Source organism: Mucilaginibacter paludis DSM 18603 (assembly GCF_000166195.2).
In the GTDB taxonomy this organism is placed as follows: Bacteria; Bacteroidota; Bacteroidia; order Sphingobacteriales; family Sphingobacteriaceae; genus Mucilaginibacter; species Mucilaginibacter paludis.
In genome coordinates this window covers 288,358-346,028 of the sequence record NZ_CM001403.1, presented here as the reverse complement: position 1 = coordinate 346,028, position 57,671 = coordinate 288,358, and the positions used below count along the sequence as shown (strand labels likewise).

At 43.3% G+C, this 57,671-nt stretch carries 39 protein-coding genes and 2 tRNA genes (2 of these 41 only partly in view); 15 read left to right on the top strand and 26 right to left on the bottom strand.

All coding sequences use genetic code 11. The features are described from left to right. The 3 genes from MUCPA_RS01320 to MUCPA_RS35530 form a co-directional block, all read right to left on the bottom strand. On the bottom strand, nucleotides 1-2,224 hold the 5' portion of the coding sequence (locus MUCPA_RS01320) for a SusC/RagA family TonB-linked outer membrane protein (RefSeq protein ID WP_008504012.1). Its footprint begins 914 nt before the window's first position; 2,224 of the gene's 3,138 nt are visible here — the first part of the coding sequence; the start codon lies at nucleotides 2,222-2,224; its stop codon lies off the left edge, out of view. A 1,427-nt stretch (nucleotides 2,225-3,651) separates the two neighbouring features. Continuing rightward, nucleotides 3,652-4,401, bottom strand: a complete 750-nt coding sequence (locus MUCPA_RS01315) for a LytR/AlgR family response regulator transcription factor (protein ID WP_008504011.1) — start codon at nucleotides 4,399-4,401, stop codon at nucleotides 3,652-3,654. Nucleotides 4,402-4,404: 3 nt separating this feature from the next. After that, complete coding sequence (locus tag MUCPA_RS35530) at nucleotides 4,405-7,212, bottom strand: sensor histidine kinase (RefSeq protein WP_157543787.1); 2,808 nt, start codon at nucleotides 7,210-7,212, stop codon at nucleotides 4,405-4,407. Between the two features lie 1,222 nt (nucleotides 7,213-8,434). On the opposite strand from MUCPA_RS35530, the gene MUCPA_RS01300 reads away from it, so the two are divergent. The 4 genes from MUCPA_RS01300 (at nucleotide 8,435) to MUCPA_RS39465 (ending at nucleotide 12,246) form a co-directional block, all read left to right on the top strand. Next, complete coding sequence (locus MUCPA_RS01300) at nucleotides 8,435-9,328, top strand: winged helix-turn-helix domain-containing protein (RefSeq protein ID WP_008504008.1); 894 nt, start codon at nucleotides 8,435-8,437, stop codon at nucleotides 9,326-9,328. 470 nt (nucleotides 9,329-9,798) lie between these two features. Continuing rightward, complete coding sequence (locus tag MUCPA_RS01295) at nucleotides 9,799-10,989, top strand: 4-hydroxybenzoate 3-monooxygenase (protein ID WP_008504006.1); 1,191 nt, start codon at nucleotides 9,799-9,801, stop codon at nucleotides 10,987-10,989. 108 nt (nucleotides 10,990-11,097) lie between these two features. Beyond that, nucleotides 11,098-11,985: a helix-turn-helix domain-containing protein gene (locus MUCPA_RS01290; protein WP_008504005.1), complete on the top strand. Its 888-nt coding sequence runs from the start codon at nucleotides 11,098-11,100 to the stop codon at nucleotides 11,983-11,985. Between the two features lie 48 nt (nucleotides 11,986-12,033). Continuing rightward, the gene (locus tag MUCPA_RS39465) at nucleotides 12,034-12,246 is read left to right on the top strand and encodes a YceI family protein (protein WP_157544063.1); all 213 of its coding nucleotides are present in this window, start codon (nucleotides 12,034-12,036) and stop codon (nucleotides 12,244-12,246) included. 359 nt (nucleotides 12,247-12,605) lie between these two features. Here MUCPA_RS39465 and MUCPA_RS01285 read toward each other — a convergent pair whose 3' ends face one another. Next, a complete protein-coding gene (locus MUCPA_RS01285; protein ID WP_008504004.1) occupies nucleotides 12,606-13,718 on the bottom strand; it encodes a WD40/YVTN/BNR-like repeat-containing protein in 1,113 nt (370 codons plus the stop codon). Nucleotides 13,719-14,165: 447 nt separating this feature from the next. Here MUCPA_RS01285 and MUCPA_RS38080 point away from each other — a divergent pair, with 447 nt between their 5' ends. From MUCPA_RS38080 to MUCPA_RS01270, 4 genes are all read left to right on the top strand, one after another. After that, complete coding sequence (locus MUCPA_RS38080) at nucleotides 14,166-14,489, top strand: hypothetical protein (RefSeq protein ID WP_169316144.1); 324 nt, start codon at nucleotides 14,166-14,168, stop codon at nucleotides 14,487-14,489. A 497-nt stretch (nucleotides 14,490-14,986) separates the two neighbouring features. Further along, complete coding sequence (locus MUCPA_RS01280; RefSeq protein ID WP_008504002.1) at nucleotides 14,987-15,424, top strand: MarR family winged helix-turn-helix transcriptional regulator; 438 nt, start codon at nucleotides 14,987-14,989, stop codon at nucleotides 15,422-15,424. 132 nt (nucleotides 15,425-15,556) lie between these two features. Further along, a complete protein-coding gene (locus tag MUCPA_RS01275) occupies nucleotides 15,557-16,489 on the top strand; it encodes an SDR family NAD(P)-dependent oxidoreductase (protein ID WP_008504001.1) in 933 nt (310 codons plus the stop codon). Further along, nucleotides 16,486-16,773 carry a zf-HC2 domain-containing protein gene (locus tag MUCPA_RS01270; protein ID WP_008504000.1) on the top strand — a complete coding sequence of 96 codons (288 nt, stop codon included), beginning with the start codon at nucleotides 16,486-16,488 and terminating at the stop codon, nucleotides 16,771-16,773. Before MUCPA_RS01275 ends, MUCPA_RS01270 begins: the two co-directional genes overlap by 4 nt. A gap of 591 nt (nucleotides 16,774-17,364) precedes the next feature. On the opposite strand, the gene MUCPA_RS01265 is transcribed toward MUCPA_RS01270, so the two are convergent. From MUCPA_RS01265 to MUCPA_RS01255, 3 genes are all read right to left on the bottom strand, one after another. Beyond that, nucleotides 17,365-17,449 (bottom strand) — tRNA-Leu (locus MUCPA_RS01265). A 52-nt stretch (nucleotides 17,450-17,501) separates the two neighbouring features. Beyond that, a tRNA-Gly gene (locus MUCPA_RS01260) sits at nucleotides 17,502-17,574 on the bottom strand. Between the two features lie 148 nt (nucleotides 17,575-17,722). Then, complete coding sequence (locus tag MUCPA_RS01255; protein WP_008503999.1) at nucleotides 17,723-18,208, bottom strand: regulatory protein RecX; 486 nt, start codon at nucleotides 18,206-18,208, stop codon at nucleotides 17,723-17,725. 57 nt (nucleotides 18,209-18,265) lie between these two features. Between MUCPA_RS01255 and MUCPA_RS01250 the strand changes: the two genes are divergently transcribed. Together MUCPA_RS01250 and MUCPA_RS01245 are read left to right on the top strand one after the other, a co-directional pair. Then, a complete protein-coding gene (locus tag MUCPA_RS01250; RefSeq protein WP_008503998.1) occupies nucleotides 18,266-20,734 on the top strand; it encodes a bifunctional UDP-N-acetylmuramoyl-tripeptide:D-alanyl-D-alanine ligase/alanine racemase in 2,469 nt (822 codons plus the stop codon). 15 nt (nucleotides 20,735-20,749) lie between these two features. Further along, nucleotides 20,750-21,343, top strand: coding sequence for a DUF502 domain-containing protein (locus MUCPA_RS01245; RefSeq protein WP_008503997.1), 594 nt, complete (start codon nucleotides 20,750-20,752; stop codon nucleotides 21,341-21,343). 767 nt (nucleotides 21,344-22,110) lie between these two features. Here the strand turns inward: MUCPA_RS01245 and MUCPA_RS01240 are convergent. The 10 genes from MUCPA_RS01240 to MUCPA_RS01190 form a co-directional block, all read right to left on the bottom strand. Next, complete coding sequence (locus MUCPA_RS01240; protein ID WP_008503844.1) at nucleotides 22,111-23,349, bottom strand: IS4 family transposase; 1,239 nt, start codon at nucleotides 23,347-23,349, stop codon at nucleotides 22,111-22,113. A 725-nt stretch (nucleotides 23,350-24,074) separates the two neighbouring features. Next, entirely contained in the window at nucleotides 24,075-24,698 is a 624-nt protein-coding gene (locus MUCPA_RS01235) for an AlbA family DNA-binding domain-containing protein (RefSeq protein ID WP_008503996.1), read from the bottom strand. A 15-nt stretch (nucleotides 24,699-24,713) separates the two neighbouring features. Next, the gene (locus tag MUCPA_RS01230; RefSeq protein ID WP_008503995.1) at nucleotides 24,714-25,169 is read right to left on the bottom strand and encodes a GNAT family N-acetyltransferase; all 456 of its coding nucleotides are present in this window, start codon (nucleotides 25,167-25,169) and stop codon (nucleotides 24,714-24,716) included. Nucleotides 25,170-26,193: 1,024 nt separating this feature from the next. Beyond that, on the bottom strand, nucleotides 26,194-26,445 hold the full coding sequence (locus MUCPA_RS39140) for a hypothetical protein (RefSeq protein ID WP_233276783.1): 252 nt from the start codon (nucleotides 26,443-26,445) through the stop codon (nucleotides 26,194-26,196). Next, nucleotides 26,438-27,259: an IS110 family transposase gene (locus tag MUCPA_RS01225; RefSeq protein ID WP_050981999.1), complete on the bottom strand. Its 822-nt coding sequence runs from the start codon at nucleotides 27,257-27,259 to the stop codon at nucleotides 26,438-26,440. Before MUCPA_RS01225 ends, MUCPA_RS39140 begins: the two co-directional genes overlap by 8 nt. Before the next feature lie 668 nt (nucleotides 27,260-27,927). Further along, a complete protein-coding gene (locus MUCPA_RS01215; protein ID WP_008503992.1) occupies nucleotides 27,928-28,413 on the bottom strand; it encodes a DUF4442 domain-containing protein in 486 nt (161 codons plus the stop codon). A gap of 297 nt (nucleotides 28,414-28,710) precedes the next feature. Next, on the bottom strand, nucleotides 28,711-29,625 hold the full coding sequence (locus tag MUCPA_RS01210) for a WD40 repeat domain-containing protein (protein WP_008503991.1): 915 nt from the start codon (nucleotides 29,623-29,625) through the stop codon (nucleotides 28,711-28,713). Nucleotides 29,626-29,873: 248 nt separating this feature from the next. After that, the gene (locus MUCPA_RS01205; protein ID WP_008503990.1) at nucleotides 29,874-35,738 is read right to left on the bottom strand and encodes a DUF3320 domain-containing protein; all 5,865 of its coding nucleotides are present in this window, start codon (nucleotides 35,736-35,738) and stop codon (nucleotides 29,874-29,876) included. Nucleotides 35,739-36,989: 1,251 nt separating this feature from the next. Beyond that, nucleotides 36,990-38,492 (bottom strand): ATP-binding cassette domain-containing protein, encoded by a 1,503-nt coding sequence (locus tag MUCPA_RS01195; protein WP_008503989.1) that lies wholly within the window; start codon nucleotides 38,490-38,492, stop codon nucleotides 36,990-36,992. Nucleotides 38,493-38,593: 101 nt separating this feature from the next. Beyond that, on the bottom strand, nucleotides 38,594-39,052 hold the full coding sequence (locus MUCPA_RS01190; RefSeq protein ID WP_008503988.1) for a hypothetical protein: 459 nt from the start codon (nucleotides 39,050-39,052) through the stop codon (nucleotides 38,594-38,596). A gap of 425 nt (nucleotides 39,053-39,477) precedes the next feature. Between MUCPA_RS01190 and MUCPA_RS01185 the strand changes: the two genes are divergently transcribed. Continuing rightward, entirely contained in the window at nucleotides 39,478-40,383 is a 906-nt protein-coding gene (locus MUCPA_RS01185) for a DnaJ C-terminal domain-containing protein (protein ID WP_008503987.1), read from the top strand. A 106-nt stretch (nucleotides 40,384-40,489) separates the two neighbouring features. On the opposite strand, the gene MUCPA_RS01180 is transcribed toward MUCPA_RS01185, so the two are convergent. From MUCPA_RS01180 to MUCPA_RS01135, 9 genes are all read right to left on the bottom strand, one after another. Further along, the gene (locus MUCPA_RS01180) at nucleotides 40,490-40,795 is read right to left on the bottom strand and encodes a hypothetical protein (RefSeq protein ID WP_008503986.1); all 306 of its coding nucleotides are present in this window, start codon (nucleotides 40,793-40,795) and stop codon (nucleotides 40,490-40,492) included. Between the two features lie 5 nt (nucleotides 40,796-40,800). Beyond that, nucleotides 40,801-41,523 (bottom strand): pirin family protein, encoded by a 723-nt coding sequence (locus MUCPA_RS01175; protein WP_008503985.1) that lies wholly within the window; start codon nucleotides 41,521-41,523, stop codon nucleotides 40,801-40,803. A 1,095-nt stretch (nucleotides 41,524-42,618) separates the two neighbouring features. Next, the gene (locus MUCPA_RS01165) at nucleotides 42,619-43,683 is read right to left on the bottom strand and encodes an IS110 family RNA-guided transposase (RefSeq protein WP_008503956.1); all 1,065 of its coding nucleotides are present in this window, start codon (nucleotides 43,681-43,683) and stop codon (nucleotides 42,619-42,621) included. Nucleotides 43,684-44,216: 533 nt separating this feature from the next. Next, nucleotides 44,217-44,822 carry a Crp/Fnr family transcriptional regulator gene (locus MUCPA_RS01160; RefSeq protein WP_008503984.1) on the bottom strand — a complete coding sequence of 202 codons (606 nt, stop codon included), beginning with the start codon at nucleotides 44,820-44,822 and terminating at the stop codon, nucleotides 44,217-44,219. Nucleotides 44,823-44,866: 44 nt separating this feature from the next. After that, entirely contained in the window at nucleotides 44,867-45,490 is a 624-nt protein-coding gene (locus MUCPA_RS01155) for an alpha/beta hydrolase (RefSeq protein ID WP_008503983.1), read from the bottom strand. Nucleotides 45,491-45,500: 10 nt separating this feature from the next. After that, complete coding sequence (locus tag MUCPA_RS01150) at nucleotides 45,501-46,436, bottom strand: ring-cleaving dioxygenase (RefSeq protein ID WP_008503982.1); 936 nt, start codon at nucleotides 46,434-46,436, stop codon at nucleotides 45,501-45,503. 199 nt (nucleotides 46,437-46,635) lie between these two features. Further along, a complete protein-coding gene (locus MUCPA_RS01145) occupies nucleotides 46,636-47,292 on the bottom strand; it encodes a DUF4412 domain-containing protein (protein WP_008503981.1) in 657 nt (218 codons plus the stop codon). Nucleotides 47,293-47,636: 344 nt separating this feature from the next. After that, complete coding sequence (locus tag MUCPA_RS01140; protein WP_008503980.1) at nucleotides 47,637-48,686, bottom strand: hypothetical protein; 1,050 nt, start codon at nucleotides 48,684-48,686, stop codon at nucleotides 47,637-47,639. Nucleotides 48,687-49,017: 331 nt separating this feature from the next. Next, nucleotides 49,018-51,138 (bottom strand): DUF1800 domain-containing protein, encoded by a 2,121-nt coding sequence (locus MUCPA_RS01135; protein WP_008503979.1) that lies wholly within the window; start codon nucleotides 51,136-51,138, stop codon nucleotides 49,018-49,020. Nucleotides 51,139-51,710: 572 nt separating this feature from the next. Between MUCPA_RS01135 and MUCPA_RS01130 the strand changes: the two genes are divergently transcribed. The 4 genes from MUCPA_RS01130 to MUCPA_RS01115 all read left to right on the top strand — a co-directional run. After that, nucleotides 51,711-54,137, top strand: a complete 2,427-nt coding sequence (locus tag MUCPA_RS01130; protein ID WP_008503977.1) for a glycoside hydrolase family 2 TIM barrel-domain containing protein — start codon at nucleotides 51,711-51,713, stop codon at nucleotides 54,135-54,137. Between the two features lie 33 nt (nucleotides 54,138-54,170). Further along, on the top strand, nucleotides 54,171-55,349 hold the full coding sequence (locus MUCPA_RS01125) for an alginate lyase family protein (protein ID WP_008503976.1): 1,179 nt from the start codon (nucleotides 54,171-54,173) through the stop codon (nucleotides 55,347-55,349). An 86-nt stretch (nucleotides 55,350-55,435) separates the two neighbouring features. Then, the gene (locus MUCPA_RS01120; protein ID WP_008503975.1) at nucleotides 55,436-56,641 is read left to right on the top strand and encodes a glycoside hydrolase family 88 protein; all 1,206 of its coding nucleotides are present in this window, start codon (nucleotides 55,436-55,438) and stop codon (nucleotides 56,639-56,641) included. A 208-nt stretch (nucleotides 56,642-56,849) separates the two neighbouring features. After that, nucleotides 56,850-57,671 carry the 5' end (the start) of a 7TM diverse intracellular signaling domain-containing protein gene (locus MUCPA_RS01115; RefSeq protein ID WP_008503974.1) on the top strand. It continues 1,110 nt past the right edge of the window, so only the first 822 of its 1,932 coding nucleotides appear in the window; its start codon is at nucleotides 56,850-56,852; its stop codon lies off the right edge, out of view.

The following is a 57,671-nucleotide window of genomic DNA, read 5'->3' as shown; positions in this document are numbered from 1 at the left end:
ACACATCTACGTTACCTGATATATCGCCGTGCAGAAAGCCAAAGTCAAGTCCGAGGTTACGCTTCTCGGCCGTTTCCCATGAAATATTTGGATTGCCTATGGCACTAACGCGATAGATGGTATACGGTGAAGCAGATGTAGGGCTCCCCATCATGGCATTTCCGCCATAACTATAAGAATCGCGGAACAGCCATGGGCTACTACCACCAACGTTGTCATCACCAATCCTTCCCCAGGAGCCCCTTACCTTCAATACATCTACGAAAGTTACGTTTTTCATGAAACTTTCATTGTTGATTGACCAGCCGGCAGACAAAGAGGGAAAAAAGGCAAAACGATAATCAGGGCCAAATTTTTCTGAACCGTTGTAAGCACCGTTAGCTTCAAAAAGATACCTTTGCTTATAGTTATAGGTTACACGGAAAACCCAATCTTCTCGATACCGGGGGAATGCCGAGCCAGTGGCCCCACGCTGACGTTGCATCATGGCCATTGCCGTTACGTTATTTCCGCCAAACGGACGAGCGTAATTGAGCTGAAACTGATAATTCATGTTCCGGTAAGTAGCATCTTTATTTACTGAGCCGCCCTGGGTTGTCCAAGCTATAGCTTCGGTAAAATCAAATTGCGTACCTGTATTTTTCAACTGTTCATACGTCACCTGGCCTGTAGAAGGATTGATATACTTGCGCTGGGCAGGGTGGTTTTGGTCGTTTATACCTCGGCCAGTTTCTACAAAAGTATTATCTAATGAAAGGCTACCCCTAAAACTAAGCCCTTTGGTAACCATGCTTAATTGTTGCTGCAGGATAAAATCGGTGGTCAGCTGTGTAGTTGTACGTTTCTCCACTCCCGAATAGGCCAGCCAGAATGCAGCGTTGGGTTGATCCTGGGTAGCTGTTGGATAATAACCATAAGTTCCGTCTGAATATATCGGCCGGAATGTATCAGGTGCGGTACGGTAGGCAGACGACCAGTAAGCCTGGTCTCCGTCGGCCAAGCCATAAGGTAGCTGCCTTACCGCATTTGAACCAAATAAGTTGGTAGAGAATTTAGTGGTTTTTGTTAGGTTAAAGTCGAGGTTACTGCGAAAATTCATCCGGGTGTAGCCAAAATTCGAGTCGTAGCCCCTGTTATTGGGGAAGGTTTTAAACAAGTCACCTTCCTTGGTTATGTCTATCCCAGCAAAATAGTTAACGTACTTGGATCCGCCTGAAACATTGACAGCGCTATTGTATGACATTGCCCTGTCCTTAAATAATTCCTTTTCCCAATCTACGTTTGGATAGCGGTCCCATTCGTCCGTATTGGCAGGGTAACGGTATTTATAAATCGTCGCCATAGGCGTATATCCGGACCACGCATTTGGATCAACGATAGATTCCCTTTCAATAATCTTGTTTTTGATCATCAAAGCGTCGTACGAATCATATTTTGCGGGCAGTTTGGAGGCCACTTTGGTGGTGATGTTTGACCGGGCCTGAACCTGGGCCTTGCCTTCAACACCGCGTTTGGTGGTAACCAGGATAACGCCGTTTGCACCGCGCACCCCGTATACAGCCGTAGCCGAAGCATCTTTCAACACAGACACACTTTCAACAGATGAAATGTCGATTGAACTGATAGACCTTTCAATACCATCCACGAGGATCAATGGCGAGCTACTGTTCCACGAACTTATCCCCCGGATTACAATCTGCGGGTCTTCTCCTCCCGGCATACCGGTAGAAGATGTGACAACAACGCCGGGCAGGTTTCCGGTTAAGGCCATACCCAGATTGGTAACGCCACCTGTGCGTTCCAACTCTTTACCAGACGTTTGCGTAATGGATCCAACAATACTGGCTTTCCTCTGCTGCCCATAGCCAACAACCACAACTTCGTTCATGGCTTTTACCTCGTATTCTAATACAATGTTGTTTGCGCCGTTAACTGAAGCGGTAATCTCCTTCTTGCCCATGCCAAAAGAAGAAATGATGATCACAGTATTATTAGCAGGAACAGCTATTTCAAATTTCCCGTCTTTGTCTGTCAGCACTTTTTTGGCGTTGTCGGCTTTTGCAGCTATCACTGCACCTATAATTGGATCTCCGGTTTTATCTGTAACCGTACCTCTGATCGTCACACGGTTTTGCGCATGCGTTACAAAGGCGTAAAAAAACAGAAGCAACACCAAAAGAAGGCCTTTGGGGAATCGCTTTTTTATATTTTTAATTATTATCATTTGGTTGAGAATAAATGAGTAATGACTTTTTATTGGTTGGTGAAATTTTACCAGGGCAAAACCTGTAATCCGGTGACGAACACATCGCACTCCCGTAACATGTTATCCATTAATTAAACTTCACGCTTATCAGTAACCCGGCAGGTTGACGCTGTGCTATACATGGAAAGCGGTACCATCAACTCCTTAGCGCATTCAACAAACCGCGTTAATTGGGAGTATGAAGTTGCAGATAACTTGATTGGTAGCGTAAACCTATTGCCATATGTGGTTATTTGTTTGGTGATTGAATAGTTAATAAAAATTCGGTCCTGATGGCTACAACTCTATAGCTAAACATAACAGGGTTACGTGGGGGCTTTCATCATCATAATTGTTTTAATTGGTTAGTAATTCGGTTTGATTTAAGGTTTAAATGAAAGTCTGCTTGTGTGGTCAGTTAGTTATATTGTCGAATTGATTCCTTCCTTATTGAGAGGGGGGCGGGAGGCCGGATGTTAACGTGGTATGGCCCCAGGCTTTCTCTTTCAGGATAACGGCTATAACTGTTACTAAGAAGGCTGTTATGCGGGTGTAGATTTGTTTTAGGCCTGAAAGCCTTGAAAAATACACAGCATGAGATACGTGGGCTATGATTAATTTTCCTGGTTGAAAAGTGTAATTGTATAATCATTTAGTTGACGATTTGGTATGCTATAAACTAAATTATAGGCTACCAGCTACGAACTTTGCTCCGTCGTGTATGATGAATATTTGCAAATTCAGTCACAAGGCGAGAATATGTTTATAATTGGCTGACAACCTTGCAAGCCAGATGGGACTGCTTTAGTTGCTATAATTTAGTGCATCAAAAATAGCTTTACGCTTACCCGGCCAATGGCACTATTGTGTAAATTAATCGGTATTTTGTTTAATATAGGAGGGGAGGGGATACCACTTTAATATTTTTATTTGATTTTAAATTATTGATAATCAATTATTTGAATTGTAAATGCTCATTTGTACTATCCGGGTTGCGTTAAAGTGTGCAGCATATTATGAAAATATATAGCTTGCATTATTATAGCCGGTATACATACCTAAACATGGTGGCAGCTGTTAAAATTGTTTGAAAATCCATGAGCCTCAAACTCAAAATATTTCAAAATTTGCTTTGGCAACAGCGCATTTAAACCGATAGCATTATGCCGCGTAGCGTTGATCCCCCAAAGTGCCGATGGTATAGATTTAGGATCCGGTGATGGCAGGTTTTATTGAAAACGATCGTCATATTTGGATGGCAATGCAAGGGGTTGTTGCGGCGTGCACAGGGAGAACGTATCGATTGCCGAAGGAGCCATGCTGCCAGGCGCGCAGCTTCGAGAGGGCATTTGAATCAATTGTCGATTTCGGGAGGAATGATTGCAGATGCAAGTCCCGGCTTGCAGTTACCCCATAATCTTTTTCATGATCTCGTCTTTTTTCATTCGGGAAACAGGGATCTGGCTATTATCATCCATCATAATATACCCCCCTTCGGATTTTACATACGAAGCTATTTTTTTAAAGTTGATGAGATGCGACTGATGAGTACGAATAAAATTAAACCTTTCCAGAAGCTCAGCATAATCCTTTAGCGTTTTACTCACCAGGTACTTTTTCCCGTCTTCCAGGTAGATATGCGTATAGTTTCCTTCGGCCTGCAGGCGTACAATTTTACCAACGTTCACAAATTCAACTTTGTCGCTTAACGGAATGGCTATCCGCTGTTCATCTTCGCCACGGTCAAGGTTTGATACCAACTCCTTAATACGGAGGTTTTCTTTTTTGCGACCAATGCGCTCCAGTGCTTTATCAACCGCGCCGGTTAGCTCTAAAATATTGATTGGTTTGAGCAGGTAGTCTATAGCACAGGCTTTGATGGCCTGTATGCCATATTGGTCAAAGGCAGTAACAAAAATAACTTCGAAATTTTGCGTGCCTGTTAACGACTTCAATAAATCAAATCCAGACGCAGCTCCCATTTCAATATCCAGGAATAACAGATCGGGTTGCAATTGCCGCACCAGTTTGAGTGCTTCTACTGCCGAGCCCGCTTCGCCTGTTACCGCTACGCCCGGGCAATACTCCAACAGCAGGCTGCGCAGGTTACTTCTGCTTTTGGGCTCATCATCAATCAATATGCTTTTAATTATCATGCCTCAATTATCAGGGAGTGTTAAAGTTACGGTAACGCCGGTTTTATCGGTATGGTTGCTTATCGTCATTTTAGCTTCGCTGGCATCTGCCTTTAATATAGCCAGGCGCTCGGCCACCAGTTTCAGCCCAAAGCTTTCCGTGCTAAATATCATATCCTTAAAGCCAGGCCCGTTATCGGTTACGGCAACTTTAAGATAACCGGCTTCGGTATAAATATTTATTTCCAGGTTTCCGCTACTTCCTTTTTGGGCAAGCCCGTGCACTATGGCATTTTCAACCAGGGGTTGTATCAGCATTCCCGGGATTTCGATCAGGTTGGTATTAAGCCCATTTTCAACATTCAATTTAAACGCGAAGTCAAAGCGCAGTTGCTCTAACTGGCAATATAGCATAACGGCATCCAACTCTTCGGATAAAGCTACCAGCGTTTTTTCAGAATTATTGAGCACTTTGCGCATCATTACCGCGAATTTTTCCAGGTAAATATTGGCCTGCTTGTATTGGCCGTTATTGATGAGCGACTGGATAGAGTTAAGCGAATTGAATATAAAGTGCGGATTCATCTGTGATCGGATAGCCTTTATCTCCAGTTCCTTAATTCGTTTTTGCAAGGTGATGTCCCGTTTTATTTTGGCCAGCCTGTTCCGGTAGATAAAGTAGCCTATCACGAATGAAAAAAGGATGGAGCATGTGCTCCATCCTAATACGGTGTAAAATTTTGCCTTCTGTACTTTGCTAAAACGGGGCGTAGCCTCAGCTTTTTTTAGCGCGTTATCCAACTTGTGAATGTCGAATTCCTTTTTATTGGTGGTGCTGTTGATGATAATCTTACTGCCCAGATCCAGAACATCGTCAACTACCCTGAGCCATTTATCAAAAAACAATACACTTGATTCGCCGCCCTCAATATCCAGCCAGCTCATGTTTTTATTTGATCCGTCAACTTCATAATAGCTTACGTTAGGAAGATTAAGAAACGACTTATCAATAGTATAAGCCGCCGAGGCTTTGAGTTGAAGGATGACGAACTGAACCTTTGCCGGATCGTGTTTTTTAATAAAATCCCTGTATTGTTCCAGGTCTTCACCGGCGGCATAGTTTACAATAAGGCAGATGTTTTTGCCTTTAAACTGCTCCAGGTTAAGCATTTTTCCGTTGGTAAGTACGGTGTTTTTTACCGGCGAGGGTTTGCCCGGTTCCCAGGCCTGCAGGCGCTCCCATTGTTTAATTAACGGCTTGGTAAGGGCGCTGTCGCCGCAATTGTTAATAAAATTCAGATAGTAAGGTTTTATCATTTTGCTGTTTTGCCAGCTGCTTTTATGGAGGGCCTCACGCAGCACATTGGATAAGGCAAGATAAAGCGCGTAACCTTTAAAAGATGCCAATGCTGAGGCGTGATCAACCAAAAAGCCGCTCTGGCCACCGTTGATGATGCTAAGCCTTGCGCTACGGTAATTGTGCAGCCATTCCACACAGCTTTTGTACCAATCACTGTTAGCGTAATCATCAGTTAAGATGGGCAGATCATCAATGGCCGTAAAGTAATTTTCCGGAAAGCCCGCGAAAGCGGCACCAGACTGCGGCGAGTACCTATACTCTTTTAAAAACAGGAAGTATAATTTGGCCTGAGCCTGCAGGTACATCCATTCGGCATTATAATATTCAAGAGCTGTTTTGGAAGCTGTGTTTTTATTGGCGTCCATCAGGGCGTTAAATTCCTTTTTGCCCTTCTCCTGGTAGGCCATAAATTCTTCTACAGGTACCACCGAAGCCCGCCTGTTTGCAAAAGGCTGCATTTGGTTTGTATATAAATTGGTTAATTGCTTGTCAATCAACGCATCCGAAGCGCCGCTGCCAGCGTAGCTTACACTCTCTGAAAAAGGGCTGGTAGTTGATTCCCCATGCGCTGCGCTGCCATCCTGGTAATTTTTGGCATCGGCGTTTATAATCAGCGTATCGCCGGGTTTTATAAAAGGCTTTATGGCACACAGCGGATTTTGCCCATAAATAAACAGGACCGGCGATGGCTGCGTAACCAGCATTTTTGCTTCAAATGTGCCGTCGGCATTAATCTTAATGATACCTTGATCGGTATAAATCTCAGGTTTATTACCCGTAGTAAAAGCGTTCAGGATGCGGCCTTTAATAACCACGTTTTGCGGTAAAGGAAAAGAAGCGGCAATGGTTAGTAAAGACACATCGTTTTGGATATTTCCCCAGCCGATAAGATTTCTCAACTCGGCATTGAAGCTTCCGTTCAAGGCCCTGATATTTGCTTTTTTGATCTCCCGGGATATATAGCTAACTATATTTTGGAATAAAAATGAGGGTAAGGGGTCGAAACTGATTACTGTTGAGCGGATAAATTTTTTCGGCCCTATCTCGCTCATGTTGATTGGTGGATAGGTTTGTTGTTGATGATCAAATTTGATAATTTTACCTGCCGCATCAATTTCTAACGTTCTGATCAGCCGCGACAGCGTATCTCCATTACCTTGCAGGTAGGATGGATAAAAGGAATCATAACCATACCAGGTACCGTCATTCCCTCTGCGTTTAAATTTCACCCGCTCCAATGTTACCTGGTATTGCTCGTTGCCGTTTGCAAGATGCTTTACCAGCACAAAGCGGAGGTCGTACTGGTTTTTATCCATTTCCTCGGCTCCGCGATCGATGACGGAGTGGCCATCCGCTAACAAACTTCCCTGTGGCCGAAGAATAACCTGCATTTTAAACCAGTCGCCGGCCTTTAGTTTAAGAAATGGATTTTGTGCCGACAGCAGCAGGGGGAATAATAGGCTAAGTGCCATTGTTAAAAGTTTTTTCTGTTTCATATTGCTTTTGATTTGAAACAAAAGAGCAGATAGCGTAGGGAAATATTGGCGGTCATTTAGCAAACGGCAGGTTTCACTTATTATTCAGTAATATTAATGATAAAGTGCAACTTTAAAAAGTAGTCGCATGGCTATCCGGCCAAAAAGCAGGCTGTAACACCTCTATCAAAGGTGCACCTATATCGTTATTTGTATCGCCTTAATTATTTGCGTGCAACTTAGCGAATAGAGATTGCGTCACGGTATTATAAGTCGGTAAATGTTGTCCTAATATCTTCCCAACAAAAAAGGCCGACATTACTCTCAGCCTTCCTGTTCGATTTTAAGTACCCAAACCCGACACCCCACGACCAATCGTTAGATCACCTGAAACGATTAGCCATTCTATTTGATGATTGAGGCAGAATAGAAATAACTAATCCGTTTTGTATTGAACCGCAATTCATTTTTGAATTTTGGTAACTTTATTGTATGAAAACGCATATACTGCCAGACCCTGCAGATAGAATTGTTGCTGAGTTTGCGGAAAAGATTTAGGGTATCAAACCAGATTTTGTTGAGGGATTTTATCTGACAGGTTCAATACCAATGAATGACTTTCACCCGAATAAAACTGATATAGATTTTTTAGTTTTTTGTAAACATCAGCCTGATGCAAAAACAATTTTACAGCTACAAAATATACATAGGGCAATCCAAAGCCGATACCTTTACCAAGATTACGTTTAGCAAAACTTATAATGAGCAAAAGTTTAAGAATAATTAAGGATCAGTCAAATCGTATCTGATATTAAATGTTGACAAAATATCCTGTAAAAAAAAGTTGCCAACAAAGTTTGCAATTTGCCTGGAAATATACCCCGGATGGGAAAACCACTCCCCATGATGCAGTAATCAAAATGTTTCCTTTTATATCTTGCTTTACATTCCGAACCATTGTATTAGGCCCTTAGGAGGTGACCGTGTGTTTGAAATCATAATTGATTATTGTCTTTATGTGGTTCAGTTTGCTTTTGTCAGCAGGAAGTGTCACAAACAAGAACCAGGAACAAAGTATATAATTGTATGTATTTCATGATTTTTTTATTTTACATAATCCTGTCAAGTTTAGTTTATCGAGATTACTTCGATATATTTCAGGGCGTGGGATTTGGATTGTAAATAAAAATGCAAACTTTGTAAATAAAAAATTGACACGATGCTTGATAGCCGAAATCTCCTGTCCGGGAAAGGCAAGTATTTCTTTTTTGGATTGATACTTCTTTTTTTATTTTCCGTGGTCTGGGCTGCTTTTAGTATGACTAATAGCGACGATTTTGATATTTCAAGAAGGGAGGTTTTGCTCCGCAGAATAGGGCATGAACTGCTCTTACAGTCGGGCGATAGTAAATCAAGGGTACTTCCCGTAAAAAAAATAGCCGACGATGAATACCAGATAAGCTTTGAAAATGAACTTACTTTTCAAGCGGATTCCCTGGTGAATACTACTCAGCGTTTGTTAGCCAAAGATCCGCTCGCAGGTGATTATGTGGTCACAGTTTTGAACAGTGGTAAGTCCGGCATAGCCTATGGATATGCTATATCTAAAAATAAAAAAGATGATATTATAGCTTGTATAGGAAGAAAGCAACCCAAGGCACGTTACCTGATTAATATTAAATTTAAACCGACGGGGATAAATACAGCAAAGAATGGATATCTGATAGGCGCTTTGCCTTTATTGGCATTTGTTGGTTTTATCTTTTTGAGATCTGTTAAGCCGCGTCGGGTTTTACCTGATAATCAAAACACTGGTATAGTCACTTTGGGCTCAATGCTGTTCGATGCAAAGAATCGTAAGCTCATGATAAATGGAAAGCCCATAGATCTCACCGGAACTGCAACCCGTGTGTTGCATATTTTCGCTTCTTCCCCTAACGAGACCGTAGAGCGAAGTAGGTTACAAAAAGAGATATGGGAAGACGAAGGTGTTATCGTGGGGCGCAGTTTAGATATGTTCATATCAAAACTTAGAAAAAAACTGGAATTTGATCCCAATATCAACATCGTAGTTATACGCGGCAAGGGCTATAAGCTTGAGATTAGATCATAAGAACGCTTAATCAACCTTAGCTTCATTCGTTATAACTGTAAGTTATTATATCCGTATTTCCTGAATATGTTATCAATCAAAAAGAACCATGTAAATTACTGATTTGCATGTTTTAATAGGGTAATCGGTTCACGGATCTGACCTCGAACCAAGGACCAAATGATTTAAATGGATAGCGTCAGCCCGCGTAAATCAGCCAGTATAAGTTTTCATTATCTTTTTGGATACCCTCTTGATCGATTTTGTTAAATGCCTGCAACATGTGCTCCCGTGTAATTAACCTTAATTTGTTTGTCATGAATTATGATAAGATATTAATTACACAGTAATTGTTAGCTAATGCAATTATTCCTGATCCGCGATTTGTCCACTTAAATCCGTGAACTGTTAAAGAATCGCCATGCCTATAAGGCGACCTTTGTCCGGTAATCAAAAAGCAATATTGTTAGTGGTACTAAATAAACAAAAGTATGAGTGCAGATCAAAATAAATCAAGCGAAGAGATTAGCGTTGTCATTATCGGGGCAGGAGTAACAGGCCTTACGCTGGCGACATTTTTAAAGAAGTCAAACATTAACGTTGTTGTGTTAGAGCGCCGCGACCGGGCGTATATTGAACTGCGGCAGCGCGCAGGTGTTGTAGATGCACGGGCGGTTCGCATGTTTGAACAATGGGGCCTGGCTGATAAGCTTCTTGCAGGCCCGGTCGCCCAGACCATTGAATACCGTATGAATGGTGTCGCCAGGGTATTTAAAGCCGAAGCAGAACATGGTATACAAAGCAGGTTCTGCACACAGCAAATGCTGGTCAACAACCTGCTGCGGGAACTGATCGATGTGATGTCAGGTGATGTTCGTTTCAATATCAAGGATATCAATATCGTTAATGAAGAAAACCAGTCTCCGAAAATTACTTACTTCGATGCGGAAGGTTCACACGAACTCAATTGCGATTATATTATTGGGGCTGATGCTGATAAGGGAATTAGCCGCGCTTCAATACCTGCTGGTATGCTGACCGAGTATAGTTATGAATTTGGTTATGCCTGGCTGGCTGCGCTTGTTGAGGCACCTGTGACTGGGCACCCGATTATGGCAGTAAGTGATCATGGATTTGTGGGACAACTTCCGCGGGGGCCGCAACGCAGCAGATATTATTTGCAATGTAAACTGAGCGATGGACGAAAGGACTGGCCTGATGAACGTATCTGGGATGAGATCAGGCTGCGACTGGCCGATAATACCGTACCAAACGCCCAGGTTCACAACATTGAATTTGTGCCTTTCCGTTCCGTTGTGTATGCACCTATGCATTACCGCAATTTGTTTCTTGTCGGCGATGCAGCCCATATGGTGCCGCCGGTGAGCGCCAAGGGAATGAACCTCGGCCTGTATGATGTGGATATCCTGGCCCAGGCACTTTTAAGTGGAATCCTAAAAAATGATAGTAGCGGTCTTGAAAATTATTCGGAAACGGTTTTGCCGCATATCTGGAACTATCAGGATTTTGCGGTTTGGATGGCAGATACGATGCACGACGCGGGTAATCCAGCTCAGCATGGTACATTTAGGCAAATGACTGCGCGTGCACGTTTAAACAATCTGTTCGAGTCGCCTACATCTGCACGCCTGCATACTGAATACCAGCAGGGAATGAATTAAGCTGTGAATTACGATACGATCAAAGGCGGGCATGTTTATACCCGCCTTTATATTTGTCAAGTTTTTAAGTATTTGTTCAGTTAGATTTTTAAGCTACTTTTAAACCGGATGAGTAAAAAAGAAAAAATTCCAGTTCACCGTATGGAAGACTGGTTTGCCCGTGTATATTTGAAGTCTTTCGGCTCGGTAAAACCATTTGGGCCTTCTTATGAAATTTCCGAAGCACACCGCCACGATTTTTATTACTGCGTTTTGCTGAACGAGGGCGAAATGGATCTGGAGGTTGATTTCAAACATATCAGGCTCGGTAATCACACAATTTTCTTCTCGTATCCGGGACAAGTACACCGAATTATTTCAGCCAGATTAAAACAGGGATGGTTTCTCGCATTTGATCCCTTAATTATCGATGAACAACTGAAAAATATACTCGACCAATGCCTGTCAGAGGTCATGATTATATCGCTGGCGGCGGAAAGATCAGCAGAATTATCTGCTTTTATCGGGCATTTAGACACGGTATATCATAATCCCAATGAACGTTTCCGGCAAACCATTGTTCACTCAATTGTAACAGCTTTCGTTTATCAGGTGGCATCAGCGTACCTTACTAATGAGCAACTGGAACTGAATAAACACCCGGCCCGACATGTGGAAATTACAAAGCTATTCAAGCAAATCCTTCGTCAGAATTTCAGGTTGATGAAAAGACCGTCGGAGTTTGCGGACAGAATGAATATTACCGTAAGCCATTTGAATGACACCGTAAGATCTGTAACAGGGTTTGCGGTAACTTACTTTATTCAACAGGAAGCTATGCGGGAAGCCCAGCGTTTATTACGTTACTCTGAACTATCCGTAAAAGAAGTTGCGCAATCAATAGGTTTTGATGACGCTCAATACTTTAGTCGATTATTCCGCAAGGTTATTGGAGTTGCTCCAGGTGCTTACAGAAAAAATGAGGATACAAACTATTTTAAAAATATCTTACCATAGTCCGAGCCCAAGTAACGACAACAGTAAAACTGAACTTTTTCTAATTTAATTGTATTCTATATAAGTCAGGTATTTTCAGGTAACTGCCGTAACGCTTACCGATGTTTTTTTAAGGCGTATATCACGCTTACGGCCGCTAAAACATTTCTTTCGAGTGAAAGTGCGCAGCATGACAAACATTTAGTCAGCTCAGGTTTTTTCGACGCAGAAACTCATCCGGAGTTAAAATTCGTGTCTACCATATTGAAGTCCGGCCGATAATACTTTACCCTGGAGGGCGCCCCTTCGATGAAGGGTGTAACCAAGCTAAACGTATGCAGAGCGTACGTTTAGAATACCCTATATTCATCCAATTTTTATCATAAAGTACTGAAGATCAAATTAAAAAAAAAAGGTTGCCCGGTTTTGAGCAACCCTCATGTATTTTGGATAAAAAACCAATACATACTCTCGAAAATATCTACTCCCCAATATTTTTTTGAAGGTTTGGAAGTTTTATTACGTTTAATTTTTTTTTAACGGTAATTTTAATAAGATGACTTGAAGAATATACAAACATTTATTGAATATAAAACTGATGGCCCTTTTTTATGAGTAGTATTATAGGGCTTTGTGATTTTTCAACACCCTTTATTTGGTATGGCATAAATCACGCTGCCTGAAACAGATAAATCGAAGCCTCTATTTTCTAAGGAAGGAAGTAACAGTTTCCATGTTTTGCCCATGTCTGATGATCTGAATATACCATCTGAGCGACCACATATTAAATATTTACCCACTTGTTTGATTGATGAAATATTCGATGAAGGTTGAAGTCCGCCGATTAGTTTGATTAATGAACTATTCCAGAAAGGCTGAAGTTCTTCTCCTATGTCATTCCAGGTTTTTCCACTATCCCGTGAAATGTATATTGTGTTGGTTTGGGTTGTGGTGTTGTAAGCTATAGCAGCAAATCCGCCATCAATACGTTCCACAGCGATACCAGCACCCTCCTCATTAATCACACGATCCCAGGTTTCACCATCATCGGTCGATCTTAATACTCCCTGTGTGGTGGCAACCAGGAGTACACCGTTTGACTCTACAATTTTCATTACCCAGCCTCCAACATGCACATATTTCCACGTTTTTCCATTGTTAGTAGATTTAAAAAGGGCGTTATTGGAGCCGATGAAAACTGTGCCTTCCGTAGTTTCAAAAACACTGCATACTTGTTTCTCTTTATAATTCGTGTACATCCAATCTATCGTTTTGTTGATGCGTACGGCTTGCTCTTGAAAATTTGTGTACATGGGCGACCAATCGCTCGTTCCGTTTGTTTTCTTTAAAAATTGTCCCCTGAAATTATAGGCAAATATGCCATTCTTGCCAGGGGCAATTTCACACTGTTTACCGGGTAAAATCTCTTTTGTCCAAAAAGAAGTTGTGGAATTTGGTTCGCTGTGATAAACCCCATTGCCAGTACGTAAATAGAGCCCACGGTTATTTGCAAATAAACCACGACTCCACACACCTTCTCTCTGCAAATTTTCAGGTAGCCCTTTGCTAATGTCCTGCCATGTTTGTCCGCCATCAGTAGATCTCAAAACGATGTTTACAGGCCCTGATTTAGTCCCTTCTGTTGTTTTCTTCCCCGCTTCCGTTTTTTTTAACATAAAAGAATTTAGCAGAAATAATACCAGGAGGCTTGCCGGAACAAACACAAATAATCTTTTCATTTTTTTATTTTTCATATCCTATAAATTTGATGCAGCAAATCTACTTTGATGATTTTCGGCTTAAGTAATCAGGATTGTAAATTAAAATGTAAACTTTGTAAATAAATAGTAAATAGAATGTATTATGGTCGAAATAGCCTCTGCTTTAAATACTATCGATGTTAAGGAGCCTCTATTTTTCTGCTCGATCATAGAAACCCAATGGCATAAAAAGGAAACAACGGCCATGTGCTGTTTCCTTCAGTACTCAAACCCGACGTCCACACGAACCAATTTTTAGATGATCTGAAACGTTTGTCCACTCTATTTGATGACTGAGGCCGATTTGAATATCTAACCCGTTTTTGATCGAACCAGGCTGATAAAGATCATCTTCAATGCTCCTTAAATTAGCTGGAGGAAAAAATTGTTCACGTTTATTTTTGGCCGTAAAATTGCAGCGTGTAACAAAATCAAAAAAACATGGGCAATTTAGTCTCACTATGGAGTTTTATATCTTGGCTCCCGCCACTGCTAATATTTCTGGCTTCGTGTTACTACCTCTCTAAAAGCGCTAAAGTAGATTCTGCTTTACTTTTTATAGGTTCGGGTATTGGTTTACTCGTCACAATATTTTTTAGTTGGATGCCATATTTTGTACAGAGCAGATATATGCCTTTTGCTGAGGCATCAAAATATTATGCTATCGCAGGGTTTATTAGTTTCCTCGGCGGCATTTGTTTTGTAGTAGGATTTTTTATTTTAATTACCAATTCTGTAAACTCATCTAAGCAAAACAAAATATAATCGCTCTTGGCCTTATTCTGCTTGATCGAAGACTATAGGTATAAAGCATATTTAAGTAAACAAAAAAGGCGACATTTTTTGTTAGCCTTTTTGTTCGATTCTAAGTAGTCAAACCCGACATCCCCAAGAAACAATTTTTAGATGACCTAAAACGTTTAGTCACTTTATTTGATGATTGAGGCCGATTTGAAATATCTAACCCGTTTTCAATTGAACAGGCGCTAACTATGCAGTTCTTTCAAAGGATTCCTGGAGAAAAATGATAGAGCAAAAGATCGAATTCTTGGTTTATGATCAAAAAGCAAAGGAACAGGTAGAAACCCAAGAACTTTAGTCGAATTTTAGCTCATGATTTTTTAATTAATAAGCTTAAACGGATAATGTCAAATAAAAGGGAAGCGCCGGATTAAGGAACACTATACTATTTTAATTTAATCGTTTATTTTTGTAGCGGATAGTTATCCTTTAAATTTTAAAGTGCGGTTAAAGAAATCAATATGGTAGTAGAAGCGGGAAATGAGGAAAAGTTCATATCCGTCATGTTCAACTTGAGTAGTGCGATTAAAAGTGAGTCCGAGCATTGTTGCAAGATATGTGGTGATCTCAACGAAAAGGAATTATTTATTATCACATTTATCGGAGAAAAAGGGAGTGTCAAAATGAGTGATATAGCTGATTATATACAAGCACCACTGAGTACTTTGACCACCATTGTTGATAAGCTCGTTACCAATAAATTCCTTTTACGATATAATTCAAATGACGACCGGCGTGTCGTAAAAGTTGAACTTGACCGGAAGGGAAAAGCCTCTTATAAAGAATTCAAAAACCGGAGAGAAATCATGGCAAAAAAGGTATTAGATCATTTGACCGAAACGGAGCAGGCAACACTTATTGCTAATCTGGCTCAACTGGTCACTTCAATTAAGCTTTAATATTTTTAGTTTATTTATTTCGTTAAACGTACTATTTCATTTTCGGAATAAATTAGTACAATTGTTTGATTAATTACTTCGATAGTCGTAATATTGCATAAACGAATTAAATATATCTAAAGGATAGAAAAAATGAACCAAAGCATATTAATAACCGGAGCAAATACTGGACTTGGGAAGGAGGCTGCCCGCCAGTTAGCATTGAAAAAAGAAACAAAAAAGGTAATTCTTTTCTGTAGAAACCAAGTTAAAGCCGAGGCAGCAAAAAAGGACCTTGAGGAGCAAACGGGAAAAAAGATTTTTGAAATTATTATTGGAGATGTTGCGGATGCAAATTCCGTAAGAAAAGTAGTAGAAAAAATAAAGGAACCTATTGATGCAGTAATTTTAAATGCGGGTGGAGTAGTTGGCAAAACGGCTGCGAAAATTACGCCTTCGGGTATGAATGAGTTAGCTGCTACGAATATTTTAGGTAATGTAGTTTTAGTGGAAGAGTTAATAAAACGTGATTTGTTAAAGAAAACAGTACTATCAGTAAGTGCGGAAGCTGTGCCGGGAGTAAAGATGCTCGGAATGAAACCGGTTGCCATGAAAACTTCTTCTGTAGATGAGTTTGCTGCTGTTCTTGATGGATCATATTTTGGTGATAAGTTCGAAGCAATTCAAGCATACGGATATGTCAAATATGCAGCAACCATGTGGGCCTTATCAATGTCAAGAAAATATCCTGACCTCAAGTTTGTGGTCATGAGTCCCGGGAACACGGGCGGAACCAATGCGCCAGATAGTTTGCCCCCGGCAATGAAATTTATGTTGAAGTATTTGATGATGCCTATTGTATTTCCATTGATTGGAGGGATGGTGCATACGTTAACAGTGGGTGCCAAACGTTTTGTAGATGGCATTTCGGATGAGCGATTTAAAAGCGGTGTTTTTTATGCAAGTGCAGCAGGCAAGTTATCGGGAGATGTGGTTGACCAAAGTACTTTTTACACTGATTTGAAAAATACCTCATTTCAGGATAACGCCGATGAAGCAATTCACCGTTTCATAGACCGGGCTTGAAAAATACGTTAAAAAATATTGCTTACAACTGCAGGAAAGCGACATGGCTTATTGAGAAAAAACAGATAGGCGGTATAACTATCCGTGAGAAACTGGAGCTGAAGGTACACCTGGCAGGTTGCTCCGAGTGCCGGATGTTTGAGCAGCAAAGTATAGTGATCAATAAATTGGTCCGTGATCTGTTCCATGAGCTGCAGATCACCAAGGGTATTAAACTTGACGGCGATTTTAAAAAGAAAATGCACGATCAAATTATGACTATCTCAAATTATGGAAAAACTTAAAAAAAATTAAGTGCCGAATTTGAATGTTTTTTTTTAGAAACGCCTCTTTATGTGGTCAACCTGCATAAAACAAGTAGCCAATAAAATTGGCTACTTGTTTTAAATTGTGCTCAAATCCAACGTCTACACAAACCAATTTTTAGATGATTTTAAACGTTTGTCCGCTCTGTTTGATGACTGAGGCCGATTTGAAATATCGCTGCTAATATTCTGGCTTCGTGTTACTACCTCTCTAAAAGCGCTAAAGTAGATTCTGCTTTACTTTTTATAGGTTCGGGTATTGGTTTACTCGTCACAATATTTTTTAGTTGGATGCCATATTTTGTACAGAGCAGATATGTTCCTTTTGCTGAGGCATCAAAATATTATGCTATTGCAGGGTTTATTAGCCTCCTCGACGGCATTTGTTTTGTAGTAGGATTTTTTATTTTAATTACCAATTCTGTAAACTCATATAAGCAAAACAAGATATAACCCCTCTTGGGCTTATAATATCGACCACTTTTATTTGATCGAGAATATAGGTATAAACATATTTAAGTTAACAAAAAGGCCGACATTTTCATGTCAGCCTTTTTGTTCGATTCTAAGTACCCAGGGCGGGAATCGAACCCGCACTCCTTTGACGGGAACAGGATTTTAAGTCCTGCGTGTCTACCAGTTCCACCACCTGGGCAAGGCAATTAACCTTGTAAAAACAAATCCCTCCGGATTAGAGAGGGATTTAGAGCGAAAGACGAGATTCGAACTCGCGACCCCGACCTTGGCAAGGTCGTGCTCTACCAACTGAGCTACTTTCGCATTTTTTTTTAATTTGAGATTTTGGTATATCTCGTTTTGTTTACCCCTCTGTTTAGCTATCGTTGATAGCTTTTCGTTGTTGGGGAGTGCAAATATAGATAGTTTTGAAATTTTAACAAGCAATTATTTGAAAAAAAATTAACGTTTTTTATAAATGGCTGTTATTCAAAATATCAGCTATCAAATCATTTTCAAAGCCACGGCTCAAAGCGTATTGCTGTAGCTTGTATCGCTTTTTATAAGCATCTTTCTCGTCTAAAACAGCCTCTTTTTTTTGGATAATCTGGCTCAGCCTTTTAGTGTAATCATCGCCGTCAATTTCTTTCAGCGCTTTTTGGATCAATTTTTCCGGTATTCTTTTAAATTTCAGTGCCTGCTTAATCTTAATGCGTCCCCAGCCTTTCTGGCTAAATTTTCCTTTGGCATACTGGCGGGCAAAGCGCTCTTCGTTTAAAAAGTTACCTTCAATCAGGTTGGCAATTATTTGTTCTATCGCATCGGGCCAAAGCCCCCAATCGTACAATTTGTTTCGCACCTCCTGCTGTGCACGTTCCTGGTAGGCGCAGTACTGTTCGGCCTTCTGGAGCGCCATTTTAGGGTCGGTAATTTTAGGGGCAGATGTTTGATTTTCCATCAAACCAAAATTCGTTAAAATTCTTCTATTGATATAAATATCTTCAAATTCGTAGCCATGCTTAGTCACCAATACTCCATCACCCAGATACAGCAAATCATCGGCGCTTCGGCAACCATCACACATGATTCCATGGTCAATAACTTACTGACCGACAGCCGGAAAATTAACAACCCTTTTACTTCCTTATTTTTTGCGTTGAGCGGCCGCAGGGATGGGCACGAGTTTATTGGCGATGTATACCAAGCCGGTGTGCGTAATTTTGTGGTGTTCAAATTACCTGTAAAGGTAGATTTGCTTCGGGATGCTAATTTTTTAGTGGTTGATGATGTACTTAAAGCATTGCAAAAACTGGCCATCCATCATCGCGAAAAATTCGACATCGATGTGATTGGTATTACCGGCAGCAACGGTAAAACTATTGTAAAGGAGTGGTTATATCAATTGCTTTGTGCCGATAAAAAAATTATACGTAACCCCAAAAGCTATAATTCTCAAATTGGCGTTCCGCTTTCTGTATGGCAGATGGATGATCAGCATAACCTGGGTATTTTTGAGGCCGGGATTTCTACCACTGGCGAAATGGAGCGTTTGGAGCGTATGATTAAGCCAACCATAGGTATCTTAACGCATATGGGCTCTGCACATGATGAAGGTTTTAGCGGGCCCGAAAAAAAGCTTGAAGAGAAGCTTAAGTTGTTTACGCATTGCAGCATGGTAATATACCAGTACGATGCCCTGTTGAAATATAAAGCCAGGGTGCCGGGTAAAACCAAATTTACCTGGAGCCGTAAGTTTAGGGAGGTGGACCTGTATGTTTTTAACGAGACCATTATATCAAACAAATATTATTTACGTGGCGTTTTTAAGGGGAAAGAAATTGAGTGCCTCGTGCCATTTATTGATGAAGCATCGATAGAAAATGCCATTGTATGCTGGGCAACAATGCTTGCTTTGGGTTATGATAGCCAGGTTGCCGACGACAGGCTGGAGAGGCTTGTACCGGTATCAATGCGGATGGAGCTTAAACAGGGAATAAACAATTGCTCCATTATTGACGATTCCTACAATTCAGATTTCCAATCGCTTGAGATAGCGCTTAATTTTTTAAATCAACAAAATCAGCACCAAACCCGCACTTTAATTTTATCGGATATTTTTCAATCCGGGTTGGAGCAAGCGGTGCTGTATCAGCAGGTGGCAGATTTGTTGAGCCAAAAAAATATTGATAAAGTAATTGGCGTGGGTAAGGCCATATCGGCCCAGCAACAATTATTTAACATACCCCTTAAATATTTTTATGCCGATACGGATAGCCTGCTGATGGCTTTAGCCGATTTGACGCTTGAAGACGAAACCATCCTGATCAAAGGGTCGAGGAGTTTTGAGTTTGAACGCATCAGCCGGGCACTGGTACAAAAAGCGCACGAGACCATTATGGAGATTAACCTGAACGCTTTACAAAACAACCTCAATTTTTACAAATCAAAACTGGGGCCCGATGTTAAAATTATGGCCATGGTAAAGGCTTTTTCGTACGGGAGCGGTAGTTTTGAGGTAGCTAACCTGCTACAATTTAACGGGGTTGATTACCTGGCTGTTGCTTATATTGACGAAGGGATAGCCCTGCGCAATGCCGGTATTACGCTCCCCATTATGGTACTTAACCCCGAAGCATCTGCCTTTGATAAGCTGGTGGAATTTACCTTACAGCCCGAGATATACAGTTTTACGCTGTTTGACGAATTTGTAAAATTTGCTCAGCTTAAAAATATATTTAACTATCCTATCCACATTAAAATTGATAGCGGCATGCACCGCTTAGGTTTTGAGGATTTTGAAATAGAAACTTTATGCGATTTGTTGGAGCAAAACCAATATGTTCATATACAATCCATATTTTCGCACTTGGCAGGCAGTGATGCCGAGATGCACGACGAATTTACTTTAAAACAGATCATGGTGTTTGAAAAAGCCTATCACCAGATTGAGAAAGTATTAAATTATAAGGTAATGCGCCACATGGCCAATACATCTGCCATTACGCGCTGGCCCGTTGCACAATTTGATATGGTTAGGCTGGGCATCGGTTTATATGGTATTGATAGCGCTATCAAGAACGAAGCTAACCAGCTACAACCGGTGGCCACCTTAAAAACGAGTGTATCGCAGGTGAAAAAGATCAAAGCAGGCGAAACCATAGGTTACAACCGCAACGGATCCTTGTTGGCAGATGGTAAAATTGCTACCGTACGTATAGGTTATGCTGATGGTTATTTGCGGGCGTTTGGAAACGGTGTTGGTAAGATGCTGATTAAAGGTGTTTTAGTGCCCACAGTGGGTAACGTTTCGATGGATATGTGCATGCTTGATGTTAGCGCTGTAGAAGTAAAGGAAGGCGATGAGGTAGTTGTTTTTAACGAAGAATACAAGATTGAAGAAGTGGCCAAACAAATTAATACCATACCTTACGAAATTTTAACCAACGTATCGCAGCGGGTAAAACGTGTTTATTTTTACGAATAGGAGAGGATCCCCCAAATGAATAAATTAGCAAGAGCTATACTAAATTACTTTGTAAAAGGATTATTGATTGTTGTGCCGTTGGGCGCGGCTTTCTTTCTGATCTTTTGGGCTATTTCATCTATTGATAACGCGCTCAATATCAGTAGTATCATTTGGGTTGATAAAACCGGAAAGCCTATCTATATTCCAGGGCTGGGTATCCTGTCGGTTTTGGTTATTATTTTGCTGGCCGGGGTAATTGTAACCAATATTATTACCGAGCCTATTAAGCTATGGTTTAACCGCCTGGTTGACCGGATACCGCTGTTCAAGTTTTTATATTCGTCGATCAAGGATCTTACCGAAGCTTTTGTGGGCGACGAGAAGAAATTTAACGAACCGGTACTGGTTGAAGTAAACGAATTTGGTTTAAAAAAGATTGGGTTTTTAACCCAGAAAGATTTAAGCTCCATCGGCCTCCCCGGCGAAGTGGCCGTGTATTTCCCTTATTCCTATTCGTTTGCCGGCCAGGTGGTTATTGTATCGGCCGATAAGGTTAAGCACATGGATAAAAGCGCCGGCGATATGATGAAGTTTGTGATATCGGGTGGGGTGAGTGGGTTGGAGTGAAAATAGGGCCTTGCCAACTAATGGTTTACTTACAAGTATCGCGAAGTTGCTTGTCAAGCCTATTTAAGTTGCTGATTATCAATGATAAATTTCTCTCCATCATGTCATCCCGACGGTAGGAGGGATCTTCTAAAAGCGATAAGTATGCGTTATACGCTGATTATCAATGTGCTATGTTTGCTCCAATAATCAGTATTCATAATTTAGATCATCGGCCCGCTCAGTCGCCGCGTGAAGAAGCCCCACCCAACCCTCCCCGGTAGGTAGGGCTTAAAAAAAAGTCTCCCCTACCGGCTACCGTGTACCCACATCTTTTGGATGCGATTAGAATACTCCGTTAGGAGTAAAAGCCCGGTAGAATGATCAATCACAAAACGTTTATTGCGGTAGGTACGCTACCATTATTTAAGCAGTTAACGCAGGTTGCAGAGTTCGTCGCACGGTGAACACCCCCCTGCAGCCGCAATGCCAAACGCGCCCCCTCTCGAGAGGGGATCTGAATAAATTTACTCATTATCAATGTAATACGAAAAAAAGTGGCAGCCCGTGCGATTCCCCTCTCGAGAGCATAGCCGTCAATTTAAGTAGCTGTACTCATATATTGTTGATTTTCAGTTATTTAATTTTTAGGCGCGGTTTGCCCGCATGGGCAAACCTATGTATTTTTACTCTCATATTTTTCGTTTTTTAAGGCGGGGAGGTTTAGATGACCCCGCCTTTCTTATTTTTGTTTAACTATCTAAATATAGTATTTAAATATCTAATAATCAAATACTTATTACAATTTCTTCTATTTTTAACCTATGTTTTCTGTGCTCTTTTGAAAGGTGCTTTAAGTTTAATTTCTCCAACAGAGCTAACCACTTTGAGCATATCCCTAAAAGCTGCGCTCGCAATTCTTCTTTCGTAGAAGCGATTAGTCGATGCACCTTTAAAACACTAATTTGACCTATCTTACCGATAGCCATGCATATTTTCCAACTCAAAACTGCCCAGATCAACTTACTGTATAATATACTGGTTATACGATCCGAACTTCCTTTGGGGAACGTGTGTATCTTTAAAAACGACTTCCATGCTTTAAAAACCAATTCTATCTGCCATCGCAGGTGATATAACTTTTGGATCAATTCAGCGCTATATTTTTCGCTCACCAGGTTGGTAACAATAAAGTTAAACCCTGCCCGCTCTTTGAATCCCTTACTGGTGGTACTGCCTTTCTTTTTATTGTACTTTTCAGTATTGGCTATCCGCCTTGCCTTGAGCTCTTCACTTACCGGTTCTATTATTATCCTTACCGGCATCTTATCAGCTCCGATATATACCTGTTGATCAAATACGCCGGTTATGCCTTGTAGTTTCGACAACTCTAACTTTTGGTATTGGTCGTCCTTTAATAGATAAATCGTTGTTTTCGGACATAATTTATTAATAAAGAAAGCTTTGACTTTGTTAATATTGTTCATATAACTCAAGTGAGTGTAACCCAGATCTCTCATATATAATACCCCCGGCTGAATTGATGCCTTGTCCAGATGACTCTCACCCTGGTCATTTGCGTTGGCCGGAGTTACTTTGATATCGCTTTTACCACTTTTGATTTCAAATTCAAATTGTACAGATGCTCCCGCTTTCATCCCACTTCCTTTTGTTCCGGGGAATGTCTCTGCAATAACTTCCGGCAACGCGAAACGGGTAGAATCTTTGATACGGATCTCCAAGCCCTGTGTTTGCTCTTGCGGTAACTCAACTGCTATTAATTGCTCAAAAACGGCTTGTACAAACTTTGTCATATTGCTGTGATGTCTTTGATGCAATGCCTGCTTCGAAATATCAAGCCCATCCCTCCGCATTAACTGCATACTCATGCCGTTAAACGATTGATCTCCATCAAATAACGCCATATCCAATAGTTCCTTGCCTCCCACTTTTCGTTTGCGTTGTATAGCCTCTGTTTTACGGGCCAGGCCATCTAACACCGTTGGTTCAAATAGTTCCGAACTCATTCGCTCGAATAATGACTGCAATTTTGCAGTTCCGATTCTTGCTCTAAAAAAATTTTATCCCTTTTTTTTCTAAAGTTGACGGCTATGCTCTCGAGAGGGGTGGAGGGGTGTGTTCTATGCGAGCGATTATAAAGCGCAGAGATTTATTATAATCTTCTGTTTGCTAGCGTATTGTCGGCTTGGTGCGAATAGATCATCACCTTGTGAGCAATCAATTTTCAACTTAATGATATAGGTAGTAGGTACTACACATATCCGCTGTATGATGCTCCGTTTTTTTAATTCCGCTTATACAAAAGCGAAGAAGTAGCGTACCTACCGGCACGCAAAATCCATTTCGCCAATATTCTACAAAGCTTTAACCCCGATGGGGTTTTACCTAAAAGATGTGCGTATACGGTAGCCTACCGGGGGAGATTATGCACTGTGTGTATTTTTTTGGTGTGCATGAGAGCTTACGCTGTTTAGAGGGGGCTTGTTTTTGGTGTGAATGATTGCTAACGCAGTTTTGTGTTGATACAAATTAACCAAACCCGACCGTAGGGAGCTCATGAACACCTTAAAAAAACAAACAACAGGTGAATAAAATCAAGACTGCCCGATCCCTCCACCCGCGAGGCCCAACCCGGCCCGCAGTGAGGCCTCTACGCACTTTTCCTGGCACCAGAGTAGATCACGAAGTTCCCAAACATCATCCCTGTTTTTTTCGGGCCCCGTATCCTTACTCAGCAAGCCGTATACCACTCTTCCTTCTCTGTTGTATGTATTTTAATTACCCCAGACAGCGCCAGGTTCACGATGATTTTTTGAGCTCCACGGCGGCTGATTTTCAGCAGTTCGCTGTATTCTTTTATATTGATTCTGGGGTTGGCGTCCAGGTACTCCAGCAGGGCTTTCTCTTTGGTGGAGTATTCAATGAGCACGCCATCGCTTTTTGACGATCGCTTTAACACATCAACTACAATTTTGCTGGCCAGGATGCTTTTATCTTTAACGCGGATGTACACCCACCATTTGCCATCTTCGGCGAGGGCGTAATGTGGCTTTTCGTCGCTGGCCTTAATTTCTACCACCAGTACCAGTTTATCATCATAATAAACTTCCTCAAAAATGGGTTCGAGGGCCGGTTTAGCAAACAGGTGCGCCGCCCGGGTAATCATGTAGCGTTCTTCGTCTTCAGATTTTACACCCCTAATGGTACCATCGTCGGCCACGCCTATCAATAAACGGCCACCTTTATTATTGGCGAAGGATACCATGGTGCGGGCAATTTTCTCGCAACTGGTAATCGTCTTTTTAAAATCAAGAGATACGCCTTCTCCATCTAAAATTAACTTCCTGATATTCATAGCGCCTCTCTGTATTCAATTGTTAACCGTATAAGGTGAAAAAATCTCCATCCACCTTTCGGCACGGGTTATAGGAGTAAATCCAAATTGGGCATAGAGCCCGTGAGCATCTGCCGTGGCAAGCATCCAGCGGCGCAGGCCCTGCAGGTCTTCATGTTGTTTAATGGTTTGTATCAGCCATTTAGATAGGCCCAAACCCCTGTATTGCTCTATAATAAACACATCAGCAAGATAAGCAAAAGTCGCTTTATCTGTAACTACTTTTGCAAAACCTATTTGTTTTTGTTGGTAATAAACTCCGAAGCATAAGGCATTGTCTATCGCCTTGCGCAAAACATCCAATTGAATACCCTTAGACCAATACGACTCCTTGTCCAGGTAATTGAAAATCACATCAAAATCGAGCAGGTTATTATCTGTCGAGATCAGGTATCCTTTTTTGATAAAGAAATCATCGTTCATGATGACCATGGCTGTTGGTTAATGGGTTATTTGGTTATTGAGTTATTGTTAGTTTGTTATGGTCATTATTCAGGCTGATTATTGGGTTTGCCAGGGGGCTTGTGGATTACTATTCCGGCGAAGAACCAACAACTCAAACTATCTTACTATTCCCAATAAAGGCAAATAACCAATAGCTAAATAACCCAATAACTACTTATAATGACGTCTATGTAAGTTGATTATCAATGCTGTTTTTTGTGCGTTAATAACCAGTATTCTTAACTGACGGCATCGTCCCGCTCAATCGCCGCGGGAAGGGGCTTGTCACTTTTTGTCTTGATACAAAAAGTAACCAAAAAAATCAAGACTGCCCGAACCTTCCGCCCGCGAGGCCAGCTCCCGGCCCGGCGTGCAGTCAGGCTTTTGCGCGCTTTTACCCTTTGCGCCGAATAGATTCACGAGGTTCAAACGTCATCCCTGTTTTTTTCCGGTTGGCCGGGTCCATTACTTATAATGACGTCTATGTAAGTCATTGATTGTCAATGTTAAATTCTCTACATCATGTCATCCCGACGTGAGGAGGGATCTCCTATGATGAAATATGCAAGGTAAACGAGGCAAAAGGGCTTAAAAAGGGGTTATAACACGTATTGCTTAAATGTTTTTGGTCAAAGCATGGCCCTGTTTGTTTAACTTTCCAGTGCAAATCAAAAGAGGAAACAGGCGCTGCTGAGGAGCAACCTGCCAGCAATATGATTTGCTGAACCACGGATAAAGGCCTCTGTCAAAGGAGGCTTTTTATTTATCCTGTTCACTGAATGGCTAAAAAAACCTTCACGAATTTTTATTTTAATGCGTTGATAAATGACCAGCTAACCTCCTATAAGCAGACACTTTGCAGGCTGCAGGATCGCGTTCAAATTATTTGGATAAAAGGGCAACCGTAACCTTTTGTATAGCAGACACCTTTCGGGCCGCAGATCCCTCGCTTCGGTTTGCCCATTTCATAAAAAAACCAAACCGGCTTTATCAGGCATTCGTCCTTGTGGACTTATTTGACAACCGAAGTTACGTAAGGTTTTTGATTCTTCATAACGAAACGTATCCGGTTGAGCATTTTTTTAGCTATCCTGATGATGGCCTTATTCTTTTTCATTCTTTTGCAAAGGTTATTGAAAGCCAGCGTCATGGCCGGGTCGAGCCTGACAGCTATCCAAGAGGCCTCGATAAGCTTCTCCCGTAATTGGTGATGGGCTCTTTTAGTGAGCCCCAATATGATTTTTTGATCGCCGGAACTATGCATATCCGGCACCAGCCCCCACATATCCACACAAGGCATCCAGGGAATCAAAGCGTTCAATGTCGCCGATCTCTGTAACCAATAATAAGGCGGTAATCTCGCCTATACCGGGGATGGTACGGATCAGTTTTATGATTTGTTGATAACGTGGCTGCCGGGATAAGGCTCTGACTTCCCTGGTGGCTGTGAGTACCATGATACGTGTCTGCTGGTATCCCTGTAGCAGAATATCCAGGTTGATCCGGGCCGATGGAGGTAAGCAAAGGGCCTTGAGCAGGCAGATATAGTGATTCGACCAGTATTTATCCGTGTCTACCGCCACTGACTGATCCTGGAAGTTGAGCCATCCTTTTATTCGGTTCTTATAGCGTGTCTGATCTTTGATCATTTGCTGGTAAACACGGATAATACCGCGGTCATCCTGTTGCTCGATGCCAGGCACGAAGATACCTTTCAGGGCTCCTTCACTTAATGTTTTACTGAGTTTCCGGCAATCGACCGTATCTGATTTGCGCTGCTTTTCCTTGTCTGTCAGCGGGACATCGGCAGGATTTACGACGATGCAGGACATCCCCAGCTCACTAAACTGTCGCTGATAGCCAAAGCCGCAAAAACCGGCTTCGTAAACGAGCCTGTAATCGGCCGAAGGATAGTTCTGTTGTAGATGCCCGCTTAAGGCCTTAGGTGAAGGTTCCTGGGAAAACGTCTTTAGCTCCATATGGGTGCTGCGAAGGCTGACCTTCCAGGACTTCTTGTGGACATCTATGCCAACAAAAATAGTTTGTCCGCTAAAATCTAATTGTGTACCTTGTTTCATGAGTTCTTGGTTTAAAGTGTTTGTTAATGGTTCACTATTAAGCTACAACCTTTTTTTCAAGAACTCTTTTACATCATCTATCGAACCATTTCATACATACGACCTTTTGCGCGCGATAAGTATGCAGCATATCGGGTGCGCTGATTGTCAATCGCTTATTTTGCTTCGATAATCAGTATTCTTAACTTAGAACATCGGCCCGCTCAGTCGCCGCGGGAAGGGCTGTTACGTTATTCACTATTGTTTGTTTTTTGGTGTGAATGATTGCTACCGCAATTTGTCTTGACACAAAAGTAACCAATACCGACCGTAGGGAGCTCATGAACACCTTAAAAAAAACAAACAACAGGTGAATAACGTCAAGACTGCCCGATCCTTCCACCCGCAGGCCAGCTCCCGGCCCGGCGTGCAGTCGGGGCCTTTGCGCACTTTTCCTATCTGCGCTTGGTACTCTATAAGGTTCAAGCGTCATCCCTATTTTTTGCCGGTTGGCCGGGTCTATTACTTGTAATGACGGTGATCATTATTCATGCTGATTATTGGGTTTGCAAGGGTTTGTCGATTACTATTCCCTGTAAAGTTAAGGCGAAGAACCAACAACTCAAACTATCTTACTATTCTCAATAAAGGCAAATAGCCAATAACCCATTAACTCAATAACTAATAAATCAATACGCTATCGTTCTGTTTTCGCCGATGTGCAGGTTCCGGATGTAAACTTCATTCATTACAGAAACACAGAGTTCGCCATCTTTGTTATACATCTCGATGGGGAATGCTTTTACAAATTTACCCGTGGTATTTAAAATTTCTTCGGCTTCGGCAATTTCTTCTTCTGTGATCTTAATTTTGAAATACAGATTGGTACGGCCCGGTTTTAAATATTGTATCTGTGCCGATTTAAGCCACACGCGTACCTTAAAACCCCGGCGCTGCAAAATCTGGTCGAACAGTAAAGCGTAAAACGGATCGGCCCCGGCAAAAATGGTTCCGCCAAAAATCGAATCGTTATAGTTTTTGTTGAAAACGCTTTTATTGATCTTTACATCAACGGATGTAAAACCCTTCCCGAATTTTTGTACCCAGATGCGCTGAAAAAACAAGGGCGGATATAAACGCATGGCCCATTTAAGTGTGTTTTCGGATACTACCATTTCATAAAATGTGCAAATGTATTTATATACAAATATGCGTTTTTTTTATGTGCAAATGTGAGGATGAGGAAATGTGCAAATGTGGGAATGTGCAAATGTGCGAATGTGGGAATGAGGAAAATGTGCGAATGAGGAAATATGCGAATCTGCAAATGAGAGAAATATGCGAATGTGCAAATGAGGGAAATGCATAAATGAGGAAATGCCCAGACATTCGCATTAAATCTGCACACTTGCACATTTCCTCATTCGCACATTAAAGTTTGCACATTTCCTCATTCGCACATTTGCTCATGTTTATTCAAATTGAACGCTCCAGATCATTATCTTTTTATCATCACTTACTGATGCCAGTTTACTGCCATTATCAAACCAGGCCAGTTTATTGATAGATAGCGGGTGGGCGGGATATCCCTTTTCGCGGCTGATGATTTTGTAAAGCTTAAAATCATCGGCGCCCCAAATTTTAATACTTTTATCCATGCTGGCCGATGCAAAGTATGGCGCAGTAGGGTGGAAGGCGATGTTGTTAACGGCAAACAGATGTGCCGGGATGTTTTTGATTAAGGTATAGCTAACGGTATCCCATATTTTAATTTGAGCATCGCGTGAGCCCGAAACAAGGTAAGCCCCGTCTGGCGAATATTGCAGGGCAAATACCGCCATGGTATGCCCATCAATTACGTGTAGCAAGGTGTAATCTTCCAGGTCGTAGATGCGGATCATATTGTCGCGGCAACCAAAAGCTACCCGTTTTTCATCCGGCGAAATGGCTATCGAACGAACGGTATCCCCGGATACCTGGATGGTATGCAGCAATTGTAACGACTCGAGGCTCCATATCGAAACGGTGCCATCCTCTGAGGCCACCAGCAATTCTTTTTTGCCGCTAAGCGATTTGAGGTCGAAAATGGGCTTGTTATGATGTTGAAGCGGTGGCAACAGTTGTTGCTTGATGAAATCGAAAATCATCACCGTGCCGTTGCGCAAACCGGCAAACATAAGCGGATACCCGGCCGGGCAATGGATGGCGTAAACAGAAGCCGGAACCGCAAACATCACTTTGATAAACAAATTATCTTTCAGGCTCCATTCAACCAGGCCTTTATCGTTCCCTCCGGTAAATAATATCCCCGGTTTTTGCGAGAGTTCCAGCGTAAATACAGGATTGGCATGGCCGGATAATTCTGCTATTTTTTCTACTGTTATCATGAGTGGCTTTAATAGTTGTCGGGTTAGTATCAATTGTTTGTTAATGGGCACCTCCCCTTAAAAATTTGACAGTTTGCAATTATACAATTAAATGTATTCATCCACCACGCGCCATTACGGATGAAGCAATCTTTACACAGGCATAGCAGCTTTATCAGTAAGCGTGGCAATTGCTTTGCCGGTTTTGCTACCTGTAACAAGTTTTTTGGTAAGCCAGGCATCACCCAAGCATACCGCGGTACCAATAACTACCCCTCATAAACCACACGCTCATTCTCCAGCCTGCCAACGCCATTTTTAATTGTTTTATCAATAGCTTGTAGCATGGCGTTCTCCACGTTACTGCCTATACGGGCGTAGCCAAATAATTTGGAAGCTTCTTTCACCAGGTCGGTTTTGCTGAGGCTGATCTGGTTGCGCAGAATATCTTTAATGCCGTTGGCTACCTCGTGCAGGGGCAGGTCGTCGGCTTCGCGCTTTTGGGCCTCGGTATGGGCCACGCGGTAAAAGTGGTATTGATCGGGATGATGATCGTGCTTCCAGAAAATGGTTTTGGCGCCATCGGTGGTTTGCTTTAAATCAAGTTCGTGGAACAGCACCTCAAAATGATTGCTCACCCGCGCGCCCATCCTGCTGATCGACCATCCGGCCAGCACCCGCTTAGCCAGCAGGTTTTTGCTGATGGGCGATTCTACACGCAGCACCTGCGCAATCTGCGCCTTAATTTTGGCGCGGTTGCCCTGTAAAAAAAACTCCTCGGTCGATGCTGTCACCACAAACTCTACCGTGGCCACCTCATATAAGTGCCTGTAAGGGCTCACCGGAACCGTGCCCGGCGATAAATCAATCGTTATCGTCTCCTCAATTTCCACTTCCAGTTCCTCTTCCTCTTGCGGCAGAGGGGTATCGCTCAGGTCAAGTTTAGGTTCGGGTGCTATGCCCTGTTCGGCATGGTGTATGGCCTCCATAATTTCGGCTATTACCTTGCCTGGGTTTTCCCACCACTCGGTACTCCATACCTTGTACACGTTCCAGCCCAGCGTTTTAAGTACCCCAACCTGCACAATTTCGCGGTCGCTTGATGTGCGGGCGTTGTAATATGTTTCGCCATCGCCCAGCAGGGCCAGTAAATACTGCGCCGGGTTTTGCGGGTTAACAATACCCAGGTCAATTTTATAAGCCGAGCAGCCAATATGCGTATGCACCTCGTAGCCATGCTGGCGTATCTCGGCAGCTAATAGCTCCTCAAATCCCTGGCCCTGGTTGCTGCCGTTAAGGGCGCGGAGGGGCAGTGCCTGTTTTCCCTTTTCGGCGTAAGCCAAAAAAGCCTTTAAACCGGCTACACCTTCCGAGCTGGTTCGGTTCAGGTCAATCTGGTCCGAGGTTAAAGTGGCAAACACCTTCATCTCGTAACGCGCGCGTGTTACAGCTACGTTTAAGCGCCGCCAGCCGCCATCGCGGTTAATGGGGCCAAAGTTTAGGCTCACGCGGCCGTTTTCGTCGGGGCCGTATCCTATCGAAAATAAAATCACATCGCGCTCATCACCCTGTACATTTTCCAGGTTTTTAATAAAAATGGGCTCCTCGCCATCCATAGCAATCTTTTCCAGGTCGGGCCGTAACTGGAAAACCTCCGTTAGCAAATCCTCTACCAGCGTTTGCTGTACCGAGCTAAAGGTAACCACGCCAATGCTCTTTCGGGCCAGCAACGGGTCCGAAAGGCGTAAAACAATCTCATCAACAATGGCCTTGGCTTCAAAACGGTTTTGGCGGCTTTTGCCCTTATCATAAAATCCCTTCACGTGTACGTATTGCACCTTCGACGAGATATCGTCTGTAGAGGGGAAGGTAAGCAGGTTGTTATCGTAATACTTGGCATTGCTAAAAGCAATCAGGCTTTCGTGCTTGCTGCGGTAGTGCCACAGCAAATGGTGCGACGGCATCGAGAGGGCGAGGCAATCGTCCAGAATGCTTTCCAGGTCTTCCTTCTCAATATTATCCTCATCAATATTATTCGCCGAAAAAAAGCTGGTTGGCGGCATCTGCTTAGGGTCGCCTACCACAATTACGCTATTGCCTCGGGCAATGGCGCCCACGGCCTCGCAGGTAGGCATTTGCGATGCCTCGTCAAACACTACCAAATCAAACTTAGGCGAGCTGGCATCAAAATACTGCGCTACCGATATGGGGCTCATCAGCATACAGGGCGTTAAGCGGGGCAGCAAATTGGGAATGCTATCAAACAACTTGCGGATGGGCATGGCGCGGCCATTATTGCGGATGGTGCGCTGCAACAGCCCCATCTCTGAGCTTTGCGATGCCTCCTGACTAAAGGATGGTATTTTAGCCGCCAGCCGGGCATACAGCTCATCGCGGGTTTGCTGCTCAAAGCTCAGGCTCAGCTCGCGGAAGCGTTTAATTTTTCCCTCAAAAAGCTCGCTGTTAAAGGTGGCCAGCTGCGGGCTCAGGGCAATAATATGCTCGGCTGCCGATTTATAGAGGCCCTTTTTATAAGCAGTCAGCAAGTTGGTGTTTTTAATTTCGCCCGTTTCATAAGCGGTAATCAGCGGGGCCAGGCCGGCTTCAAGGGCGGCAGTTTTAATCTGGTGGTAGTGGTACCAATCCTTCAGTAAGTCCAGGCCTTGCAGCCATTCATCGCATTGGGTTACTAAGTTGTTAATCCAGTTACCAGGCAGGTTATCGGTAACGGAGTAGTCAATCATCAGCAGGCGCAGTAAACCGGCTTCGCACTGTTTCAGCTGGTTAAAAAGCGCCAAAAACTGCTTCAGCTCACTGTCGTGGGCCGATAAGTATGCCTGGCTGCCCTCGGCAATCAGGCCGGCAAATTTACTGCGCCAATCCTTCAGTAAGGGCAGCCCCAGTGCTTTAGCTACCAGCCGGTTAAGCTGGATGTAAGTGTTGCTCACCTGTATCAGATTTTGCCAGTCGCAATTGCCGCTTTGCCATAAAAAGCCAAGCAGGCCGGGCAAAAACGTGGCCTCGTCAATCAACTGCTGTTCGGCCTGGCAGGCTATAATGTTTTGCAGTATCGCCGGTATGTGCTCATCTTCCACAGTGCCGGTGGTGGCAAGTTGTTTAAGGGTTTTCGCTATCGCGCGATGTTGGAGCCAGCGGGGCAAAAACCATTTTTCGGATGCCATGTTCCACTCCGTCAGCGTTCGCGCGGCGGGGTAAGTTAAAATATCGCGGGTAAATTGTTGCAACAACTGTTGCCTTAATACATCGCGCTGCTGGCCGTGGGCGGCAAGGCCAATCACCTGCGCCAGCGTTTGTTCTATCGATTCGGCCTGTATAAACGATGGGGGAGAATCCGGTAGGCTTTGCAGTAAGCGGGCTATCTCGGCCAGTAAAAGCACCTGCTCTTCGCTCTGTATAGCACCGTCCAGTTGTAGCAGGGCGCTAACCCGGTTTACGGCAGTGCCAAACTGCAGCAGCACGGCTTTAAACTGCTCAATAAGCTGTTTGGCTTCTGTTTTAAGCTGGGGCGTATAAGTTTCGGGCCGCATGGCGCGCAGCGGGTGGGTAGCCGGGGCGCTTACCGCCATCACAATGCTTTGCAATTGCCCGGTAATGTCGTCCCAGGTATGCAGTTTATCCTCGTTCAGCTTTTCAATTAAACTGGCCTGGAAATAAACTTCGCCACCGGGCGTACCCGACAACCGCACATAGCCCGAAAACAGATCGAATAACGAATAGCCTATCGGGTGTTTTTGGTGCAGGGCCTCCACGTAGGTATTCAGGTCAGACCGTACGCCGAACAACCGGTCGGCCGTAGAGGTGAAATATTCGGGAGCAGGCTTTTTTACGGCCATGGTGGCCCTTTTCAATTGCTCCAGCACTTCAGATTTTTTCGACTTGTTGGAGTGCAGCTCCAAACAAAAATTGCCTATGCCGATGGCCTGCAGGCGGCTCTCCACCACCTCGAGGGCGGCTTTTTTTGAGGCCACAAATAGTACTCTTTTGCCCGCGTACAGCGCGTTGGCAATAATATTGGTAATCGTTTGCGATTTGCCGGTACCCGGCGGCCCGTGCAGCACAAAGCTTTTGCCCTGCCCCGAGCTTACTATGGCCTGTAATTGAGATGAATCGGTACTAATGGGCAGGGCAATGCTTTCGGGGTGTAAATCAGCATCAGAGATGCTGCCGCCCGACAGGTCATCCACAAGCGATTGTTCCAGCCTGCCCGAAATCAGGCTGGCCACCACATCGTTTTTAGCCAGTTCGCCGGCATTGTTGTGGATATCGTTCCAGAGGATAAACTTACTGAACGAGAAGGTGCCTAATATAGCCTGCTCCTCCACATCCCAGCGGGCCTTGGTCATGATGCTTTGGCGGATGATGTTGAAAATCGTTCTTACATCCACCCCGCTTTCGTCCTTCGGCAATACATCCAGCCCGCCAATGGTAATACCAAAATCCTGCCGCAGCATTTCAAGCAGGGTAATGTTCACCATCGTTTCTTCCTCGCGGTTGCGTATAATGTAGCCGCTCTTGGCCGTTTTGCGTACAATCTCAACCGGCATTAATAAAATAGGCGCAAAGCGGGGCCGCTCGCTGGCCTCGGTTTCGTACCATTTAAGCAGGCCCAGGCCAATGTATAAGGTATTGGCGCCATTCTCTTCCATCGACAGGCGCGATGCCCGGTACAGCGCCGTCAGGCTGTAATTTAAATCAGCCTCGTTCAAATAAGTGCGCAGGCGCTGGTGCGTCAGTTCGTGGCGTACCAGCTCGGCCACCGGGTCGGTAGCGTGTATGGCCTGGTAAATACCCACATCGCGCAGCGTATTGTCCCAGTCGGCAGGTTTACCCAGCACCTGAAACTCCTTTCCATCCGCCAGGGCATCTTCCAGTTTAGCCAAACTCACGGTTAAAAACTGGATGGCGCTTTTGGTTAGGCGCGTGTTAAGCAAATTATTGCGCAACGTTAAATCAAGCAGTTTGCGTTCCCACAGGCGCTGTTTTGATAGGTCAATGTGGTTAACACTCACCAGCTTTTGGCCCACTACAATATCTTCGGGTAAAAAATTAGTTTGGTTGGTTTTAAAATCGTCGGCCTTAATTTCCCAGCCGGTAGGGGTGGCTATGCGCAGCGGCAGGGGCCTTATGCCGCCAAAGCGCGCCCTTTTAACATCCATAAACAGGTGGAAGTTATCCGTGTTCAGCATTTTGCTTTCGGCCAGGCGCACGGCCTCGTCAAAGGGCACACGCTTGCCGGCATTCATGCAGGTACACTCTAAAATAGCAATATCGTTAATGCCCTGGGCGGTGCGTTTGCTAATCAGCGATGGGTCGTCGTTAACCGGGTCCGCAAACGATTCATCAATCAGCCAGGCCCCCGCAAAGGCATGGCCTTTTACAATCATCACCAGCGGATGGATGCCCACCGCCTCTAAACAGGCGGCGTATAGCAGCGATAGGTCGAGGCAATTGGCCAGCCTTTGCGATAATATGGCATCGCTCAGGCGCACCCGCTGCCCGCTCTCTTCAAAGCTGGCCGGTACCGAAACATAAATCAGTTCCATATCGGCAATAGCCTCGTAAATGGCGGCCATCTGCTTACGCACCCGGTCGGGGTTGCGGCTCTGGTATTCGTCAAATGATGGGCTGCCTGTCCACTTAGCCAGTATAGCCGCCGCATTGCGGATAATCTGCGGAATTTCGGGGTGATTCGGCGTTATAAACGCCGCAAGCATTTCGGGCAGCAAGCCAACGCCGTTCCACTGGTCGTAAGCCAGCAGGTCAACATCGTAACGGTTTTCAAACAGGGTTTGGCCGGCAGCAAGTACCGTTAAGGTAAACCTGCCTGTTAGGCGCTCGGTTAGTTCGGCCAAAAATTTCGGCGAAACATCAATCCGCACACTCTCAAACGCCCAGGCATCACCGACCCTCAAGATATCAACTGGCTGCACCCAGCTAAGGGCAAAGCCCGGTTCGGATGTGATTTGTATGCTTAGGTTATTTAAATCAGCCTGGCTTATATTCCTGATAACTAACTCTCTAACAACAGGAACATGGTTTTGCTGCATGGCAAAATTAATCACAGGCGCTAAAACAAAATCTACGGCTATTACAGGTACGTTTACACTATTCATAATCGACCTTAAATTAGGAATATTTTTTTGTTGTTAAAGTGCTTGGAAAGTTATTGGTTATTAGGTGTATTGATTTAGCAGTTATTGGGTGTATTGAGTTATTGGTTATCAGGTGTATTGATTTATTAGTTATTGGGGGTATTGAGTATTGAGTTATTGACAGGGAAGGCGTTATTAATTATTGCACCATAAGTTAAACCATTTGTTATCCATCCTATGGCTCCGCGGTAGGTTTGGCAAATTTAAAAAGTTATCAAAACCGAAGTTTGCCGGTTTAACCAATTATAATTTTTGCTGCTCACCATCACTATGCCTAATTTATAAACCATTAACCCAATAAAAAATAATCAATCAGGGCGTTGCCTCCGGCCCGCGCTATCCGCTTATACTACACATGGCCTTAGCCACGGGCCGGTATCCGCTACTATCGCTAACGCAGCAGTGGGGCTATAAATCGGGTTGATGATCAAGCCAATGCAAGAAGGATAGCCCCTACGGGGCAAAATTTGCTGCTGTTTTTTTTGCTACAAACAGGTAGCCCCTACCGGGGCAGATTGTCCTGATGGGAGTGCCGGGCATGGCTGATCAATCGTATACCATGTCATCTGGAGGAGTCTTCTATACACGATAATTCTGCAACAGACCGGGCATGTGCAGGGTTTTGATCCGTTATGATCAGGTGTTCCGCGACATTTGTCGGCGAGAGCTTTGACAACTTTTAAAAAGTTGTCAAAGCTGATTGAAGGCGATCTGTACGCGAATAGTATGCTTTTGCTTATCATCCAAATCCCTCCATGCGTCTGGCGAGAGCTTTGACAACTTTTAAAAAGTTGTCAAAGTTGATTGAAGGTGATCTGTGCGCGAATAGTATACTTTTGCTTATCCCTCGCAGAAAACTCCTCCATACGTCTGGCTGATTGAAGGTGATCTGTTCGCGAATAGTATACTTTTGCTTATCCCTCGCAGAAAACTCCTCCATACGTCTGGCGAGAGCTTTGACAACTTTTAAAAAGTTGTCAAAGCTGATGGAAGGACGATCTGTTCGCGAATAGTATACTTTTGCTTATCCCTCGCAGAAAACCCCTCCAGGCATCTTGATAACGGGGTGGAGAGGGCTTGGCAAGGATTGATAAGTGCCTTTTAATAACTAATATACCGGTTGTAAATTTCGGTATTGAGGGGGATCGAAAGGCTGGGCCAAACTAAACTTGAGCGCCAAATAATGGTTATTCAGCTCGGCCAAATCCATTGTTAACTAACAACCCTGCCTTTTTCAAGCTTTAAAACCTGGTTCACGCTGTCGGGTATTTCGTGCTGATAGTGGGTAACATAAATCAATGTGGTATTTCCCAAAGCGCATATGGCATCAACTACGTGTTTAAAATGCTGTTGCTGGTGGGTATCTAAACCCTGGCAGGGTTCGTCAAAAATAAGCAAAGGCGGATTTTTAACCAAGGCCCTGGCCAGTAATATTAAACGTTGCGCGCTGGCTGGTACATTTTTTAAATGCTTTCGGCTATATTGTTCCAGTTCCAAAAGTTTCATCCATCGCAGGGCGATGGCGGCTTTTTGGGGCTGACTCGGCCTGAACAGCCCCAGCGTATCATAAAAGCCGGATTCGATTACCTGCAGGCAGCTGTTATCGGTGGGGAAGTATTGATGTAATTCGGGCGATACAAAACCTATTTTGCTTTTAATATCCCAAATGCTTTCGCCGGTGCCCCGCTTACGGTCAAATAATATAATGTTGTTGGCATAAGCTTGCGGATTATCGCCATTAATTAAACTTAATAAGGTTGATTTTCCGGCGCCGTTGTGGCCGAGCAAGGCCCAGTGGTCGCCTTGTTTAACCAGCCAGTTTACTTTATCCAAAATAGTTTTATCGCCATACTTAATCGTTACATCGCTCATCTTTACTATATCCGTAAAAGGCAGGGCAGTGGTAAGCGATAAAAGTGAAGCCAGCTCATCGGCATCAATTGGCGGTGGAGGCACAACTTTAACCATATCGATACTAAAAGCGGCTTTAGGCAAGCTATTGATGATTTCGCCCTGGTGCAAAACGGCCACATGGGTAATCGTATCCGGAATTTCGTGAGGCGATGTGGCCAGCACAATATGGATGCCCGATGCCGCAATTTGGCGCAATATATTGTTAAACGCCGCGCGGGTTTGCACGTCGAGCCCTGTAAAAGGGTTGTCTAACAGCAGCAGGGTAGGGTGTTTGAGTAAGGCTGCGGCAATAAGCAGGCGCTTAGTTTCGCCATTGGATAGCTTGATGAGTTGTTTGTTAAGCAGCGCACCCAGGTTTAGTTGCTCAATGGTTTGCTCATAGCTCCAAACCTGCCGGGTATGTACGGTAGGGTGGATGCCGGCAAGATAGTTTTCTACCGTAGGCGCATCTTCCGAATCGGAAGAGTTGAAGCGTTGCTGATAGTAAAAATCTGTGGTGTTAGACAAATTACGGAAACTATGTTTTGACGAAACAAATGCTATGAGTTTATGATGGGTAAAATAAGCATCGTCAACAGGATGCTGTTGGATAAAGTCATCAAAATAATGGTGACGAATTTCGCCACCGGTTATATTAAATTTGCCAGCAATGGTTTGTAACAAAGCACTTTTACCCGATCCGCTCTCGCCAACCAGCGCCCATTGTTCGCCCTGGTTAATTTGAAAGCTAAGATTTTTAAAGATGGTTTGCTCAAGATTACCAACCGTGATATGTTTTACTGATAGGATAGCTGTATGCATAGTTTGGGTAACAAACTGCTAAACTATGTTTTTATCATAATTACACCTAAAAAAACACAACAAAGCTATCGGGTTAAATTAAATGCTTGTTGTTAATTGTATTACCTCGTTTCGGCTGTCGGGCTATAATAGGTGCCATCTTTATAAAAATCAAAATTGTATAATTTGCCGTTTACGTACTCAAATTCTGCTAACTTATCTTTAGCGTGGCCAGTTATTAAATCGTTTTTGGTTTGGGTTGTGTTTTTGGTGAAAGTTAGGCCCCCTGTGTAAAACGTAAAATAAATTGTTTGGTTGTGTGCTACGTCGCGGCTCAAATTGATCTCGATAAAGTTTTGCAGCCGGTTTTTGGTTTTCTCGGTATAATCGGCACTTTCATTTACAATATAATACTGGGTTTTAATTAAGGTAGGGCCGTTGCTGCCGATATCATCTTTTTTGATTTTTACAACATCTGTATAAGGGCTTAGTGGATGGATGTCAAACGCAGTCCGTTTTTGTTGGCAGCTACTAATTATCCCGGATAATGCCAGGAATAAAAAAGGTAAAATCTTGTTCATTTAGGGGAGGTTTGGGTTTAAATAATTATTGTGTTTACAGGATATGAGGAGACATACGAAAATATAGTACCATGCGGATAAAAAAAATCCAAATGAGGAGACAGCTTCAATCAGGTTGAAATTTAGGTGATATTTTTATTGTTAATTACGGAAATACTGGGGAAATGCATTGCATAAAATTTGCAAATGGGCTTAGCAGGCCAAATTGGTTTATCAGGTAACATAAAATTAGGGGAGCGCAGGTTTAACGCTTTGCCTGTAAAACTACTGTTTTATTGATGTTTTAAAAATTAGTTTGTTGATATTTAGATGATAAACAGAAACATCGGCTCATCTATTTTTGTTATGCTAATACATTTTTGATAAATGCTATTTGTTAAATGAATGGCGTAAATTTGTTCACAGAAATTAAGCTTTAATACCGAATGGATTATAAAGATTATTATAAAGTTTTAGGAGTTAAGAAAGACGCGTCTACCGATGAAATAAAAAAGGCCTACCGGAAGCTCGCGGTTAAGTACCATCCGGATAAAAATGCGGGTGATAAGGCTGCCGAAGAAAAATTTAAGGAAGCTAACGAAGCTAATGAGATATTGGGTAACCCGGAGAAACGTAAAAAATACGACGAAATGGGCGAAAATTGGCAGCAGTATGCTAATAATCCTTATGGTCAGGGCCGTCCGGCTACCGGCAGCCAGGGTTTTAATACCGAAGATTTTTATGGTGATGGCAGCCAGTTCTCCAGTTTTTTTGAATCGATATTTGGGGGTGGCGGAGGTTTTGGAGGTGGTGGCGGCCGCAAAAGAAGCACCAGGCCTAATCGTGGCGAAAATGCAGAAGCTACCATTGAGCTAACGCTCGAAGAATCATTCCATGGTGTTACCCGCCAGGTTACACTGGATGGCGCCAAGCTGAACCTTAAGTTTAAGCCCGGCACCGCCGAAGGACAGGTGTTACGCTTAAAAGGTAAAGGTAATCCGGGTTTTAACGGAGGCGAAAATGGCGATTTGCTGATAACCGTGCATATTGCCCCACACCCGCGCTATGAGTTAAAAGGTAATGACTTGTACTTTGACCAAAGCTTAGATTTGTACACCGCCGTTCTGGGAGGGAAAGTAACCGTTCAGGGTATTGATAAAGCCGTCAATATGACCATCCCGGCTGGAACAGACAGCCATAAAACATTAAGGTTAAAAGGTATGGGCATGCCAGTTTTTGGCAAGCCGGACGAGCGCGGCGATGCTTACGTACGCATGGTGATTACAACGCCTAAAAATTTAACCGAAGAAGAGAAGGGGCTTTTTACCCAACTCAGTGCTTTAAGAAAATAATAGCGTATAAGGACGTCGTACCCCCAGCAGTCCGGGTGATTTCAATATCGCCCGTGATTGTTGCTGTTTTCAATGCGTTGGCCGCTACATGCCTCTTTTTTTAAAATTAACTGATACCCAGCGCCTGGTATATTTCGGCAAAAAGTAAACCACTGCCGCCACCATAATGTTGAATAACAGGGATTCCAGGTTTTTTAGCGTGAAAAATATCACAGAGCTGTTGTTTTTCTTGCGGTGTTACACCGGCGCCAATCAATACCGCGTTGAACGATTTTTCATCGAAGGCTGCAATGGCCTCTTCGTCGGTTAAAACTCCTGTGCACTTCCAATCCGGCTTATTGTTAATAAGCCGGATAATGGTACTTGTAATTTCCGCATGGCGGCCTATTACCAAAATTTGTATGTTGCTCATGAGGCTTAAATGTTAAAATCCATGGGTACATCCATTAACAAAAACTCAGCGTCGCTTAATGCTTTAATGGTAAATTTATCGGTATCCCAGATGCCAAAGCCATCGCGGGTGTTTAATACCTGGCCGTCAATTTCAACCGATCCTTTCAGTATAAATGCGTAAACACCGTTGCCTTTGGCTTTGATGCGGTACTCGGTGCTTACACCTTTATCAAAGTTACCCAGGTTAAACCAGGCGTTTTGGTATATCCATACCCCGGCGTCGTCCGGATCTGGGGATAATACCTGCTGCAATCGATTATGCCTGTCGTTTTTATTCAGCGTAAGCTGATCATAACGGGGCTCTACATTAATTTGGTTTGGGTATAACCAGATCTGTAAAAACTTAACCGTTTCGTTCGGATCGTTATTGTGCTCGCTATGGAATATGCCCGTACCGGCGCTCATCACCTGGATATCTCCGTCACTGATCACCGCTGAATTATTCATATTATCGCGATGTTTTAACCCACCCTCCAACGGGATGGAGATGATTTCCATATTATCGTGCGGATGCTCGCCAAAGCCTTTGCCACCCTCAACGGTATCATCGTTTAAAACACGCAGCGCCCCGAAATTCATCCTTTCAGGATCATAACTGCTGCCGAAACTAAAAGTGTGAAAGCTTTTTAACCAGCCTATATCTGTTTTGCCACGTGAGTTGGCTAAGTGTAATACTGTTTGTGCCATGATGTTGTGCTTTTTATTTGCAATACAAATTTATACCGTTTAAACGGCGTAAAACTTAATGTACATCAAGAAATGAAGGGCGAGCGGGTTTAATCATTTTTTTTATAAGGTTGATTTTAAAGTATTGATAAACAGTTGTTTGTAATGGCGTGCTGTTGAATTGTTGATTGTCAATACTAAATTTCTCTACATTAGGCATCCCGACACGAGGAGGTACCTTTTGCGCATGATAAGTTTGGGTGCGCCGATTATCAATGTGCTATCTTTGCTCCTATAATCAGTATTCTTAAAATAGAAGCATTGGCCCGCTCAAACGCCGCGGGAAGGGCTTTGTTCGTTATTCACTGTTGTTTGTTTTGGGTGTGAATGATTGCTATCGCAATTTTGTCTTGACACAAAAAGAACCAAAAAAGTCAAGACTGCCCGATCCTTCCACCCACAGGCAAGCTCCTGGCTCGGCGTGCAGTCTGGCTTTTGCGCACATTTCTTTCTGCAACTAACAATCTACAAGGTTCAAACGTCATCCCTGTTTTTTCGGTTTGTAATTACGTTTTTTTTAAAGGTTTTTGATTTTCAGTGCTGAATTTCTCTCCATCATGTCATCCCGACGGGAGGAGGGACCTCCTATGATGAAATATGCAAGGTAAACGAGGCAAAAGGGCTTAAAAAGGGGTTATAACACGTATTGCTTAAATGTTTTAAATATTTTTGGTCAAAGCATGGCCCTGTTTGTTTAACTTTCCAGTGCAAATCAAAAGAGGAAACAGGCGCTGCTGAGGAGCAACCTGCCAGCAATATGATTTGCTGAACCACGGATAAAGGCCTCTGTCAAAGGAGGCTTTTTATTTATCCTGTTCACTGAATGGCTAAAAAAACCTTCACGAATTTTTATTTTAATGCGTTGATAAATGACCAGCTAACCTCCTATAAGCAGACACTTTGCAGGCTGCAGGATCGCGTTCAAATTATTTGGATAAAAGGGCAACCGTAACCTTTTGTATAGCAGACACCTTTCGGGCCGCAGATCCCTCGCTTCGGTTTGCCCATTTCATAAAAAAACCAAACCGGCTTTATCAGGCATTTGTCCTTGTGGACCTATTTGACAACCGAAGTTACGTAAGGTTTTTGATTCTTCATAACGAACCGTATCCGGTTGAGCATTTTTTTAGCTATCCTGATGATGGCCTTATTCTTTTTCATTTTTTTGCAAAGGTTATTGAAAGCCAGCGTCATGGCCGGGTCGAGCCTGACAGCTATCCAAGAGGCCTCGATAAGCTTCTCCCGTAATTGATGATGAGCTCTTTTAGTGAGCCCCAATATGATTTTTTGATCGCCGGAACTATGCATATCCGGTACCAAGCCTATATATCCACACAAGGCATCCAGGGAATCAAAGCGTTCAATGTCGCCGATCTCTGTGACAAATAATAAGGCGGTAATCTCGCCTATACCGGGGATGGTCCGGATCAGTTTTATAATTTGTTGATAACGTGGCTGCCTGGATAGGGCTCTGACTTCCCTGGTGGCTGTGAGTACCATGATACGGGTCTGCTGGTATCCCTGTAGCAGAATATCCAGGTTGATCCGTGCTGATGAAGGCAAGCAAAGGGCCTTGAGCAGGCAGATATAATGATTCGACCAGTATTTATCGGTGTCTACCGTCACCGACTGGTCCTGGAAGTTAAGCCATCCTTTTATTCGGTTCTTATAGCGTGTCTGATCTTTGATCATTTGCTGGTAAACACGGATAATACCGCGGTCATCCTGTTGCTCGATGCCAGGCACGAAGATACCTTTCAGGGCTCCTTCACTTAATGTTTTACTGAGTTTCCGGCAATCGACCGTATCTGATTTGCGCTGCTTTTCCTTGTCTGTCAGCGGGACATCGGCAGGATTTACGACGATGCAGGACATCCCCAGCTCACTAAACTGTCGCTGATAGCCAAAGCCGCAAAAACCGGCTTCGTAAACGAGCCTGTAATCGGCCGAAGGATAGTTCTGTTGTAGATGCCCGCTTAAGGCCTTAGGTGAAGGTTCCTGGGAAAACGTCTTTAGCTCCATATGGGTGCTGCGAAGGCTGACCTTCCAGGACTTCTTGTGTACATCTATGCCAACAAAAATAGTTTGTCCGCTAAAATCTAATTGTGTACCTTGTTTCATGAGTTCTTGGTTTAAAGTGTTTGTTAATGGTTCACTATTAAGCTACAACCTTTTTTTCAAGAACTCTTTTACATCATCTATCGAACCATTTCATACATACGACCTTTTGCGCGTAATAAATATACAGCATATCGGTTGGGCTGATTGTCAATCGCTTATTTTGCGTTAATAATCAGTAGCTCTTAATTTAAAACATTGGCCCACTCAGTCGCCGCGGGAGGGCTGTTACGTTATTCACTTTTGTTTGTTTTTGGTGTGAATCATTGCTAACGCAATTTGTCTTGACACAAAAGTAACCAATACCGACCGCATGGGGCTCATGAACACCGTAAAAAACAAACAACAGGTGAATAAAATCAAGACTGCTTGATCTTTCTGCCACAGGCCAGCTCCCAGCCCGGCGTACAGTCAGGCTTTTGCGCACTTTTCTTTCTGTACCTAACAATCTACAAAGTTTCAAATTTCATCCCTGTTTTTTCCGCTTGACCGGGTCAGTTGCTTATAAGTCATTATTGATCGGGATAACTAACAGCTTACCGTTTGATGGGCGCATTCCTGTCTTTCTTCAACAAGTTATGTTGCATCCGGCTAAAAAACTCCGGCGTAACGCCAATATAGGCGGCAATTTGTTTTTTGGGGATACCGTTGATCAGGGTGGGGTACCGTTTGCAAAAGTTATGGAAACGGTCTTCGGCGGTAAGGCTCAGGTTATCAATCAAACGTTGCTGATAGGATACCAGCGAGTTTTCGGTAATGATGCGAAAAAAACGTTCAAACTGCGGGATTTTGGTGTATAATTTTTCCTGGTCTGTTTTTGATAAGGTAAGCGCTTCGGTATCTTCTAAGGCTTCAATATTAAGGATACCTGGCTTTTGGGTAATCAGGCTGTACATATCTGCAATCCACCAACCGGCAGGGCCAAAGTTAAGTACATGTTCAAAACCATTACTATCCAGCGTAAAGCCGCGTAAACATCCCGAAAGTACAAAAGTAGAATATTTGCAAACCTGCCCCTCCCTTAAAACAAAATGCTTGCGCTTAATGGTTTTGGGCTGGAGCAGGGATACAAAATAATTCTTTTCATCATCCGATAATTGGATGTAACGACTAACACTTTTAATGATCAGCTCTGTAGACATGTGATAATAACCTTTTGCGGTGTTTTAGCTCGCAATTTAGGTTATTATTTGAATATATACTGGTTGGCTAACTTAATCTCGTCGGCTAAAATGGTATGCGGGCGGCCGGGGTAAACTTTTGATGTTACATCGGCACCCATGGCCTTCAGGGTTTCTACGCTTTGCTGCACCCGGCTCACTGGCACATGCGGGTCGGGGTCGCCGGTTGTAATCAATACAGGTGTGTTATTAAAATCACCTTTATAGTTGCCCGTTTCTAACTCTTTACCAATCAATCCGCCGGTAAAGGCTACCGCACCGCCATATTGCTGTGCATGGCGTGCAATGAATTCTAAAGTTAAACAGGCTCCCTGCGAGAAGCCGGCAAAATATATTTTATCGGCAGGTATACCTGCTGATAAAATATCGTCTACCAGCTCACCAATAACGGCGAGGGCCGAATCTAAAGCCGGTTGATTTTGATCCTGCGGTACCATAAAGCTATAAGGGTACCAGCTGCTGTTGGTCGCCTGCGGCGCATAAATAGCCATTTGGCTAACATTTAAGCTACGCGATAACGAAATAATATCCTGCGCACTGGCGCCCCGGCCATGCAGCATAACCAGCGCCCCCCTGGCTTGAGCTATGGGGGCACCGGCTGTTATAATTTGTTTGCTGTGTGTGTACATGGTGATGTAATTAATCCAGTTTGGGCAAATTCTTTTCTATCTCTGCACGGTGTTGCTCGTATTGTGCAGGTAACATTAAATGAGTACCCAACTCTTCTACTGATTCATCCACGGCAAAACCCGGATTATCACTGGCTAATTCAAACAATACGCCTCCTGGTTCGCGGAAATACAGCGAATAGAAATAGTTACGGTCAATCTTTTCTGTGATATGTAAACCGGCGTTGGCAATAATATCACGGTAGTGCATCAGTATCTGATCGTTAGCTACACGGAAAGCCACATGGTGAACCGAGCCGCCTGCCACATGCCCGGCAACTTCGCCTGCAACTTCTACCAGGTCAACAATGTTTGCGTTGCCTACAGTGTTGGTAATAAAACGGTACCTGTTAACATTTTGCTCCAATAATTTGTAGCCGAATATATTGGTCAGGATATCTGCCGTTGGCTGCATCTTGTTGGTGGTAATGGTAATGCTGTGGAACCCTTTTAAAGCGTTTTCGGCAGTAATTTCAGCAGTTTCCCAAGGTGTACGGTTATCCTCGTTTTTAGATACGGTTAATTCCAGTTTTAAACCGTCGGGGTCAAGCGCGGTGATATATTGTTCGCCAAATTTTTCGGAAACTTTATTATAAATCACGTTATGATCCTCAAAACGTTTCAGCCAGAAATCCAGGCTGTTTGCCGGAATAGAGTAGCCAATCTCGGTAGCCTGGCGTGCACCTCTTCTGCCGGGGGCAATACCTTCCCATGGAAAAAAAGTTAAAATGGTTCCGGGCGAGCCGCCTTTGTCGCCATAATACAAGTGGTAGGTATTCGGGTCGTCAAAATTTACAGTTTTTTTAACCAGGTGAAGTCCTAATGTTTTAGTATAAAAGTTTAAGTTGCGTTTGGCATTACCTGCTATGGCGGTAATGTGGTGTAGTCCTAATATTTGATTTTCCATTTTGTTTTCTTATTTTGTTATACAAATGTACCCCGGTTTTAGGGTTTCACACTTGATGTAGGATAAGAAATAACAGAACCTCCGAATAATAGAAATAAGCTGGCAATTTTCCTGAGCGGTGTAATCAACAAATCATAAACCGATCAATCATTAAAAAACACAAATCAATCATTCAATAAATCAGTCATTCAATTAATGCCTAATTGCCCGTTGTCATTTCCCTGAACTGTTGTGGCGTTAAAAACTCATATCCTTTAGGTGTCAAAAATACACCGGCGGGCACCGGGTCAAATTTGATTTCCTTTACCGTTGTTTTAACTATAATGCCATTCTGTTTAATGGTAAATGCTAAAGGTACCCCTAACGTGGTATCCATGCTGGTGGTTAAGGAATTGGGGATAATAGAAACATCTTTGGTGAACCAGGCTTCGGCATTTTCGCCAGTTGCTTTATCCTTCAACGTATATTTTGCAGCATGATAACCTGCAATGGTTTTGGCATCAGCGGTTTTGGTAAAGGTGTATGACGGCATGGTGGCTACCTCTTCTGCCTGTGCCGCTTTATCGTAGTCAACCGCGTAATGTTTGGTGGCCGATTTAAGCAGCGCCCGCATAAAGTGCGTGTTGGCGTGGGTAATTACACTGGTTGATTCCTCACTGGCTTCTTGTATGCTGATGGTTGAATCGCCTTTAAAATAAACTATGGCTTGTTTGGGCAAATAGGAGGCATATTGCTTTAAGCTATCCGGTAATTCATACTCCACACTATAAGTGATCGTTCCCTCATCGGTTTTTTTATGGCCACATGCGCACAACAGGATAAGTCCCGCAAATAAGCCTGATATCGTTCTCTTCATCTTGAATTGATTAACAAGCAGCAAAAGTAAGATAACGATTGGAAGACTGAAAACAGAAGCGATATTATGAGGATGGTTAACTGAGGGTTGGTTTGATAACTTACTATTTCGGCTTATTTACAATGATGTCTTCTTAAGTATTTGATTATCAAAGTAGTTATTTCGCGCGAAAAATCAGTATTCTTAACTTATAGCATCGGCCCGCTCAATCGCCGCGGAAGAGCTTGTTACTTTTTGTCTTGATACAAAAAGTAACCAAAAAAATCAAGACTGCCCGATCCTTCCGCCCACGAGGCCAAACCCGGCCCGGCGTGCAGTCAGGCCTTTGCCCGCTTTTGCCTGTGCTACGCATTTGCAGCCATGTTCAGGCTGCTCAGTACTTGCTCCAACTCCAGGTACGGATTGGCAAAATCAGTCCTGATCTCGTTGTGTTCAATGAAATTACGGCAGATGTGGGCGATATTATAAGCTGATGTACCTCCGTTTTGAATAGGGGCCAGCTCTTTCAACTGCTCCATAGCAAAATACGAGTGTACCTTTTTACCGAGTGCCATACCAATATATACTACGGTAGAATACTGGGTAATTAATTCTTCACAATTGGCTATCATGTGGTTGGTATTTCCACTTTGATAGATCAATGTACCTTCGGGCGCATGCTGGCGTATCTCGGCCTCGGCTCGGCTAAGCTTTTCGTTAGGGTGCAGCTTAAATAACAACTTGCGGCCATTGGCTATTTTCACAGCTTCCCTGATAAAAGCCGGCCGATTTTCTGCGCGATAAGTTTCGCGCATATCCGTAGTGGCTACCATCACGTAGTTGCGATGCGGAAAATCATTATCAACAAACTGGTTAATGTTATCATAGTTAGGCATCCCTGTAACAACAATTTTGCTGGCATCGGTGCCTAATTTTGAAAACTGTTTTTTATACCCTTCGGATGCGGCACAATAAATATCACAAATGTTTGATGCGCCGTTGAGCGAAGTTCCGCCGCTTAAAATGGGCGACCAGTTTAGCTTTTGTATTACCTTACTTAACCAGGTATATTTATCAGTCATACCTTCCTGTACCCATACGGTTTTAGTATTCCGCAGGCGTTCGGGTAAGTGCAGGTCGCTGCAGCATACCACCAGATCGTATTCATTCTTTTTGGCCTGGTAGTCTATTTGCAGGCCATTTCGTATTAAATATTCTTCGGAGTTCTTTTTAAAGTGGCCCGAAAGTATGGTGTTATCCAGAAGAGTAGTATGCTTAATCAGGTTATTAACCCACGGTATATCTGTAAAAAATTGGCTAAACCAGCAATCGTAATCCACCAGTTGCTGCGCTATCTGATGCATTTGCGATGTTTGATTAAGTGAACCTGTGATAAATAGTATCTTTCTCTTCATATTATGCTTAACAGTTTTATTGATCCGCAATTAGCGATAAACTGTTTCGCTGATACAAAGAAAAAATATCTTGAAATTATTACATTCATAGAAATGTAAATTTACCATCTGACTTTTGTAGTTAATAAGTAAATTCTATGTTAATAAAAAGTACTTTTCAACTTGCTTGAAAAGTACTTAATTATAAGTTAGAAAAATAGAGGGAGTAGAGAGTTCATGGTTTTTTACCTGAATCCGGATCCGAAACCCCACAGACCCCAATAACTGCTCACTTTACAGCCCTGGAGTTGCTCTCAATTTATGGACTATGGGCTCCCTACTCAGCACCCGGTTATCGTCTTTGAAACTCCGGCGAACCGATGATAATACCTACCACCTGCGCCAACATGTTATTGCCGGCACTGTTGGCCTGCGCAGTTGTTTTGGGTGAGTCTTTAACCATTGGCTTGGGCTTTTCCGGTGTAACCGCGCTCATGGTTGCCATGTCGCCCGGAGCGCCAACAGTTGGCCGGTCGGGTGCGGATGGAGCGGGAGATTGGGCCTTACCTGCTGCATTGTTCACTTTATCGGCCAGGGCCGGATCATTTAATAAAGGGACAAGCTGTTTATAAGTTTTATCCAGGTTACGCTCGGGCATTACCAGTTTGCTATATGTAATTAAGGCAGCATTGGCGCTCTCTGGTTCGTGGTGATTGTTGAGCGCTGCCAGGTTAACCTTAACCCCCGGTATGCGTTGTTGCGCCAGGGCCAGGCCAAAGTTCATCCGGTTGAGTAATGAACCGGTGTTGATCCAGTATTGGCCCCTATCCGGAAAACCTGTTGGAGCCTGGTAATAATATATTTTCTGTCCCATTCTGTTCATCCAGTTGTATAATTGGTAGGGGTCCTGCACGTCGGCATTTAAGCTGCGTACCGAACTAACAACCAATTCAAACGGCGATTTTGTTTTTTCGCGCAGGGCCTTGCTGTTCCAAAATTCAGGCGATGTAACCATCGTGATCAAAACCTGGCTGATATCACCATCTTGCTCGGTAAAAGTTTTAGCCATTTTATTAATCAGGCTTTGGGGCGGATTATCGCTTACAAAGCGTACAGCCAGCTTTCTCGAAATAAATTTAGCTGTTGAAGGATGGTGGGCCAGCATCTCTAACAGGTCGACACCTTCCTGGTAGCCGCCTTTGCCGTCAAAATGGCGCCCCAGTACTGTTTTTTCGCCTATATCGTGGCGGTTCGGCGTATATAAAAAGTCGCCCTCGTGTACAAATCCCTTCGCGGCTAAATTATTCACGCCAATTTTGTCAACCAGGCCTTTCATGTTGCTGCCGTAACCATAACTGCTAATGGGGTAAATGGTCCATCCGGTTAATACCCGGGCAGCCTGTGTTACATCTGATTGGGTATAGCCGCCATCAACCCCCATAGTGTGCAGTTCCATTACCTCGCGGGCGTAATTTTCGTTTAAGCCGGCAACGTTTTTATTGGCTGGTGCCTGGGGCTTTTTGGGGGCTGGCGTTGGTGTAACGGGTGCCATCGCCATCATATCAGTTGGTGCGGCAGCAGGTTTCGCGGTTGCGGGTTTGCTTGCGGCGCCACCAGCCATCATCATATCATTGCCTGCTGGTTTAGCTGCGCTCATCATCGCGTCGCCGGCCATCATCATATCTCCGCCGGGAGCGGCCTTTGCTTTTGCCGACGCCTTTGCCGGAGCGGGTGCCGGAGGCCCTACGCTGGTAAAATTATCAAGGAAATACAACATCGCAGGCGATTTAGCCGATGCCAGCAACAGTTTATCAAACTTACCAAATACATTAGGGCGTATCACATCCCTTTCGTAAGCGGGGATAAACGAAGCACATTCGCCCTTGGTGAAGGATACGTTGAAATGGTTAAACCAAAAATCGGTTAGCACTTCTTGCAACTGGTTACGGGTATATACCGCCCTTAAAATATTCTGATCAATAAATTGCTTATACAGTTCGCCATCGGGTTTTAAGCCTTTGCGGTCCATATAGGCCTTCAGGGTATCATTATAAGCTTTTTTATTAACTGCTTTGTTAACAGAGTCTTTGCTGATCACGCTATCCTTAATAGCCATATTGGTAACCACAAAACCCTGCGGATATTTGCTTAAGGCTTCGGCATTGCTCAAATTAATGGCATCGTAAGCTTTCAGATGCTGATTAAGGGTATCGTCGGGCAGAGAGGCGGTTAATTGCTGCTGAAACCATTTTTCTAAGCCCATGTTTACAACCGAATCAACCTGGCCCGGTGTTGCTCCATAGCTAAACCTGTTAAGTAAGTGGGCCGCCGCCTGGCGCTCTGTTAAACCTGCCCGTTTGTACGGAAATTTAAAACTGGTTACCGGCAGTTTAGGGCCTGTAAAAAATGATGACAGAATAATGCCTGCTACCAATACTGCTAAACTGACGCATAAAAATTTATTGGTCTTCATAACAATGCTTTTAAGATGATGTACCGATATGACGTTTTAAAACCAGCATGGTTTAAATCACAGTATAAAATATTGATAGTCTGTTAATAAAATATGGCATACAGAAACTTTTACCGCGTTTAAACAGTCATCATTTGTCTACAGCTACGTTTAGCAGCCATCGGTTTTTGCCTGTTGCTATCATCGTTAATAAGTGTCGTAAAATAATTAAGCTGTATATTCATTAAAAAAGTATTTTATGCTTATTTTATGCCAATTTAATTGTATAATAGCCGAACCAAAAAAAATGTTTATTTGTCAATATTGATGTGATTTGTAAATAATTATTAAACCGGTAAGCTAAATTTAGTTGGGTATATATACGGATGGAGTTAAGGTGGTGTTATAACCTGCTTATTTGTTAAAGTGTTGCAAAAAGGAGGGTGCAAACCAAGGACCTTTATTCCAACGGGTACATAACCGTTTCGACTTTTTTTGTTTAATTATCATGCCTGTATTTGGTATTTTAAGTGCTTTGTGGATATCAAATCAATCGCTTTCAAGTGAAAAAAATAACTGTACTTGTTCTCTTCATGATGTTTATTTGCGGTAACTTATCGGCGCAACAGTCGGTACGGCTTAATCATAACTGGGAATTTTTAAAGCAGGATATTGGCGGCATTTGGGAGGCTTTAAGGCCCGTTACCGCCGGTAACCCGGAGAGTGTACCCCTATGGCAGGCAGTTAACACACCACATTGCTTTAACGCGCGAGATGCGGTAGACCCATCCGGTAATTACTACCAGGGGCCGGGCTGGTACCGCACTCAATTGGATATCGCAAACCCGTATCCACAGGGGCGTACAATTTTGCATTTTGAAGGCGCCGGACAAAAAACAGACGTTTATGTTTACAACGTAAAAGTAGGCTCACATTTAGGTGGTTATGATGAGTGGACGGTTGATATTACAAATGCTGTGGCCGATTTTAAACAAAACCCTGTTTTTAAAAAGCAATTTAAAGGAAAAATACCGATCGAGATCCGTTGCGATAACAGCCGTGATCTGGAAAGTATCCCTTCGCGCTTATCCGATTTTTGCGTTTATGGCGGTATCTACCGCTATCTTAATTTAGTTTACACACCGGCCTTATCGCTCGATAAGGTATTCGCTTCAGCGGAAGTTGACAGCGAAGGAAAAAGCGGGCGGCTGAGTATTAAGGCGCGTTTTTATAACCCGCAATCAATAGCCGGGGCTAATGCTAATGTGGTTATTATTGATCCGCAAGGAAAAAACATCCGCCACAGCGATACTCAATTAACATCCTTAAACAATGATGAAGCAATCGGCTTATTTACCATTGATAAACCGCAATTGTGGTCGCCTTCAAAACCATTACGATATACGGTGGAAGTTACTGTTTCCACACCTGATGGCATTTTTAAGCAAACTGAAAAAATTGGTTTCCGCAATTTTGAATTTGCAGATAACGGTCCGTTTATGCTGAATGGTAAACGCTTGCTATTAAACGGAACTCACCGGCATGATGACCAGGCCGGAGTTGCAGCCGCGCTGACAGAAGACATGCTGCGCACAGAGATGCAAATGATTAAAAACATGGGTGCCAACTTTATCCGCCTTGGCCATTATCAGCAATCCCGTATTGTGTTGAACTTATGCGATAGCCTGGGCATACTGGTTTGGGAGGAAGAGCCCTGGTGTCGCGGTGGTTTAGGTGGCGAGGTTTATCAGGGCCAGGCCCGGAGCATGCTCACCAACATGATAGAGCAGCATTATAATCATCCGTCGGTCATCATCTGGGGATTAGGCAATGAGAATGATTGGGATGGCGATTTCCAGGAGTTTGACAAACAAAAGATCCGCGCCTTTATGCAGCAGCAGAACAACCTGGCGCATCGCCTTGATCCATCCCGTAAAACGGCCATCCGGCGTTGTGATTTTTGTAAGGATATCGTGGATGTTTATTCGCCATCAATATGGGCGGGATGGTACCGGGGTGTTTACAGCGAATACCAAAGCGTAAGCCAAACGGAGTTTAAAAGCGTAAAGCATTTTATTCATATTGAGTGGGGAGGAGATAGCCATGCTATGCGCCACGCCGAAGATCCCTACCAGGGCCTACCCAAAATAAGCGCTGGCAAAGGTGCTGATGAGCGCGCCGGCGATGCCAATTTGCATGGCGGCGACGCCCGGGTTTCGAGGGATGGCGACTGGAGTGAAAGCTATATCTGCGACCTATTTGACTGGCATTTAAAGGAGCAGGAAAAAATGCCCTGGTTAACCGGTACAGCTTTTTGGACTTTTAAAGATTTTGCCACGCCCGTCAGGCCGGAGAACCCAATACCTTACATTAACCAGAAGGGCGTTGTGGAGCACGATATGAGGCCCAAAGAAGCCTATTACGTATTTCAGTCTTACTGGGCAGATAAGCCCATGGCCCACATTTACGGGCACACCTGGCCGGTGCGTTGGGGTAACGAAGGGGAACAAAAAATGGTGAAAGTATACTCCAACTGTGATGAAGCCGAACTTTGGGTAAATGGCAAAAGCTATGGTACCAAAAAGCGAAACAGCCAGGATTTTCCGGCGGCAGGTTTACATTGGCTGGTTGTATTTAACAAGGGAGAAAACAACATTAAGGTAATTGCCAAAAAAGGAAAAACGATAATTAAAGACGAGATAAGCCAGGTTTACCAAACCGATAAATGGAGCAAGCCAGCTAAATTGGTATTGGAAAAATTAGGTGAAGAAAACGGTGTAGCTACTGTACAGGTAAAGATCATAGACGATAACCAGGTGCAGTGCCTGGATGCCGCAAACTGGATCAATTTCTCGTTAGCGGGTGATGGACGGCTGATAGATGATCTGGGAACATCCAGCGGATCCCGAAAGGTGCAGGCTTATAACGGGAGAGCCATTATTCGTGTTGAAAGTAATAAAGGTAAAAGTGTTGTGGGCGTACAGTCACCTGGTTTGCCAAGCGTGTTTCTTGATCTTTAATTATAAAATGATACACCTGTTGTAATAAATACGATGAAAAGTTTATGCATGGTTCTGTTACTGAGTATGCCTTTGCTTAAAATGCCTTCGTCACATCGTTTTGACGAACCGGATTTTAAGAACAGGATCACTTTAACCCTGCGCAGCCAGATTATGGAGGAGGCCGCCTGGGCTATGCAGCAAGAGCCTGTAACCGTTACAGCACAAACCTGCAGCCGGAGCGCGGGCAATAAGCACGATTTTTATTCGGAAGGCGATTATTGGTGGCCCGATCCGAAAAATCCCGGTGGGCCATATATTCAGAAAGATGGATTAACCAACCCAGATAATTTTGTAGCCCATCGTTTAGCCATGATCCGGTTTAGCCGGATCATCGGCGCGCTGGCGTCGGCTTATCAACTTTCTCATGACGGAAAATTTGTAAAGCAAGCGCTTGTCCATCTCAGGGCCTGGTTTATTGATCCGGAAACGATGATGAATGCCAACCTGCAATATGCCCAGGCCATACAAGGGATAACGGTAGGGCGTGGTATAGGCATTATCGATACCATACAACTGATGGAAGTTGTGCAGGGCCTGATGGCGATGGAAAATGCGCCCCAAATGGATAAAAAACTGGCAGCCGGGGTGCGCAATTGGTTTGCTCAATACCTGGCCTGGCTCAATACCAGTAAAAACGGCGCCGAAGAGAAAGCTGCAAAAAATAATCACGGCACCTGTTGGGTAATGCAGGTTGCTTGCTTTGCCCGCTTTACGCATAACCAGGCCCTGTTGGATTCTTGCAGTAACCGTTTCAAAACAGTATTGCTTCCTACCCAGATGGCGCCCGATGGCAGTTTGCCCCTTGAGTTAAAGCGTACTAAGCCATTTGGCTATTCTATTTTTTGCCTTGATGCTTTTGCTACGCTTTGCCAGATTTTATCAACCCCCGGTAATAACCTTTGGGAATACCAAACTGCCGATGGCCGCTCCGTTAAAAAAGGGATAGCTTATTTATACCCTTACCTGGCCGATAAAACCAAATGGCCCTTTGCGCATGATGTGATGTACTGGCAAAATTGGCCAGTGGCGCAACCATCATTGGTATTTGGTGCAATGGCCTATCACCGTACCGAATGGCTAAAAACGTGGCAAAAGTTGGATCATAATCCGGGGGAGGAAGAAGTGATCAGGAATTTGCCGGTACGGCACCCTTTAATATGGGTACAATAAATAGCTGCTTTGCTAAATAATTGTATTAATGTATTTTATGTTTTTAAGTTGATTTTAAACCCAAATCCTTTTAATAAATTACTATAATGAAAAACAAATACATCTGTTTATGTTTGATGCTGCTGATATGCAGGCTGACTGTATCCGCCCAAAATACTGATGTGGCAAAAGGATTCGCCATAGCCGAAAAGCAGACAGAGTTGCTTCTGAAGGAAACTGCGAGCGCCAGGAATAACCCGGCCACAAAGGCCAACATGGTATCCCCGCGTACCGAAACCCATACGGGTGAGTTGGTGCTGATCCCTTCAAAAGATTGGGTGAGCGGATTTTTTCCGGGCGAGCTTTGGTACTTGTACGAGTACAGCAACGATAAGAAATGGCTTGAGGAGGCAAAAACATACACGGCTAACATTGAGCCCGAAAAAATGGACCGGACATCGCACGATGTGGGCTTTAAAGTTTATTGCAGCTTTGGCAACGGCTACCGTTTAACTCATGATGAGCATTATAAAGAGGTGATTATCCAGGCGGCAAAAACACTATCTACCCGCTTTAATCCTGTTGTTGGTTGTATTAAATCGTGGGATGGCCGTAAGGAGTGGAAATACCCGGTTATTATTGATAATATGTTAAACCTTGAACTGCTTTTTAACGCTACGAGGTTCAGCGGCGATTCGTCGTTTTATAAAATTGCGGTATCGCACGCCAATACAACCCTTAAAAATCATTTCAGGGCCGATTATAGCTGTTACCATGTTGTAGATTACGACCCTGAAACAGGCAAAGTTTTACATAAACAAACGCACCAGGGCTATTCCGACGAATCGTCGTGGGCGCGTGGCCAGGGTTGGGCACTTTATGGTTTCACCATGTGCTATCGCGAAACAAAAAATAAAGCCTACCTGCACCAGGCCGAAAAAGTAGCCCGTTTTATTTTGGATAACCCCAACCTGCCTAAAGATATGGTTCCCTACTGGGATTTAAATGCACCGGCCATTCCGGATGAGCCACGCGATGCTTCGGCGGCGGCGGTTATGGCTTCGGCCTTGTATGAGTTAAGTACTTTTAGCCCCAATGGTAAGTTATACAGGGCCAAGGCAGATGCCATCATCAAAACGCTTACCTCAAAATACACCTCAAAAATAGGTGAACACCGGGGCTTTATATTATTGCACAGTACCGGCCATAAACCTGCTAACAGCGAAATAGATGTCCCCATCAGTTATGCCGATTATTATTACCTCGAAGCATTATTGCGCCAAAAACATATTAAAGAACGGGGTAAGATATAATTATTGATTTAATATCAGTTTGTTAATTGATATGGGGCTGTATCTCTGATCATCAGTATATAAATGATCGTGCGAGGAACGGGGTATTCAGCAGGCGGCCCAGATTAATACCTTGTTGATTGAATTTGATATTATCCAATTATCATACTGAATTGTTTATAGCTATATTTGCGGCCTCCAGTTATAACCATATACTCCTGTTATTGCCATGTATTTAAAAAACTGTATCCGCACATTTTTTACGGTTTTATTTTTTGCCATTGGATTTAGTTTACATGCTCAAAACGCTGTTCAAATTAAGCAGAATACTGATGAGCATATTTTCCATTCGGGCGAGGTTGAATTTATTGAAGACCCAGGCGGCAATTTAACGATAGAACAGGTAAGCAGCCCCGGTTACAGTAAAAAATACCTGGTTCCAAAAGATTATTACGGTATTAACTATCACGTAAAATCGGTTTACTGGTACCGCATTAAAGTGAACCTGCAGAACCCTGAAAAAGGGATCTTCGAATTTTTTGATCAAACTATTGATGATATTGTTGCTTATTTGCCAGATGGTAAGGGCAAGTTTTTAATGCAGAAAGAAGGGGCTAAGTTTGATTTTTCAAAGCGTTTATATCAGCATAAAAATTTTGAGTTTCCGGCAAATGTTGCCTTACAGGGCGAGCATCTTTATTATTTCAGGGTAAAATCCAGCCAGAATGCCAATATTATTATTGTATACCGCACCATTGCAAGATTTATCCAATATGCGCTTACCGAATATTTAACGTTCGGTTTTTTTTATGGGATGATATTGATCTTCAGCTTTCATAACCTGCTGATGTTTATTGCTGTGCGAAGGCGGCAATATCTTTTTTATGTGTTGTATATACTGAGTGTGGGGCTGTACGAAATGTCTGTCGATGGGATAGCATTCCAATATTTATGGCCAAATTACCCCTCGTGGAACGAGTACGCATTTGGAGTGCCTCTGTATGCCCTGAGCGTGTTTGGTTTAATCTTTACCAAAGAACTGCTTCATGTT

Excerpts from the sequence above, each read along its gene's own strand:
- MUCPA_RS01315 (WP_008504011.1), bottom strand. The coding sequence starts at position 4,401 with ATGATAATTAAAAGCATATTGATTGATGATGAGCCCAAAAGCAGAAGT.
- MUCPA_RS35530 (WP_157543787.1), bottom strand. The coding sequence starts at position 7,212 with ATGGCACTTAGCCTATTATTCCCCCTGCTGCTGTCGGCACAAAATCCA.
- MUCPA_RS01300 (WP_008504008.1), top strand. The coding sequence starts at position 8,435 with ATGCTTGATAGCCGAAATCTCCTGTCCGGGAAAGGCAAGTATTTCTTT.
- MUCPA_RS01295 (WP_008504006.1), top strand. The coding sequence starts at position 9,799 with ATGAGTGCAGATCAAAATAAATCAAGCGAAGAGATTAGCGTTGTCATT.
- MUCPA_RS01290 (WP_008504005.1), top strand. The coding sequence starts at position 11,098 with ATGAGTAAAAAAGAAAAAATTCCAGTTCACCGTATGGAAGACTGGTTT.
- MUCPA_RS01285 (WP_008504004.1), bottom strand. The coding sequence starts at position 13,718 with ATGAAAAATAAAAAAATGAAAAGATTATTTGTGTTTGTTCCGGCAAGC.
- MUCPA_RS38080 (WP_169316144.1), top strand. The coding sequence starts at position 14,166 with ATGGGCAATTTAGTCTCACTATGGAGTTTTATATCTTGGCTCCCGCCA.
- MUCPA_RS01280 (WP_008504002.1), top strand. The coding sequence starts at position 14,987 with ATGGTAGTAGAAGCGGGAAATGAGGAAAAGTTCATATCCGTCATGTTC.
- MUCPA_RS01275 (WP_008504001.1), top strand. The coding sequence starts at position 15,557 with ATGAACCAAAGCATATTAATAACCGGAGCAAATACTGGACTTGGGAAG.
- MUCPA_RS01255 (WP_008503999.1), bottom strand. The coding sequence starts at position 18,208 with ATGGAAAATCAAACATCTGCCCCTAAAATTACCGACCCTAAAATGGCG.
- MUCPA_RS01250 (WP_008503998.1), top strand. The coding sequence starts at position 18,266 with ATGCTTAGTCACCAATACTCCATCACCCAGATACAGCAAATCATCGGC.
- MUCPA_RS01245 (WP_008503997.1), top strand. The coding sequence starts at position 20,750 with ATGAATAAATTAGCAAGAGCTATACTAAATTACTTTGTAAAAGGATTA.
- MUCPA_RS01240 (WP_008503844.1), bottom strand. The coding sequence starts at position 23,349 with ATGAGTTCGGAACTATTTGAACCAACGGTGTTAGATGGCCTGGCCCGT.
- MUCPA_RS01235 (WP_008503996.1), bottom strand. The coding sequence starts at position 24,698 with ATGAATATCAGGAAGTTAATTTTAGATGGAGAAGGCGTATCTCTTGAT.
- MUCPA_RS01230 (WP_008503995.1), bottom strand. The coding sequence starts at position 25,169 with ATGGTCATCATGAACGATGATTTCTTTATCAAAAAAGGATACCTGATC.
- MUCPA_RS39140 (WP_233276783.1), bottom strand. The coding sequence starts at position 26,445 with ATGCATAGTTCCGGCGATCAAAAAATCATATTGGGGCTCACTAAAAGA.
- MUCPA_RS01225 (WP_050981999.1), bottom strand. The coding sequence starts at position 27,259 with ATGAAACAAGGTACACAATTAGATTTTAGCGGACAAACTATTTTTGTT.
- MUCPA_RS01215 (WP_008503992.1), bottom strand. The coding sequence starts at position 28,413 with ATGGTAGTATCCGAAAACACACTTAAATGGGCCATGCGTTTATATCCG.
- MUCPA_RS01210 (WP_008503991.1), bottom strand. The coding sequence starts at position 29,625 with ATGATAACAGTAGAAAAAATAGCAGAATTATCCGGCCATGCCAATCCT.
- MUCPA_RS01205 (WP_008503990.1), bottom strand. The coding sequence starts at position 35,738 with ATGAATAGTGTAAACGTACCTGTAATAGCCGTAGATTTTGTTTTAGCG.
- MUCPA_RS01195 (WP_008503989.1), bottom strand. The coding sequence starts at position 38,492 with ATGCATACAGCTATCCTATCAGTAAAACATATCACGGTTGGTAATCTT.
- MUCPA_RS01190 (WP_008503988.1), bottom strand. The coding sequence starts at position 39,052 with ATGAACAAGATTTTACCTTTTTTATTCCTGGCATTATCCGGGATAATT.
- MUCPA_RS01185 (WP_008503987.1), top strand. The coding sequence starts at position 39,478 with ATGGATTATAAAGATTATTATAAAGTTTTAGGAGTTAAGAAAGACGCG.
- MUCPA_RS01180 (WP_008503986.1), bottom strand. The coding sequence starts at position 40,795 with ATGAGCAACATACAAATTTTGGTAATAGGCCGCCATGCGGAAATTACA.
- MUCPA_RS01175 (WP_008503985.1), bottom strand. The coding sequence starts at position 41,523 with ATGGCACAAACAGTATTACACTTAGCCAACTCACGTGGCAAAACAGAT.
- MUCPA_RS01165 (WP_008503956.1), bottom strand. The coding sequence starts at position 43,683 with ATGAAACAAGGTACACAATTAGATTTTAGCGGACAAACTATTTTTGTT.
- MUCPA_RS01160 (WP_008503984.1), bottom strand. The coding sequence starts at position 44,822 with ATGTCTACAGAGCTGATCATTAAAAGTGTTAGTCGTTACATCCAATTA.
- MUCPA_RS01155 (WP_008503983.1), bottom strand. The coding sequence starts at position 45,490 with ATGTACACACACAGCAAACAAATTATAACAGCCGGTGCCCCCATAGCT.
- MUCPA_RS01150 (WP_008503982.1), bottom strand. The coding sequence starts at position 46,436 with ATGGAAAATCAAATATTAGGACTACACCACATTACCGCCATAGCAGGT.
- MUCPA_RS01145 (WP_008503981.1), bottom strand. The coding sequence starts at position 47,292 with ATGAAGAGAACGATATCAGGCTTATTTGCGGGACTTATCCTGTTGTGC.
- MUCPA_RS01140 (WP_008503980.1), bottom strand. The coding sequence starts at position 48,686 with ATGAAGAGAAAGATACTATTTATCACAGGTTCACTTAATCAAACATCG.
- MUCPA_RS01135 (WP_008503979.1), bottom strand. The coding sequence starts at position 51,138 with ATGAAGACCAATAAATTTTTATGCGTCAGTTTAGCAGTATTGGTAGCA.
- MUCPA_RS01130 (WP_008503977.1), top strand. The coding sequence starts at position 51,711 with ATGATGTTTATTTGCGGTAACTTATCGGCGCAACAGTCGGTACGGCTT.
- MUCPA_RS01125 (WP_008503976.1), top strand. The coding sequence starts at position 54,171 with ATGAAAAGTTTATGCATGGTTCTGTTACTGAGTATGCCTTTGCTTAAA.
- MUCPA_RS01120 (WP_008503975.1), top strand. The coding sequence starts at position 55,436 with ATGAAAAACAAATACATCTGTTTATGTTTGATGCTGCTGATATGCAGG.